Consider the following 57303-nt stretch of genomic DNA (forward strand, 5'->3'; position numbering starts at 1 on the left):
TTTGCCTGGTGTCCATAGAGCTGTGGAACCACCTGTTCCCATCCCGAACACAGAAGTGAAACGCAGCATCGCCGATGATAGTGTGGGGTCTCCCCATGTGAAAGTAGGTCAACGCCAGGCTCCCCATTCCGAGCCCCCCGTACATGAACTTGTACGGGGGGCTTTCTTTTTGTGGCTTTAATGATAGAGTCTGCGGCCAAATGAGAGGTCTGAATATGTCGATGAATCAAGCTCGCTGGCTGGTTGCCACGTTCGTCGTTCTTGCTGTTCTGAGTTTTATTTGGGGCCATAACCCTGCTGAAGTTCGCCTCAAGGATACGGCTTTGGGCCCGGTTATTCCGGTGGTGATCCCGACTGACTGCACGATGAAAGGCGCAGGTTGTGATTTGTCCTTAGGAAAAATCGGCCACGTGCTTGTGCGGGCACCGAATGTGATCAAGCCGCTGGAGAAGTTTTCACTGGTCGTGGAACCGCAAGGTGATGCCTCAAAATCGATGGGTGCGGTCTCTGTGGATTTTCAGATGGTGGGCATGGACATGGGCATCAACCAGTATCCACTGGCCCGTTCCAGTGATGGAAATTATGCTCAGAATATCATTCTGCCTGTCTGCACAACGACGCGAACGGATTGGGTGGCTGATCTTAGCTTTTCGACAACGGCAGGTACTTTTGTCGCCAAAATACCTTTCGTTGTTGATCACCGGTAGTCTGTTTAATGGTGGAAACTCTATTGCAGAGCATGCGCCAGCAAGGCGATTTCCTTCAGGGTTAATGTTTTTGCGATGACTGCCATCGGATTGCCCTCTGTCACCGGGCGTTCATCAAATCGCCACGCGTTCATTTGATGGATAAAGTAGATGGCAGGTTGCCCAGCAATGGGTGCGATTCCATCCTTATTACCTTGCCCGTTGTCTCCATGGCAACTGAAGCAACTGGGTATACCCCGATTCGGCGCACCCACTTGCAGCAATTTCGCCGCCTGAGGTAGAAGGGTTTGGAGATCAATGTGTGATGAATGCGCGGTCTGATTCGCGTAGTAATCAGATACGGCTCGGCGCTCCGCGATACTCAGCTTTTGTGCATATTCCTGCATGATTCGATTTTTTCGCTCATCTTGTGCATACAGCGTCATTTGTTGATCTAGATATTCTGCATTCATGCCAGCTAATCTCGGATAGCCAGCCTTTATATTCCCTTCGCCATGATCGCCGTGGCATATCGCACAGGCTGGAACGTCCCCTGTTCCCTTTCTGGTAATTTTTTCGCCAAGTGTATTTGTCGATGTCCCGGCAATAGCCAGGGGGCCGGCAGACAACATTAATAGGGCGGCGAAAATCCGCTTCCGGTTTTTCATGGATAATTTCCTTGTAACTGGCAACTGAGTAGTGCTTTATTTGCTTGCCAGTTGAAGACGCTCCAGATGTTTCAAAGTTTCATCCAGCGCCACGCTCAAATGCTCGGTGGCCATTTTGAGCGCCTCTTGCCAGTCCTGTGCGGCCTGACCGTCTGCACCATCGGTAATAAACTTCAGCGCGATGAACTCTGCGTTGTGGTGGCGGCAAGTTTTCGCCAGCGAATAGGCTTCCATATCGATGACATCAAAGGCCAGATCAGGGTGCCGTTCAGTGACAAAACTGTCCCCGGTGAAGCAGGTTGACTGTTTCATCCCCGGTATGGCCAGGCTGCCTGTAATGTGTGTGTCCTCTTCAAAGGGTGTTTGACCCGGATCAAAACCCAGCGCCGTTGCATTCATGTCATGTTGAAAGAACCGGGTGATGCACAGTGTTTCGCCGGCTGGATACTGGTGTGAACCTGCCGACCCCAAATTGATCACGATGTACTCTTCATTCGTTCTGGACAGGATTTCACCCAGCTTTATAGCTGCATTAATCTTGCCGACGCCGGTGTAAAGAATGGGCAGGCCGAACTGATCCAGACGGTTCCCCACATTCTCCTGTGGAAGTGCCATGACGAGGAGTATGTTTTTGTTCATCGTTTTGTTCACTGTTCAGTAGGTGAATAGGCTGCGTACCGGTGTGTTTGGCCAGGTGAATTGATTCAGACCCGGTAGGTTGATCAAGGTGCCGATGCCTTTGATCTCATGTCCGCATTGCGTACAGAGTTCGCATGTACCCAGCAGCGTGCCGCCCGTGGCAAGCACGTCATCGATGATCAATACGCGCTGTGGATTCAGATTTGTAGCCATTTGCAGTTCGTCTTCACCGTATTCAAGTGTGTAACGCACGCTATGTCTGGGTGGCGGCAGCTTCCCCGGCTTGCGGACGATCATGAGCCCCTTGTTTTGGGCATAGGACATCCCGGAAGCCAGAATGAACCCGCGGGATTCAATGCCCACGATGGCATCGATTTCTGCCCATTCTTCTGGTGTGAACTGGGCAGACAACATATCGATTGTCTCGCGGAAATGATGGTTCAGTAGCGGGGAGATGTCTCGAAAGATGACGCCGGGTTTAGGGAAATCCGGGATGGCACGTACGGCCTGAGCCAGGGAATGTGATGGTGTTGGCATTTGGTTTGAATTTCCGGGATTAGGACTTGCGTAACAATACGTAAATTGCGCCTGTGCCGCCATCATGCGGCGGTGCTGAGCAGAAGGCGATGACATCATCTCGCTGGGGCAGCCAGTGGTTCACCATGCGTTTGAGAACGGGAACCTGCCCAATCGATCGGTTGCCTTTGCCGTGAACAATCCGGACACAGCATCGCACGTCCCGGCGTTGCGCCAGGAAAAATCGAGCGATGCTGTTTCTCGCTTCGTCGATGCTCATGCCGTGCAAATCGAGACTGGCCGCAACGCTGAATTGGCCGCGTCTCAACTTTCTCAGTAGCGGAGGCGGGCTGTCCGGCCGAAGATAACTCAAGGTCTCGCCATGTTCGATGGGTTCTTCCAGCGCGAATCCATCGGATAGATGCTGGTCGATGAAATCGCTGAGCCGCTCTGGAATCACCTTCCTGTGACCGGGTTTTGGTGGTGCGTCATCCACCACGACACAAGCATTTGCGACCGGCTCAACCGAGCCTACAGCCTCGTGAAACAAGGCGATATCCTCAGGGGCGAGTGGTGCTGTTTTTTTGCTGCTTTTCGCCATTGCTCATGCCATGAAATAACTTTGTTCGATTTTAGTTCAAGTGCGAGGTGTAAAGCAGCCGCCGCACCGGTATCCTTATGCCCTCGTTATCGTTTGGATGCAAATTCATGAATATTCTGGTCAGTAATGACGATGGTTACCTCTCGCCAGGGATACGGATTTTGGCCGAGCGCCTTAAAGCGCTGGGGCATGTAACGATTGTGGCACCGGATCGAGACCGCAGCGGTGCATCCAACAGCCTGACGCTGAGCCGCCCGTTGCGACCCCGACTGGTCGAGCCGGATGTCTGGGCGGTGGATGGTACACCAACCGATTGTGTTCATCTGGCGATACAAGGTTTGCTGCCCGTGGTGCCTGATATTGTTGTTTCCGGCATCAACCATGGTTCGAATCTGGGGGATGATGTCTTGTACTCGGGTACGGTTGCCGCAGCCACAGAGGGCCGTTCGCTTGGGTTGCCGGCGATTGCCGTTTCCAACGCGGCACATCACCCGGAGCATTTGGGTGTCGCCGCCGATGCGGTCGTGGATTTGGTCTGCCGCCTGGTGAATCACCCCCTGCCCGCGTTTACACTGCTGAATGTCAACGTGCCGGATTTACCGGCCGATCAGATCAAACCCATGCTCGCCACCCGTTTGGGTCGTCGCCATCCTTCATCGGGGATCGTTCGTGATCGGGATCCCCGCGACCGGGAAATTTTCTGGATCGGCGCCGCCGGGGAGGGGGCGGATGCAGGAGAAGGCACGGACTTTGCCGCTGTCGCCGCCGGACACATCTCGGTTACCCCGGTGCAATTCGATATGACGCGGCACAGCGCCATTCCCGGTGTCGCCGATTGGTTGGCTGAACCCGTGTGTGCCTTGCCCAAATGACATCGTCTGATTTTCCACGTCTGAAGAAGATATTGTCTTCATCAGGCAAGCCAGAACTGCATGTGCCCGAGAAGGTGGCAAAGAAAACGGCTCGTCGAGTTGAAGACGAGCTTCCGCCTTCTTCCAAACGAGGGCCGGACTATACCTGGGCACGTGGCGCCATGGTCGAACGAGTGCGGCAGCAAGGCGTATCCAACCCCAAGGTGCTGGCCGCGATGAACACCTTGGCACGCGAGGCATTTGTCGATGAAGCCCTGCGGATGCGGGTATATGACGATTGCTCGTTGCCCATCGGGCAAGGACAGACATTATCCCAGCCTTATATTGTGGGGCGGATGTCCGAGCTGCTTCTGGGGGCGAGTATCCCGGTGAAGCGGGTGTTGGAGATCGGCACGGGGTCGGGGTATCAGGCCGCTGTGCTGGCTCAATGTGGTTGTGCGGTGTTCACGATCGAACGGATCGGGGCTTTTCTGGACGTGGCCAAGGCCCGTCACCGCAGGCTGGGATTGTTGAATATCCGTTATTTGCACCGAGATGGTTTCAAGGGATGGCCTTCGCAGGCGCCATTCGATGGAATCATCGTGACCGCGGCGCCACCAACCATTCCCGATGAGCTTAAAGTGCAGCTGGCCGTCGGCGGTCGACTCATTGTGCCGGTTGGCGCGCAGGGTGGTGCCCAGCGACTCACCGTGATTACCCGTACCGAAAAGGACTTCAGGAGTCAGTTTTTTGATGCGGTCAGTTTTGTCCCCATGCTTCCCGGAGAACAGTCTTGAGACTATTTGGCGCTCTTTACGATCGAGTTTTATCCTGGTCTGCGCATCGACGTGCGCCGGTTGCACTGGGCGGACTAAGCTTCGCAGAAGCCTCGTTTTTCCCGATTCCTCCCGATGTCATGCTGATTCCGATGGCCATGGCCCGCCCGCGCTGTTGGTGGCAGTTCGCGACCATTGCTACTGTCTTTTCTGCCTTAGGTGGCATGTTCGGATATCTGATCGGCTGGGTGGCGATTGATTGGCTGATGCCCTATATCCAGCAATGGGGCTATGGTTCGGTTTTTGAAAAAGCCAGACTCTGGTTTGATGAGTGGGGATTCTGGGCGATCATCGTGGCGGGTTTTTCACCCATTCCTTATAAGGCGTTTACGATCACGGCCGGTGCGCTGACCATGAATCCAGCCTTGTTTTTTGTCGCTTCTCTGGCCGGGCGCGGTGGGCGGCTTTATCTGGTTGCGGGGTTGATTGCCTGGGCCGGACCGAAGATTGCACCCAAGCTCCGCCACTATATTGAGTGGCTGGGTTGGTTGACGGTCGCTTTACTGGTCATCGCCGTGATTTTATGGCGATGGACGAAACTTTGACCGAATGGAGCGCATTATCCCATCGTGAACCAGTTATCGCGTCTTGCAGCCTTCATGAGGCCCATGTGCCGGATGGCATGGGTCGGATTGCTGCTTGGCGTGATGACCTTGTCGGGCTGCGCCACAGGGTCTCATTTTGATCGGTGGGCAGGGCACGATGCTTCGGCCATACGCGTTCGACCGGGCGACACGCTCTACTCCATTGCCGTGGCGAATGATCTGGATTGGCGTGATGTCGCGCGTTGGAACGGCATCCGCAATCCGCGTGATTTGCGTGCGGGGCAAATACTGCGACTGACGCCGCCAGGGCAAACCGCACGAGCCGCCGCAAACACGCCGCCGCGAGCCGTTCCACATCAACCTTCGGCCACGAAACCGACCTCACGGTCAGCCTCACCCCGCTCCAATGCCTCCGTTTCGTCTCAGGGCGTGGCTTGGCAGTGGCCGGTTAACGGACGTGTTCTGAGTCGGTTTATTGACCAAAGCAAACAGCAAAAGGGATTGATTCTGGCAGGTCAAATCGGAGAACCTGTCCGTGCCAGTGCAGCCGGAGAAGTGGTTTATGCCGGCAATGGTCTGCCTGGTTACGGTAATCTCTTGATCATCAAGCACAACTCGACATGGCTATCGGCATACGGTTACAACCGCAGCCTTTTGGTGAAGGAGGGGCAGTCCGTTCGGGCAGGTCAGGTCGTGGCGACCATGGGGCGGCGAGATGGGCGTGCAAAGGATAAAACCGGCAGTTTGCTGTTCCAGATACGTCGGGATGGTAAACCTGTCGATCCCATGGCCTATTTGCCCAGTCGCTAGCACCCGCCCGAATTAACGCTCATTTTCTGCAGGCTAATTGTTGCGCCACAAAAACGGTTGAACCTGTTCCGGGTTTTTCAGAATGATCTGTTGGATTTTCGGGTCGGGGTGTTGCCGTTCGGGCTCAATTTGCATCAACCGCAAGAAGTAGGGCAGTAAGGCCTGACGAACGGGCTCGCAACGTGTTCCATCGACCATTCCGTAGTCTTCGGCCAGAATCATTCGCTGGCTTTCCGGAAGGTCCGGGTGCGGCTCGATGATCACATCAATGGTTTGATGCCATGCCTCATCGTGATCGCCCGTGATCGCAGTTTCATTCAGCAATTGGGGCGCCTCTCCCCTGAATCGTGCCAATACGAAATCACGGTATGCCTGATGCGTATCACTGAATGCGCGCACATGCCAGCGGAAACCACTGAACACCAAATGATGCGGCGAGAGGGTCAACTCGGTTGGTTCATTGCGATTCATGGACTGGTACGCCGCCTTGAGTTTGCGTTTTTGGCAGATGGCCTGACTCACAGCCTTCAGCACCGACCAATCTAGTTGACGATCCAGGGGCTGTACCACCTGGATGGCTGGCAAAGTGGCAGCCAGGGTGACCACGGGTGTTTGCTGTGGATTAACCACCTGCAGGGCATTGAGTACATCCGTGGCTGAACCGGTGAGCAGTAGTGGGGTGAACGTGTCACCTGCTTCGTAATATTTCAGTGATTTGTTGTACTTGAGATTATCGGGGCGAAGGTTCATGTACACCGCAAAATCCTTGGATGCCTGAGCCCGACTGATGCTGAACGTCTCGACGAGCGCCTGCGTGCGCACCCAACCCGTGAGTAACAGTGTGCTTTCCAAGAGCGTGAGGCGTTGTCGAACATCCCATTTCAGGGCCGCGATTTCAGCGTGATTAAGCATGGTCTTTTGTGTGTGCCGGTAGATGATTTTTCAGCCCTAACGAATCCGGTACACGCCCGTATTCGTGGGCGGGACATCCATGTCCCGCATAACAGGCTGCTGAAATACTCATTTCAGCAGCCTGTTAATGCGTCATTGTGCCGTAAATACAACATGTGTCAATAAACTTGACTAAACAATGTTGACGCATCTTGATCAAGTGTCTACTATCTGTTCGTGTAGATTAAATAGACACATTTGGAGATTAATCATGGGTCACGTACTTGATACCGCCACACATACTGCATCGTTTGAATGGGCTGAAGTTTATGCAGCCTGCCGACTGCATCTTGTGGGAATTTCTTATGCGCGTTTCATCGAAGCGCCCGAAGAGGTTCTGAATCGTTTGGGGATGCACGACGCTTTGGAGATCATGGCGGCAGGGTTTCTGCCATTGTTGCCCGCTCAGGCGAAGGTGCGGCAGGAAATCGATGCCCCAAAGCCTGTTCCGAAGGTGACGACAGCACGTTTTGATCATAAAAAAGCGACTCTTCGGGCCACTGGTGTTCGGGCGTTATCCAAGTGGATGTCTCGTGCCTCTTGAGTTGAGCGAGCGGCGCGAACGGTCAGAACAATCGGGCGCGTTTGAACAGGTAGATGAGAACGGCGCCCAGTACCCCCAGTAGCAGGGCGAAGATACCAAAGGCCCACGGATGCCCCTGATTGCCCGGAATACCGTCGATATTGACCCCGAACAGGCCGGTAATGAACGTCAACGGCAGGAAAATGGCTGATAGCGCGGTGAGGAAGGTCAGTTGTTTGTTCAGTTCATTGTTGGAGCGGGTCTGCAACTGTTCCTGAATAATGCGCATTTGGTCGCGGGAGGCATCCAGTACCTCAAGATAGCGAGTCAGTCTGTTTTCCGCTTCGCGCAGGCGCTGGATCGGCCCTTTCTTCATCCAGATCAGATGGCTGCCGATGACCGTGAGCAATGCATCCCGTTGTGGCCCCAGGTAACGTCGCAGGGTGAGAATCATCGTGCGCAGATCGGCCAGGTCACGGTCGGATACCGGTTCGACATCTTCACTGATCAGCATGATTTTTTCGTAATTGTCGGTGAGTTCGTCGATTTCTTCGATCGTATCCAGCATGTTGTCGTTCAGAAGTTCGACGAGCCGCGTGACAAATTGACCGGCATCTTTGGGCGCATTGTTGGTTTCCATATCGCGCTGCAACGTATTGACCGCCTGCAAGGTGCGCAAATGAGTGCTGATGATGAGCTTTGGTGTGATCCAGAGCCGGATACCGATCATGTCATCCGGTTCTTGCCCCGGGTTGTGGTTGATGCCGCGCAGCGTCAGCAGCAGCCCCTGATCGAGAATCAAGGCCCGTGGCCGGGTCACTTCGGCCAATAGCGTGTCCTGAACCGTGCTGTCCAGATCGATTTGACTACGTATCCATTCCTCGGCTTCAGGCTGGGTGTAATTCAGGTGCACCCAGACTGGTCCCGCGCAGGGCGTTTCATCTGAAAGGGGAAGCAGGCGTGCTGTGCCATCGCCCTGCAAATGCCAGGTATAGAAATCGGTCGTCACTGGGAATGCTCTCGATCGGATGATGAATGTCGGCCAAATGTCCAAAGATGGGATCTGAACCCATTAAAAAACTATGATTTGATCGCTCTATGAATGGTGTAGTTCTGGCCCTGTTTGATTTTTTCGTAGTTGCCGAACTGTTCCTTGAATGTGCGCTTGAAGTAGTCGCGAAGGCCATTGATGCTCACAAACCAGATATCCCCGCCGGGGTTGAGCGCCTCGGCAGCATCCCAGAGCATGATCGACCACATCTCCTTGCCCACCTTGGCGGGTACGTTCGATACGATGCGATCAACATGTTGGCCGCGCAGGGCATCGAGACCGTTGCTGGGCTTGACGACGACGTTGCCCAAATGATTGCGTTGGGCATTGCTTGCCGCAAACGCGCAGGCGACGAAGTCCTTGTCGAGCAAAATCACTTCTGCCTCGGGTTGAGCCTTCGCGAGAGCCAGCCCGATCGGGCCATAGCCGCAGCCTAAGTCCACAATAGTCTGGCCGGGTTTCGGCGCATCCAGAAAACCCATCAGTAAACGCGTGCCTTCGTCGATTTCACGCGGGGAAAACAATCCCCAGGTGGAATGCAGCGTGAGTGATTGATTCATCAGCGTGGTGGTTTGAACCAGATCGGCACGAAGTTGGGCGATTTCTTGGGGCGTAGGCATGAGAAGACCAGATGTGGCGGAAATGACGGGGGTATTTTAGCTTGAAGTCAGCAGTGATGCGGACTTCTTTCATCCCAGCCTTTGGCAGGTCGCGCATAGACCGTGCAGCTCGATGGACTGGTGCGTCACTTTGAATTTCTCCGCAAGAGTGAGCGCGCTCAGGATGCCATTGAGGGGCTCGCTGGCTGCTTCGTTAATCGTGCCGCATTGGTCGCAGATCATCAAAATGGCCTGATGCTGCGTGTCCGGATGATGGCAGCCGATGAACGCGTTCAAACTCTCGATGCGATGAATCAATCCGTGTGCCAGCAAAAAATCCAGTGCGCGATAAACGGTGGGCGGCTTGATCAGGCTGCCTTCGCTTGAGAGACGTGCAATCAAATCATAGGCTTTCGTCGCCTCGTGATTCGCCCATATTTCCGTCAGCACGGCACGCCGGATGGGGGTTAATCGCGCGCCACGTGCAAGACATACTTCTTCCGCATGTGCAAGTGCGAAGGTGGCGCAGTCGTGTTGATTGAGGCAACTCATGGGGTCCGGTCGTGTCCTTGGAGCGAAGAAGTAATGATTCTGGCTCCCTGCTGGAGATTCGCGTGCAGGCTGTGGTGTCGAAATCGCGCCGAACCGACAAGCAAATCCAGGGGCTCATTTAAAGAATCAATAATCATGGTATTGAAATCTTTCATTGCACTGACCAAGATCATAGCAGGAGTCATGCTCGGTCATCCGGTCGAGTCGTTCTATCCTAGTTGGGAGTCAGATAAAAATGAGATCAAAGACAATGAAATCAATTACAGAACCTATGCCCCGTCGACGCTTTTTGCAATCCGTAGGCTTCGTGGCCGGAGCGACCATGTTGCCAGCGGCTTTTTCCGCGCGTGTTTTTGCAGAGGAGAATCTGGTTATTGCCGGGCCGAAGGTGCCTGACATCAAGCCTACCCAGTTGGCTGAGCACGTATTCTGCATTGTCTCACCTTGGGGTTTCCCCTCGGCGGAGAATCAGGGGATGATGAGTAACGTGACTTTCGTGAACACGAAAAAAGGCGTGGTCATTATCGATAGCGGTGCTTCCCGGCAAATCGGGGAGATGGCCCTGCGCCAGATTCGTCAAATCACGAACGCGCCGGTAGTAGCCGTGATCAACACGCATTATCACGGTGATCACTGGTTGGGGAATCATGCCTTCGTGAATGAGAACCCCGATGTCCCTCTTTATGCGCATGAGAAAACCATCTCGGCCATCAAGACCGGGCAAGGTGAGTTCTGGCGCAACCTGATGGAGCGTTCGACCGACAACGCCACCATAGGCACGGCCGTCACGCCGCCTACACTGGCATTGAGCCATGGCGACGTTCTGGATTTCGGCGATACGAAAATCAAGGTGCATTTCTACGGTACGGCGCATACGCCCTCCGATATCAGTCTGGAAATCGTGGGGCACAATATCGTTCATGTCGGTGATGTCGCGATGGATAATCGAATCGCATTCATGGACGATGGCAGTTTCCGCGGGACATTCAAAAATTATGATGCGCTGGAAGCGGCGGTGCCGGGGGCATTGTGGATTCCCGCACATGGGCATCCCGGCAAGCAGGTTCTTGCGCACAACCGGGAATTGTTCGAGGGGATTTACCAGTCTGCACAAAAGGCCGTCGAGCAGATGGGCGGGCAGGAATTGGCCAAATCTTTGGCACTTGAAGATCCGCGCGTGAAAAAATACGCACCGGTAACCAAAGGCTTCGATGAAAACATAGGCAAGTACACCTCACTTGCTTACCTCGAAGCTGAGTCGGCTTCATTCTGAAATGCTGTTGAATGATAAGATCTTTAGTGCATCAATAGATAGGGCGAATGGTTCAATCAAACATATCGATTGGGCGTTTACCCTGTCTTTAGGCTAAAAGGTCAGATGGCATCGATAGTAGAAAAAGGAGTGATATATGTCTGATGGTTCGTCGGTTCGTCCGCTGTGGCCGCCTCTGGTCGCTGGGTTGGTGCTCGGATTGGTTCTTATCCTTACCTTCGTTCTCGTCGGGAATGGTGTCGGGGCCTCGGGTACGTTCGCCAGTATTGCCGCCTGGTTGGGGATGCAGATCGCACCGGCGGCAACGCAGTCCAATGGTTATCTTGGCGGCATGGTTGCGCATGGCGCCAACCCGTTTGCGAGCTGGATCGTCGTCGAGGTTGTCGGGGTCGCCATCGGCGCGCTTCTGGCTGCTGCCAGCGCAGGGCGCTTCAAACTGAAAGTCGATACGGGCGCCGGCAAAATCGGCGTGGCACCGCGCCTGGCTCTGGCGCTGCTCGGTGGCGTGTTGGCAGGGTTCGGTTCTCGCCTTGCGGCTGGTTGCACGAGCGGTGTCGGTTTGTCCGGTACAGCAATGCTCGGCATCGGTGGATTTATCTTCCTCGTGGTCTTCTTTTTGGTTGGCCTTGGTATGAGCGCACTGTTGCGGAGGGTCTGGTAATGGATTATGGAGTAGCAGGTACTGCACTGGCTTCGGGGATTCTGTTCGGCTATGTGCTGGAGCAGGCGGGTTTCGGGTCTCCGTGCAAGCTGACGGCTCAGTTCCGCCTGACAGACTGGTCTGTCTTCAAGGTCATGTTTACGGCCATCATCGTGGCTTCTCTGGGTATTCTTCTCCTGCAAACCGGAAATTACTTCGGTTCCAAGGGATTCTTCGTGCCAACCACGTTCCTCTGGGCTACGGTTTCCGGGGCTGCCCTGATCGGAGCCGGTTTCGCAATCGGTGGCTACTGCCCTGGCACTTCGGTTGTTGGCTTCATGTCGGGACGGATCGATGGTCTGGTCTTTATGGTGGGCATGGTGCTGGGGATTTTCGGTTTTGCGTCTGTGTACGATAGCGCCCTGATCCAGTCCATTTTGCATTCGGCGCAATTCACTGCCAAAACCTTGCCACAGTATCTCGGAGTTTCACCTTGGCTGATCTGGGCCGTTATGGTGTTGGTCGCCATAGGTGGCTTCGCGCTGGGTCGGGTATTGGAGCGCCGGACTCATGGTGTGATTACCGCAGAAGATATCGTGGATGAAACTGATCCGACGATTTCCTTCGATGGAGAGGGTAGTGCGGTCCATGGTAATCTTGGCTCGCGCGCGGCTTAAATATTGGCCTGTTGCGTTCGAATTAAGTGCACACTCTCATTCAGAACATTGCGAATAACGACTTTTAGGGGATTTGATTCATGACTCAACAGGATAAAAAAATGATGCGTTCCAAGTCACGACGTTTTCTTTCCGCTTCTGTTCCGGCGTTGGCCGTAGCAATCACCGCAGCTGCCGTGGCACCTTCGCCAGTGAGCGTGCTGTCTGTTATTCCGACTGCCCAAGCCCGAGGTGAGAATCCTTGTGCACCGGCCAGTCGCGGTGGTAATCCCTGCGCGCCGGCAAGTCGCGGTGGTAATCCCTGCGCGCCGGCAAGTCGCGGTGGTAATCCCTGCGCGCCGGCAAGTCGCGGCGGCAATCCCTGTGCACCGGCCAGTCGTGGCGGCAATCCCTGTGCACCGGCAAGTCGCGGTGGCAATCCCTGTGCGCCGGCCAGTCGCGGTGGCAATCCCTGCGCACCGGCAAGTCGTGGTGGTAATCCCTGCGCGCCGGCAAGTCGCGGTGGCAATCCCTGCGCACCAGGTGGTCGATAATCCAGGTTGAATCCGAACGATCCACAATGAGTTCCAAGTCAGTACGTGGTCGAGAGCATTCAGTGTGACGATCTCTGCCTTATGCCCGCTGGATGATTATCGGGATTGGCTGATTCAGCTTCCTGAGCCGGATTTCGACGAGCTCGTATCTGCGGCTCAGGAATTTTTCGATATCAATCAGGCCCTGATCAATGATCAGCAAACAATTCTGGGTGAGTTGCTCAGAGATGAGCCTGATTCGCCCGTGCTCCGCTGGCAGCACTATCCCTCAGGAGATGTGTCGGACCCGGATACGGGGGCAATGTATTACTACCATGCGCATGCTGATGGTGAGCGTCCTTGTGATGAGCATGGCCATTTTCATCTGTTTATTCGTCCGGAACCGAGTGCCCGATTCAGTCATTTCGTAGGTGTTTCCGTCGATGCGCGAGGTGCCGTACGTTCCCTGTTCACAACCAATCGCTGGGTGACGGACGAGCACTTTCGTTCCGCGAATGATTTGGTTTCCCTGTTGCCCGACGCGTTTGTCGTTAATCGTGCACGCCCATCCTGGTTGATTTCCCGTTGGTTGATGATGTTGGTTCGTTTGTGCGAACCGCATATTCAGCGATTGCTCATCGCGCGGGATGAATTTCTGGGCTGGACCGGGGAAGGTGAACTGCCGGTCGAGATTGCCGAAGACCGATCAAAACAGGTGTTGAGCGAAGAGTTTATTGATATCTATGCGATTTTAACGACAGTGCAACACATGGGGGTGCAGCGTTATTCGGCATAAAAAAACACACATTGTCACGATCTGGTCGGTGTGTTTTGATAGGCGATGCAACTTTCTGGTTTGCATCTCATGGGGTGGTTGGATGCGCCGTAGGCTATCTGACAGTTAAATGTTCTAAAGAAGGAGTTTTGACGAATGAATTTCAAGAAGTTTGTATTTGTGCCCGCTGTGATCGCGGCATCGTTCGCGGCACAAAGCGCGTTTGCGGTTACTGTGCCTGGGCCGTTGGTTGATCCGGCTTGGCTGAACGCACATTTGAACGACGTCAAGGTGCTGCAGGTCAGTGGCACCATGAAAGATTTCACGACCGCCCCTGAGATCAAAGAGATTAAGGGCAAGAAAGTTGCCGTGACCGTGAGCGGGCATGTACCGGGCGCATCGTTTGTCGATTTCAAGGCGATCCGTGTCACGCGTGACATCGATGGCAAGAAGGTCAAAGGTGTTATCCCTGAAAAGGCGGCCTTCGAGAAACTGGTTCAATCATGGGGCGTGAACAAGGATCAGCCCATCGTGATCGTGCCCAAAGGTCTTTCGACCGGTGATGTTGACGAGGCCACTCGTTTGTACTGGCAGTTGAAATACTACGGTCAGGACAACATGGCCATTTTGAACGGCGGTATGGCCCAATGGTTGGCAGACGGCATGCCAGCGGCAACCGATTCACCTGCCGCTTCCGCGGGCAACTGGGTTGCTACTGCCGAGCGCAAGAATATTCTTGCGACTTATCAGGATGTCAAAAAAGCCCTTGAACAACCAGGCGCTGTCGAGCTTGCCGACGCCCGTCCAACCAACCAGTACATGGGGGTTTTTACCAAACCCAAAGAACTGTCTGGTCATCTGCCTGGTGCGAAGAACGTTCCGCCAGATTTACTGACCACTGCCGATGGGGCTTCTGCACGCTTCCTGCCCAAAGCCAGCTATGAATCCATGTTCAAAGCGGTCGGTTTGAATCCGGGTAAGGAGATCGTCGACTACTGCAACACCGGTCATCTGGCCTCTGGTCTGTGGTTTGTGACCCATGAAATCGTGGGTGACAAGAAAGCCCGTCTTTATGATGGTTCGCTCGTTGAGTACAGCCAGTATGAAGGCGCCAAGACGATTGATCCGGCCAAGCTGGGCAAGTGATCTTCCTTTAACTCGTCATCTGTTTTAACGAGTCGATTAAAAGGCGCCCTTTACGGGCGCATTTTTGTTTGGAAGCCAGACCGTGGCGGATGTGGCCAATAAAAAACCCGCTGAATACAGCGGGTTTTCTTGATTGACCGGAGAGCCGTTATCAGGCGTTGCGTTGTTCGATCATGTTGTGGATGACCGGTGTGAGGATCAAGTCCATTGCGTAGCTCATTTTGCCGCCTGGAACAACGATGGTGTTATACCGAGACATAAATGAGTTGGGAATCATCGATAACAGATAAGGGAAATCAGCTCCGATTTTCTTGGGGTTTGAAAAGCGGATAATGACCAAGCTCTCATCGGGGGTGGGGATGTCGCGCGTGATGAACGGATTGGAGGTGTCCACAGTCGGAACGCGCTGGAAGTTGATGTCGGTACGTGAGAACTGAGGTGTGATGTGCTTCACGTAGTCAGGCATCCGGCGAAGGATCGTATCGACCGTGGCTTCAGCGGAATAGCCGCGTTCTGCGTTGTCACGGAAAATCTTCTGGATCCATTCCAGGTTGATGATGGGGACAACGCCCACGCCCAGATCCACGTGCGCCGAAGCGTCAATGGTGTCGGTTTTGACCAGACCGTGCAGGCCTTCATAGAAAAGCAGGTCGGAGCCGGGGGGGATGTCCTCCCATGGCGTGAACTCACCCGGCTTGAGGTTGGTGTTGAGGCGGGCGTTGTGTTCTGCCGCTTCCTGATCGCTGTGGATGTAGTAGCGCTTTTTGCCTGTGCCTGTTTCGCCGTAGGTTTTGAACAGTTCGGCCAGTTTGTCAAAGTGGTTGGCTTCCGGACCGAAATGGGAGAAAGAGAAATTGCCCAGCGCTTCCGCCTTTTTGACCGCTTCTCTAAAATCCACCCGTGACAGGCTATGGAAGCTGTCACCTTCAATCACGACAGGCGTGAGTGACTCGCGGCGAAATACGTGTTCAAAAGCACGCTTTACAGTGGTGGTGCCAGCGCCGGACGAACCGGTGACAGCCACAACGGGATGCTTAACAGACATGGCTTCTCCTTAATAAAACAAATTGAAGATCTAATTGGATCAAGGGTTGCTCACCCGCTTTACAGCGCGTGTTCATTGATCGAATAAGACACCGGGTCCAACAAAAACCAAGCTTGGGATTCTAGGCTTTTATCCTTTATCTCACAAGTTGTTGATGCGTTCAGGCGTGATCTTTTAACTGACAGCCCCGGGTTTCTGGTTGGAAAATCATGAATCCGATTTTATTTTGCGCAGGTGGATATTTCGCAGCAAGCCCATTGTCGGGCGAATCAGGAACTGGATCGAAGCGATCAGGAAAACCCAAGCACCAGCACTTGCCAGACCAGGGACAATAAAAAACACGCTGCCCAAAATAAACCACAGCGCGATGAGGAAATCGTTGAACAGGATCGCGGTTTCATAGCGGTTCTGGATAATCAGCTCATCTCTGCCGAAACGGATATCGGTTTGCTCTTTGCTGGAATCAATCGATTTGGTCATGGGGACGGCTCAGTCGCTATTGGATCGTCGATAAAGCAGGTCAAACACAGCGTGTTCCAGACGAATGCCCCGTCGCTCGAACTTGGTTTCTGGTCGCCAGCCGGGGCGCGCGTTTTCTCCGGAGCCGCTATGCTCTGCAGAAAAATCCGGATGGACATCGAGCACCGCGCGCATGTGTTCGGCATAGGGCGCCCAGTCGGTGGCCAGATGCCACAGCCCGCCGGGTTTGAGCTTTTGGCTGACCAGGCTCGCAAATTCTGTTTGTACGATTCGCCGTTTGTGGTGCCGCGCTTTATGCCAAGGGTCTGGGAAATAAAGCAGTAAGCAATCCAGACTGGCGTTCGCGATACGGCTTTGGATGAACGGTACGGCGTCTTCGGCCACGATGCGAATATTCGTCAAGCCCAGGCGTTCGACACCCAGTGCCAAATGGCCGATGCCCGGCCTGTGGACTTCGATGCCGATAAAATCTTGGTCCGGGGCTGCTGCGGCCATGTGCAGCAGGCTTTCACCATTGCCAAAACCAATCTCAAGGGTGACCGGCGCGCTGCGTCCAAATACGGCTTCGAGGTCGAGCAAATCGCCCTCTGCCTTGAGTTCCAGCGAGGGCAAAAGCTCGTTGATTGCGCGAATCTGCGCGGTGGTGAGCCGCCCTTCACGCCGGATAAACGAGCGGATGGGACGGTGCGTATGGGGCGCGGGTGGCGTGTCGGTAGTCATCATCGTGTCGTTAGGAAATCAAGCCATCGATAGGTGAAGAAGCGCTTGCATAGCGTTTGCGAGGCATCCTTCCGGCAAGGAAGGCTTCGCGTCCGGCTTCGATGGCTTTTTTCATGGCCGAGGCCATCAGAACGGGGTTTTTGGCGGCGGCAATGGCTGTATTCATCAACACGCCGTCACAACCCAGTTCCATGGCGATGGCCGCGTCTGATGCCGTACCCACGCCGGCATCGACGATGATCGGCACCTTGGCATTTTCGATGATGGTCAGCAGATTGTATTTGTTCTGAATACCCAGCCCGGAGCCGATGGGCGCGGCCAGCGGCATCACGGCAACACAGCCGATTTCTTCCAGGCGCTTGCACAGAATCGGATCGTCCGAGGTGTAAACCATCACTTCAAAGCCATCGGCAACCAGGATTTCGGCGGCCTTGAGGGTAGCGACGACATCCGGGTACAGTGTTTTGGCATCGCCCAATACTTCGAGTTTGACGAGGTTATGCCCGTCCAGAAGCTCCCGCGCCAGTTTGCAGGTGCGCACGGCATCTTCTGCGGTGTAGCAGCCTGCGGTGTTGGGCAGAATGGTGTAGCGCTCCGGCGGCAGCACATCCAACAGATTGGGTTCGCCCGGGTTCTGGCCGATATTGCTGCGGCGTATGGCTACGGTAACGATTTGTGCGCCTGCGGCCTGCGTTGCGGCTTCGGTTTCGGCCAGGTCCTTGAATTTCCCGGTACCGGTCAGTAGACGGGAATGAAATTGGCGACTGCCAATGGTGAGCAGATCGGATGTATTTGGGTTCATATGTCGTGGTTGCCTTGTGTTTTGTTTGCCGAATGATTCGTATGGATTCGTTCTGGCTGTCTATCTCGATGGGATCAGGTGTCTTGTGCCCCGCGTGCGATTCAGGCCGGGACTGTGACGATTTTACACGTATCGTCAAACCCGGCGGATGGCTATCTGCTGTCAGTGTCGTTGTTCTGCCGTCTCAAGAAAAGGGCCGGGTTGCAATGTGCAAGGTTGCCCTTCGATGAGGAGTTCGTCGTGCAGATGATTCAAGCGTATGACCGCGAGAAAGACCTGCATGTCCTCGTTGCCAACCCGGCAGATCGCACTGCGTACGATTTCGCCCGCCTCGGTTTGAGGTTCGTTAGCTGGATGAATGACTGATTTCGGCAGAACCGGTTCGGCCATGCGCGTGTATCCGCTGACCATGCGGCGGTTGGATTTCCCGAGATAGTGCAGGCGGGCGACGACTTCCTGGCCGGGATAGCAGCCCTTCTTGAAACTCACGGCCTGGAGCAGGTCCAGGTTGATCCACTGCGGTACAAAGTGCAGCACCGTTTCACGATTGATGGTGGGAATGCCGTCGTGAATTTCGGTGCAGTCCCAGGCATTTTGTGTGGTTCGTTGCGGCAAATGAGGGGCAAGTGCCAGCAGCGCATGGGTCGGTCCCTGCAATGAAAGTCGAGGGTCGTCACCCGTCTGTTCCCATGTCGCGACTACGCCCGAGGGCAGGGTGCTCTGGGCCAGAGGATCCGCTGGTGATGAGGCCATGCCGCTGGCGGCCAGCAAAGCCGGATCGGGGTTCAGTACGCCGACACTTTGCCAGTCATCACTGATCTCGATAAGGACACGGCGGCGAAGCACGTACAGTTTCAATGTTTTGAACAGATCGGCGGCGAGTTCGGCGGGCACGGTCAGACGATAGGTCATGCCTTGTCCACCGTCTTGCGGACGCAGCGGATGGATGAGCACGGTAGTTAAAATCCGTCCTTTGGCATTGCACAGTGCGCCGCGTGCCGCATGGCTGCCATCGAGCGACAGGATTTCCTGAGTCAGCATGGCTTGCAGGAAATCGCCCGCTTCCTCGCCGCTGACAAGCAGGCTGGCTCGTGTGTCCAGCAAAACCCAGGCAGCCGCCGATGGGCTGGCAGGGTGAGCCGGTTCTGGGTGTGTCTGCAGAAACAGTGACCAGTCGTTATTCATGTCGTTATCTTTTCGTGAATTCAGTAAGGTGAAGAATAACACTGCACAAGCTACTCTGCCCGAGCCGAGCGCGGTGTCAATTCATTCGATGCCGGAACAACCAGCCTGCAAATGCCAGCGTCACAAGGCCGATGATCGCCAATGGCCAGAATTCGTCAATCAGGGAATCGAACGAGCTGCCTTCGAGAAATACGCCGCGCAAAATGATCATGAGATAGCGCATGGGATTGATCAGGGTCAGATCCTGCACGATCGGTGGCATGTTGGCGATGGGGGTGGCAAATCCCGAGAGGATGATGGCGTGTACCAGAAACAGGAATACACCAAGTACCGCCTGCTGCAGAGTGGTGGCCAGCGCGGAAATCATCAGTCCGACGCCGATTGCAGACATCAGGAAAAGCCCGAGTCCCACAAACAGGGTGCCGATGTGGCCTTCGAACGGGACGCCGAACAGATGAACGGCCAGAAAAATAGTCACGCCGCCCTCGATCATGCCGATCACGAACCCCGGCGTGGCCTTGCCGATCAGGATTTCGACGGGGCGCAATGGCGTGACCAGTAACTGATCGAATGTGCCTTGTTCGCGCTCGCGGGCGACCGACAGGGCAGTGACGACCATCACGACCACCAGCATCAGAATGCCCACCACACCGGGCACGATGAACCAGCGACTTATGAGGTTCGGGTTGAACCAAGCACGGGAGACGATCACCGAGGGCGGTGCGGCGAGGTGATGCGTTTGCTGCCATTGGGCGTTGAAGTCGGCCACGATGCTGCTGGCGTAGCCCAGAGCGATGGCGGCGGTATTCGAATTGCGCCCATCGATGATCAGTTGCACGGTGGTGGGTTTGCCGCTATCCAGATCCTGCTCGAAGCGCGGTCCGATATGCAGGACCATCAATGCCTCACGCTGATCGATCACGTTTTTTATCTCGTCCTCATGCGTCAGTCGGGCGGCGATCTCAAAATGCTGCGATCCGGTAAAACGCGCAACCAGCGATTGAGCCGCCTGACCACCATCCTGGTTATAGATGGCCAGCGGGATGTGATTGAGATCGAAGGTTGCCGCGAAACTGAACACCACAAGCTGAATGATGGGCGGGCCGATAACGACGAATCGTGCCTTGGGGTCGCGAAGCAACGCCTGAAACTCTTTGATGGCGAGCGCGAAAATCCGTTGCCACATCATGGATTCCTCAAAATCATTCCAGGGATTTGCGGATCTTTCGTCGGCTGGCGCCGAGGAAAAACGCCGCAATGGCCAGCATGGCCAGGGTATTGGGCCAAATCACGCCGTTGACATCGCCCGCCAGAAACAGTGTGTGCAGAATCACGATGAAGTAGCGCGCCGAGACAATGTACGTCAGGTTCTGCAACCAGCCGGGCATGCTGCCGATATCGAAGATAAAGCCAGAAAGCATGAAGGCGGGCAGGAAGGTGGTGATGATGGCGATCAGGCTGGCGACAAACTGGTTCTTGGCCACGATCGAGATGAACAGCCCCATGCCCAGTGCTGTCAGCAGGAAAATGGCGGAAGTCAGGATCAGGATCCATGGGCTGCCGAGGAAGGGAACATTGAACAACCAGATGGCCATGGAGACGGAAAGCGCCATCCCGCCCATGCCAAGCACAAAATAGGGGATGAGCTTGCCGAGCAGGAGTTCGTTGAGGTGCACGGGTGTGACCATCAGCGCTTCGAGCGTGCCGCGTTCCCATTCGCGCGCCATGACCAGAGCCGTGAGCAGTGCGCCGATCAGGGTCATGATGACGGCAATCAGGCCGGGGACGAGGTAATCGCGACTGCGCAATTCGGGGTTGAACCAGATGCGGCTGGCTACCTGGACCGGTTGATCAGCCGAGTGTCCTGCTGCCGTTGCGCGGGCACTCAGCCAGCCCTGCCAGGCTGCCTGAATATAGGCTTGAGTCAGACGCGCCTGATTGGCATCCACGCCGTTGACGATGATCTGCACGGGGGCCTGGTTTGCCGTATTACTCAGCTTGGCCGAAAAATCACTGGGCAGATGAACGATGGCATCGACGGTTCGGTTCAGCATCCAGCGTTCGGCGGTAGGGAGGTTCGGTGCGGTTTTCGGGCTGAAGTAGGTGGATTGGTCGAACGCGCCGAACAGGGCCGCTGTTTGCGAATCCGGCGCATCGGCGACCAGTGCGATGGGAATGTGCTTGGCGTTGAGCGAGACGCCATAGCCGAAAATCAGGAGCAGGACGACGGGCATCAAAAAGGCGATGGCGATGCTGGACGGGTCACGCAGGATTTGCAGGGTTTCCTTGCGGATGAGCCCGAACAGTCGTCGTCCGGCTCCACCGCGAGCGAGTGCTGTATCTGGCGTGTTCTGTGCCGTTGTGTTCCGGGCCTTCGTATTCATTGGCTTGGCCTCGGGGCCTTCGGGGCATTGGGTGTGCTGATCAGGGCGATAAAGGCGTCTTCCATGTTCGGGTTGGGCTGTTCCGGGCTTTTGGCCTGCGCGCGTACATCTTTGGGGCTGCCTGCGGCGAGAATGTCACCCTGACTCATGATGACGAGCCGGTCGCAGTATTCCGCCTCGTCCATGAAGTGGGTGGTGATCATGATCGTGACGCCCTGGTCGGCGAGTTGGTTGATACGTTGCCAGAACGCCCGTCGTTCGATGGGATCGACACCCGAGGTGGGTTCATCCAGAAACAGAATGTCCGGTTCGTGCATCAGGGCGCAGGCCATGGCGAGGCGTTGCTTGAAGCCCAGCGGCAACAGGCCGCAACTGGTATCGGAATAGTTCGTCAGGCCGAATTCTGCCAAAGCCCAGTCAATTCGAGCGGCACGCCGCTGCCTGTTCAAGCCATAGGCTTTGGCGAAGAAGATCAGGTTCTGGCGCACACTCAAGACTTCGTACAGGGCGAACTTCTGCGACATGTAGCCGATGCGCGCGCGTGCCTTGGCAGCTGCCGTGCGCAGATCCACGCCGGCAACCGAGAGTTTGCCCGCACTGGGCAGGAGCAGGCCGCAGAGCATACGGAAGGTCGTGGATTTACCCGCACCATTGGCACCGAGCAGCCCGAAAATCTCACCGCGTTGAACGGAGAAACTGATGGCGTCCACCGCAATGAATGTACCGAAACGACGTGTCAAATCCGAAACAATGATGATGTCCTCACGGTTTTTCACCGGGGCGTTTTTTGGCGTGGTTGGCAGCGCGGCGACCGCTGATTCCTTGGATTCCTGATGTTCCTGGTTTTTCCGATGTTGTTGGGATTCCCGTTCGCGCAATTGCAGCACGAACGCATCTTCGAACCGGGGCTGCAGTGGCTGCCAGGTCACGCCGGGCAGTTCAGGTGGTTGTGCGTTTTCATCCAGCAGGACGCGTACAAGATCGCCGTCGATGATGGCATCACGAACCACAGACTGTTTCTGGAGTTCGGCCTGAAGATGACGGCGTATCGTAGCAGGCCGACTGGCGCCATACACGCGTCCAGTCAGGTGGGCCGTGAACTCTGCGGGCGTACCTTTGCCCAGCACGCGGCCTTCGTGTAGCAGGATGACTTCCTTGCAGCGTTCGGCCTCGTCAAGATAGGCCGTGGACAACAGGACGCTCATGCCCTCGTCGGCGACCAGTTGATACACAATCGCCCACAACTCCCGCCGGGATACGGGATCGACGCCGACGGTCGGTTCGTCCAGCAATAGCAGTCGAGGCGGGCGAACCAGCGTGCAGGCCAGGCCGAGTTTCTGTTTCATGCCACCGGAAAGGCGCCCCGCCAGTCGTGCCGTGAATGGTGCCAGCCCGGTCATGTGCAGCAATTGGGCGAAGCGTGCTGCCCGTTGATCTGGAGGCAGGCCCTGCAGGTCGGCATAGAGATTCAGGTTTTCCTGAACGGTCAGGTCTTCGTACAGTCCGAAGTGCTGCGGCATGTAGCCGATGCTCGCCTGTACGGTCAAAGGATCGGCGACGGCATCGAGTCCAAGGACGGTCAGCGTGCCGGAATCCGGTGTGAGCAAGCCTGCGATGAGGCGCATCAGGGTGGTTTTGCCCGCGCCGTCCGGACCGATCAGACCGGTGACCTGTCCCGGGACAACGCGCAGGGAAACATCCACCACCGCCTCGGTGCGTCGGGGTGGCTTGCCGAACGACTTATGTATTCCGTCGGCAATGATGGCCAGCGTTTGGTCATCTGCGCTTTGTGGCGTCATCAGTGTGCTTGGGATGGCTTGGTGATGGTTGATTTATCGGTCGTCGTTTCACTGCCGCAGGGATTTTCGCCATGTAATCGGGGTTTGGCACCCAGTGCAATATGTGCGGTGACCGGCATCCCCAGTCGCAGTTGCCCGTTCGGGTTACAGGCATAAATCCGGGCTTGATAGACAAGATCGGTGCGCACGGTCGTGGTTTCGACCGTTTTGGGGGTGAACTCAGCCGTGGGTGAGATGTAGCCCACCCATCCGTTGAAGGTCTTGCCCGGGAAACTATCGCTGGTGAGTGTGGCCGGCATGCCTTCCTGCACCAGACCAAGGTCGGGCTCATCCACATAGACCCGCGCCCAGATCGGTGAGGTGAGTGCCAGCGAAATGACGGGCTGAGCCGGTGAGGCCATGTCGCCCGGTTCCAGAATCCGGTTGCGGACAATCCCTTGAGCCGGGGCGACGAGCACGGCATCGTCCCGGGCGATCTGGGCACTTCTGACCTGGGCTTCGGCCGCTGCAACGGCGGCGCGGGCCTGTTCGATGTCTTCCTTGCGGGGGCCGATAATCGCCAGTTTGAGCGAGGCGCTGTCGGCCTTGAGTTGCGCTTCGGCGGCATCGCGTGCGGCACGGGCGGAGTCACGATCCTGGGTCGAGGCCATTTTTTGCTTCGCCAGTGTTTGTATCCGGTCGAAGCTTAATCTTTTCTCCGTGAGGTTGGCCTGATCGGCGGCCACAACGGCGCGCAGGCGTTCGATATCTTCGGGGCGCGTGCCGTTCAGCAGTCTGTTCAGCGCGGCCTGATTGGCGGCAAGGTTGGCCTTGGCTGACGCCAGCGCGGCATCGAAGCGGCGCATGTCAAGCGTTGCAATTATGTCACCGGGACGAATTGCGTCGCCCGTCTGCACGGGGATAGTGTCGATGCGACCGGCGTCGTTGAAGGCGAGGTCGACTTGCCGAAGGTCGATGTTGCCGTACAGCGTCAATTCCGTGCGCGTGCCCTGTGAATGAAGACCGTGTGCGTAGAACCAGTAGCCGGTGCTGCCTGCAATGATGATCAAAAGCAGGATAATTATCCGAAAGCGCATTGTCATCGAGTCCTCTGCCGCAAAATTTGTTGCCACATTTTGGCGCCTGAATACATAGTTTGTATAGGGATTTTGTTTGAATCGTGGGGGTTATTCCCGCGCTGGGTGTCGCAGGGCTGCTAGAATGCCCGCCTTGTTTGTTCCGCTAGCGGATGTATTTTTATGACTGCTCTTGATTTTGCTGCCGAAACCATGCGTCGGCGCACCTTTGCGATTATTTCTCACCCCGATGCCGGTAAAACGACGATCACCGAGAAGTTGCTCCTGTTTGGCGGCGCCATTCAGATGGCCGGTACGGTCAAGGGGCGTAAATCCACCCGTCATGCGACTTCCGACTGGATGGCCATGGAGAAGGAACGGGGGATTTCGGTCAGCAGCTCCGTAATGCAGTTTCCGTACAAGGATTACATCGTCAACCTGCTCGATACACCCGGTCACGAAGACTTCTCGGAAGATACCTATCGTGTGCTCACGGCGGTGGATTCGGCACTGATGGTGATCGATGTGGCCAAGGGCGTCGAGGCGCGAACCATCAAGCTGATGGAAGTCTGCCGCCTGCGCGATACGCCGATCATTTCGTTCATCAATAAGATGGATCGCGAGGGCAAGGAACCCTTGGAACTGCTGGATGAAATCGAATCTATTCTGAAGATTCGTTGTGCGCCCATCACCTGGCCGATCGGCATGGGTAAGCGCTTTAAGGGGGTTTATCACCTGTATGAAGACCGGGTGATTCTCTACGGCCCATCTCTGCCGACCCGCGCGCAGTCCAAAACCGAAATCAAGGGGTTGAATAATCCCGAACTGGACGACCTGCTGGGCGATCAGGCCGATGAATTGCGCATGGAAATCGAACTGGTGCAGGGCGCGGCCGATACCTACGACCACGAAGCGTATCTGCGCGGTGAGTTGTCGCCGGTCTATTTCGGTTCAGCCATGAATAACTTCGGCGTGCAGGAGCTGCTCGATGGGTTTGTTGAGGCCGCGCCCGGCCCGCTACCGCGTCCCAGTACGGCCCGTGACGTGTTGCCGACCGAGGAAAAGTTTTCCGGTTTCGTGTTCAAGATTCAGGCGAATATGGATCCGCAGCACCGTGACCGAATCGCCTTTTTCCGTGTCTGCTCGGGCAAGTTCACCCGGGGCATGAAGGTCAAGCATGTCCGGCTGAACCGCGAGATCAAAATCCCCGATGCACTGACGTTCATGTCATCCGACCGTGAACGCCTGGAAGAAGCCTATCCGGGGGACATCATCGGTATTCACAACCACGGCACGATTCGTATTGGCGATACCTTCACCGAAGGCGAGCGTCTGGCCTTCACCGGCATTCCGAACTTTGCGCCGGAACTGTTCCGTCGGGCGCGACTGCGTGACCCGCTCAAATCCAAGCAATTGCTCAAGGGCTTGAGCCAGTTGTGCGAAGAAGGCGCTACCCAGCTCTACAAGCCGTTGATCAACAACGATTTGATTTTGGGTGCAGTGGGTGTATTGCAGTTCGAAGTGGTGTCGGAGCGGCTGAAAACCGAGTATTCCGTCGATTGCCAGTTCGAACAGGTGAACGTGACCACGGCACGCTGGATCGAGTGTGACGATCCCAAGCGGCTGGAAGAATTCAAGGCCAAGAACGAAGCGAATCTCGCACTCGACCACGCGGGGGACCTGGTCTATATCGCCCCCACGCGCGTCAACCTGCAAATGGCGCAGGAACGCTGGAAGGATGTGCGGTTCCTCGCCACGCGCGAGCACGGCGATTACACCACGGCAGAGGAGTGAACCTGCCGGTTATTTGCTGGCGGGCTGCTCCGGGGTGGCGTCTGGCGGAATGGTGGATGCCAGAATGTTGAAATCCTTGGGCGAAATGTACTGGAACAGATCCTTGCCATCGCTGTTGATGGTGATCAGCAGGCCTTTGCTCGGGTAGAGCCAGTACTGTGTCTTGTCCTTGGTGTGCCGGATTTCCTCTGGCTTGCCAAAATGGCGATCGATCAGGCCGGTCGTGTATTCTGCGGCCGGCTGGTAGGTAATCGACTCGATCGGGAAATACTGGGCCTTGCGAATGTGTTCGTCGGTCATCGGGTACTTCCAGGCACCGCTGGGTGTCGGGTCCGGCTTGGCGTGATTGGCGGCGACCCATTGATTCAGTTCCTTGGGATCGGTTTTGGCTACGATGGCGACCTTGGCCGTCAAGGCGCCCAGATTCATCGTGCCGAAATACGCTTCCAGCGAGGCTTTCTTATCCGGGTCCACAAAGATGGCCAGTTCCGCTTTCTGGTCGTATACCCGTTTGAATTCGAGCAGGGAATCCTTGCCCAGATGCACACCGAATACCGCGCTGGTACCGTCCGGGAAGACCTGGATATCCCAGGGCAGGAACGGGTGGTCTGGGGCTTTCGCACTGCAGGCGGCAAGGGCGCCCCCCAGTAACAGAGCGACCATGAGACGCAGAAAAACGGGGAGAATGCGGTCGATGGGGCTTCGGAACATTTGCGCGATCCTGAAAACTGAACAAGAATGAGGTCGCAATGTATCAGATGCACTGCCGAAATGGGGATATGTGCCTGAGCATGATGAGCGGTCATGAGTGACCATAGGCGAAGATTTCGTTACCCTCTTGGCTCTTATGCCTGTATTTTCGTATTATTTATCAAGGAGTTGATTATGTTTGTTGGTCGAACGGGTTTGGGGCTTGTCTGTGCCCTGCTGCTGGGTGGTGCGACGGCCGGGATGGCGGTGGCATCGGCTGATGAGATGAAATTCCCCCTGCGGGCGCAATATGAAACGGTGGGCGTGAAGCCCATTTCCACGGCAGATTTATTGGCGCACTTCAAAAATTACACGATCATCGATGCACGCTCGGAATACGAGTATCAGACACTCCACATCGAAGGCGCCGAATCGGTGCCTTTGTCTTCCCCGGGTTTCGATCAGAGCGTGAAGGCATTGGCGGAAAAGACGAAAAAGCCCCTAGTCTTCTACTGTAACGGCACGACATGCGAAAAATCCTACAAGGCTGCCGTGCGCGCCATGCAGTCGGGTGTGAAGCAGGTACTCGTTTATGATGCCGGGATTTTCCATTGGGCAGAAGCCAATCCGGGTAAGACCGATCTGCTCGGCAAGAAAATGCAGTCGGCCAGCCAGTTGATTTCGAAGGCTGATTTTGCCGCGCATCTTTTGAGTCCGCGCGATTTTTATGAACGCGTCATGGGTGATCCGAATGCGATTGTGCTGGATATTCGTGACGCCGGCCAGCGAGCGGGCGTTTCCTTGTTCCAAATGCGTGATGTGCATGTGCCTTTGGATAACGCTCGACTCACCGATTGGGTGGACCGGGCCAAGAGGGAGAACCGCGCGATGTTCTTTATCGACGCCACCGGCCACCAGGTTCAATGGTTGCAGTACTACCTCAAAGAACAAGGCTTGCACGATTATTGGTTCATGAAAGGTGGTGCCAAGGCGTTTTACGATACGCTTTGATTGAAGAGTGGGATGAAACACAACAGTAAGGGGATTCAAATGCGTTATGTGTTGGTTGGTTTGATCGCTATGAGTGGCGTCACTTTTTTAGGTGCGTCGGCAAGGGCGGATTCGATGGTGGCTACTGCTCAGTCTGAAGCTCAAGTGGTTGGGCAGTCCTTTCCCAGCCTGAAATTAACCAATCAGCAGGATGTCCCCGTCCAGTTGCCGGGCGAAGCGTCGGTGATTGTTTTTGCAAACGCGAAGAAAGTCGATGAATGGGCCGATCCCTTGATGGCGAAGTTTGGTCAAAAGCAAATGGATGCCCAACATCTGGTCTACCTTTCCGACATTCACCGCATGCCGTGGATGATCAGCAAGATGTTTGCGCTACCCAAATTAAAGGAGCGTGCTTATTCAGTCGCCTTGATCCGTGAGGCCAATCAAGTGCCCGCAACCCTCGAGCCGAATACGGGTTGCCTGAATTGGATTCAGTTAAAATCCGGGAACATCACAGCACTCACCCCTGTTTGCACGCCGACCGATCTTGCAAAACGACTTAATGAATTAGCGGCACATTAGCGCAGCAGTCGGTTAGTGGCCAGAGCAAATGCCCTCAAGGATGTGTGATGCGTAAAACCTACATTGCGCTGCTGGGGTTATTGATCATAGCTGCGAGTGCGCTCGGCTATCGTTATGTCTCGAATCTCGATCAGACCGAGATTCGAATATCTTCAAATCCTTGGGTGGGTTTTACCCCTTTTATCTACGCACAGGAAAAAGGCTGGTTAAAAAATACACCGTTTCGTTTTTTGTGGCTTGTCGAGTTGTCCGAAAATCGACGACTTTACGAGAATGGTTTTGTGCAGGGTTTCACCGCCACGCAATATGAGTTGCTTCACTTTCCCCATCCCGACGCGTTGGAAGCTGCTTTTTTAATCGATCGTTCCAATGGTGCCGATGCCATCCTTTCCAACCGGTCGCTCGCTGCACTGCAAGCCGAATCAAAGCCGATTAAGGTTTATCTGGAGCGAGGCTCACTGCAGCGGGATATGTTCCATGCGTTCATCAATGAAAACGGCCTGAAGGATCATGCTTTTGAATTGATCAACCGTTCTCAGGAAATGCTGTTGTTATTAAAGCCGGACGCGGAGCCCATGCTCCTGCTTTCTTATTCGCCCTATTTGACACAACTGCATCAGCATGGTTTTCAAACCATCGCATCTTCGCGTTCGCTTAAATCGTTTATCGTTGTGGATGGCTTGTTCGTCAATCGACAGGTATACGCTGAACACAGAGCGGATTTCGTAAAACTCAAAGAGATTTTCGATCGCGCTTTGGCGGTGTTCCATTCGGATCCCAAAATTTTCTACGAAACCGTTAAAGGCTACCTGGAAGGACAAACATTCGATCAGTTCATGACGTCAACCCACGACATCGTCTGGCTAAATCAACAGGTCGATCCCGAAATGCTCAGACATCTTAAGAGACAAGGAGTGCGTGTTGATGAAAGAATCCCGTGATGATAATCCATGAAAATTAATCGATTTACTTCATTGGCGGCTGTCGGTATCGGGATTGTGATTACTGCCCTGGCTGCCAGTTTTTTTATTGTTGAACGCAATTTGATGTTGCAATCATTGGCTGATGATCTGAATCAGAATTTATTTTATATCGAAAGTGAACTCCGCCATACACTTGGCGATAAACCCGTCTCGCAGATACAGAGTGTTCTCGACCGCGCTGTGGCAATCAATCAATCGTTGTTGGTTATTTCTGTTTCAGTTGATGGCGAGCATATCAGCGCTTCTTCATCGCGATCTTTGGTTGGCCGGTTGCTGGAGAAAAATTATTTACCCATGACCGATATGGCGCAGGGTATCGTCAAAGGGCATGTTGATTATCGTGAAATAATAAATTTTTACGAAAATAACGCGGATCGGAAACAGATTGTATTGCTGATTACGCTAGACAGTAAATATGTCTTTGATCGCATGAATCAGGTCGCATTCTTTTATGGATTTGGTCTATTTATAGTTTTGGGCCTGATTGCCATAGCTGTTTATATTGTTGCAGATAGAGTGATTACGGCGCCATTTTCGCGGATTATTAATCATGCGCGGGAAGGAAGATCACCAGCTGATTCCTATTTTATTGACGAGCTGAATGAGCTGAACCGAACATTAAACGAGACATTCAGCGCTCTAAACCAAAAGCAATATGAACTGAAGCGGTCGCTGGCGCAGACAACCTACCTCGATGGCGTATTACGGACAGTGGCTGATATTAATCAATTGCTGATTACGTCTAAAAATGTCCGAGAATTAATGGACCAAAGTGTGAGTCGCCTCGCACGTCATTCCGGCTATAGTGTGTGCATGATCTTGCGGGCGGAACAGGCACAATTGATTGTGCGTGCCTGCTCGATTAATGACGATAATCCATTATGTCTCGGGCGTTTGATGACCGATGGCGCCGAGATCGATGCGGGAAATCCGTTTATCCAAGCGTTTATGACAAAGCGCGCCGTCGTGGTTGAGCAGATATCGCTTGATGCTTCGGACCCGGGTTTGCAACTTGCACCTTGGCAGTTGCTGGCAGCACAAAAGTCATCGGGTTCACTGATTGCATTGCCTCTTGTATCAAATGTTCAGGATGATCCGCTGGGCGTGCTGGTTGTGTACGCCCTGCGTGCATCGGGTTTTGAACTTAAGGAAATAGCGATGTTGGAGGAGCTGGCGGGCGATATCGGCTTCGCTATCCGGGCATTTGAGCATCGCGAACAATTGCAACATCATCTGACGACCGACGCAGATACCGGTTTGCCGAATCGAGTGGCATTTATCGATCAACTGAATACCAGCTCGGGTGGTTTGATCGGTTTGATCAATATTGATCGTTTCAGTGACATTAACGCCGTGTACGGGGTCGCTATCGGTGATGCGCTCCTGAAAGAGTATGGATTGTGGTTGAAAGCGCGTGCCCAAGGCCGGGACGATATTCAACTGTACAGGATGGGGGGTGATGAATTTGCGCTGTATTTCAAAGCTTCCGAATTGCTATCCGAAGTCAGGCTCTTCTTTGTCGATTTGATCGCCGCAACGTCCAATTCAGCATTCAAGGTGGCGGGTGTGGAGATCGTGCTGACCATCACGGTGGGTGTGGCCCACGCGGCTGATGGTGGGCTGGCTCATGCGTCGGCTGCGATCAAGCAGGCCAAATTGGATCATCAGAGCATCGGCCTGTTTAATGGTTTGGATTCGACGAAGCAGCAGGAAAACAATATTGCCTGGTACAAGCGAATCAAAGATGCCATCGAAACGTCCCGGATCGTGCCGTACTTCCAACCCATCGTGGATAACAAGACGCAAGCGGTAACAAAGTACGAGGCGCTGATCCGGATGATCGATTCGGATGGTATGGTCATAACCCCCTACCAGTTTCTGGATGTTGCGAAGAAAACCAAACTCTATAGCCAATTGACCCGAGTGATGATCGACAAGGTGCTGGAGGTATTCAAGGAAAGCACGGTTCCGGTCAGCATCAATCTTTCGACCGAAGATTTGATGAATCAGGAATTGTCGGATTACCTCGCACAACGGTTAACGGAAACCGGCATGGGGCATCTGCTCGTGTTCGAGATTCTGGAAAGCGAAGGTGTGAACAACTACGAGGTCGTCAGTGCCTTTATTCAACGGTTTAAGGCAAAAGGATGCCTGTTTGCTATCGACGACTTCGGTTCCGGCTATTCGAACTTCGATCATCTGATCAAATTGAACATGGATATCCTGAAGATCGATGGCAGCCTGATCAGGACATTGCCGCATGATCGCAATTCGCAAATTATTGTGCAGCACATCTGCGATTTTGCGCATGAAATGGGTATTCGGACGGTGGCGGAGTTCGTGTCCAACGACGCTATTTATCGTCAGGTTTGCGAGATCGGTATCGACGACTCGCAAGGGTATTATTTCTACGAGCCGCTTGAGCGGCCCTTATGAGTGCAGAGTCGCGTTGAGCAAACTAACTGGTGGCCAATAAATAGCCGTTCAGACTGACCACCACCACCACGGTGAGCCATCCGAGCCATCGGACCCAGGTCGGGTTGACGTAACCACGCATCAATTTTCGATCGCTGGTAAACAGCACCAGCGGAATCAGTGCCAGCGCGATACCGAATGAGAGTACGACCTGGCTGTACACCAGCACTTCGGTGACATTCAGACCCAAGGCGATGATGATGAATGACGGCGTCATGGTAATGGCGCGCCGCAGCCAGAGCGGAATTCGAAAACGCACAAAACCATTCATGATCTCCTGCCCGGCAAGCGTTCCGACAATCGTGGAGGCCAGACCCGCAATCAACAGACTGGCGCCGAAAATCTGCGCGGCGATTTCACCCAGCAACGGGCTCAATGTCACATAGGCATTTTCGATACTGCCCGATTCAGCCGATGGATTGCCGTAAAACACGGCGGCGGCCATGGCGAGCATGGATAGATTCACGAATCCGGCAATCGTCATGGCGATGGCGACATCCCATTTGGTGCTGCGGAACATGGTCTTGCGGTGCAGCTTGCCGTATTTCACCAGATCCGCCTTGCTCAACGCCGAGTGCAGATAGATGACATGTGGCATGACGGTCGCGCCCAGGATACCGGCGGCCAGAAATACACTGTCTCTGCCGTCGAAACCGGGAATCAAGGCACCTTCCAGTACGGAAGCGGGATGGGGGTGGCTGAACAGCAATTCGACGACATAGATCAGCGCTACGGAAAGCAGCATCCCACCGATCACAATCTGCAGTGTTTTGAGATTACGCGTTTCAAGACTCAACACGGCCCAGCTGATGATGGCGGTGATGATCGCACCTTCCATAAGGGTGAAGCCAAACAAAAGCTTGAAACCAAGCGCCGCGCCGACAAATTCTGCAATATCAGTCGCCATGGCCAGAATTTCTGCCTGAATCCAGTACGGGTAAACCGCCCAGCGCGGCAAACGCTTGCCCAGTTGGGAGGCCAGCGATTCGCCGGTCGCCAGCCCCAGCTTTGCCGAAAGCATCTGGATGAGTGCCGCCATCAGGTTGGCCCAGACCACGACCCACAACAACAGATAGCCGTAATCGGCGCCAGCCTGGATATTGGTGGCGTAATTGCCTGGATCGATATAACCGATTGCCGCTACAAAGGCGGGCCCCAGAAACAGGATGCGCGTGCGTTTGGACGAGCGGGGAAGTGGAGCGGGAGTGGGCATGGTGCGCAGTATTTTAGTTTGGACTAACTTGTAGTTTAGACTTAACTAATTTTTTGGGCAACCGGATTCGTTCATAATGAAATGAAGGGGCTGCCGCGTTGGTTTGCCCCGGATCAAAGCTTCTTTAAATCCACCTCATTCCCCCTTTTACAAATGGGGCGGCGCGCTTGTACAAAAAGAGGAGGTTGATTCTTCCTTTTTTTTAGAGGAGGTGGCTCACGCGTTAAAAAAGCTTTGATTAGCCCCCTTTGAAAAAAGGGGGGGATTTGCCGAATCGCAGCCGGCGCCTCAAGAGAATTTGCAGTTGTGCAGGGGCCTCTCAGGGGAAAACGCGAATGTCCAGTTGCCCTTTTTGGTCCAATTCGATCAATACCCGCTTGCCCCAGGCCGGATGCTTCGCCAGTTGCTCGCCGTCCAGGTAAATACCGTTGATGGCAATGATTTCCGGTTCGAAGATTTCACAGAAAATCCGCGCCTGGGGCATGCCATTGACACCGGCCGCCGCCGTGCCCTTGAGTGCGCCATGAACATAGATCGAGCCATCGGCAACCACACGGGCGCCCGCACTGACCATGTTGATGATGATCAGGTCGGCCTGTTTTGCATAGATCTCGGCGCCCGAGCGCACGGGGTGACGAATCACGGTGGGCGTGTTCAGTGCATGGGCCGGATGTTCTGCTTCAGGCGCGGGCACCTCCTTGGCAGCGGGCTTTGGTGGCTCCGATTCAGGGGGGGCGGGTTCTTTGGGTGTTTCAACGGGGGGCGCTGCTTTGGGTTCCGGGGCAGGGCGACCTTCGATGTGCGGTAGTCGGGCCTGTGTCGCCTGTTCGCGTTGTTTTGCATTACCGCCCAACACGGCAATCGGTTCGAGCTGGTAGTTGCGGAGCAGGCTGATCAGCGCCGGGAAATCGACCCATTTGCCGCTGTTCTCGATACCGGAGAGATCAATCAGTATCGGTTCCGGTTTGCTGAAGATGCCTTGCCCGCCGAACGTGTCCTTGAATGCCCTCGTGAGCTTCAGCAAATGGGTTTCTCGCAGAACCAGGCAAGTAACGGGGGTCGGATTGCGGTGCAGGCTGAAGGTTTCGTGTTCGATCGGGATAAAGGGCGATGGGCTCATGGATGGTTTGTCTGGTTATATTTCTGATTATATTTCGGGATGAGATTCTTTCGTTGGATCTTGTTCGTTGAATCGGTACCGTGATGCTTTATAACTGACAGAGGGCCAATTCGAAAGCGACATCGTGATTGACCTGATAAGGGTGCCCGGTCCGGCGATCCAGCCGCATGAAGCGGACGATGACCCGATGCTTGCTGGCGCTGATTTCCGGATAGACATTGCTGTTGTCATCCAGTAGGACGCGTACAAGTTGATAGGGCGTGCCCAAATCCAGATTCAGCTGGAAAAAGCCGTCTTCTGCTGTTCTGGGCTCAGGGGCAACACTTTTCCTGATGAGATCTATCACCAGCTCATTCGCGCGTCGAATTGTTGCCAGGGGTTCCAACCACTCGACAAAATCTTCCCGTCGCTCCGAGTAGGGCTGAGCCAGCCAGTGGTGTAGTGCGGCCAGATCGAAGGCGCACAAGGCGCCGGGAATGGAAGCCCGTTGACGAATGGCATTGAGGAGTTCGTGTTTTTTGAGGTGGGTGCCCGGCTGGGTGCTCATGCGGAGCAGTTGGTCGAGCAATTGCGCCTGCTGGTCCAGCAACTGATTGAGAATTTCAGCGTTGACCTGCGGCGTGTGCGCCACGTGCAGCAGCTTGGCCTGTTGGCGTTCCAGTTCCTTGATGAGTTCGCGTTTGACATCGATGCGGCCGAGCACGTCGGTGGCTTCGATCAGGATCAGGATCGCACACAACGAACCCTCGGCAGATTCGTCCGCCAAGTGCAGTTCAAAGCGATCGAACAGGTATTCGAGCCGCAGGCAGGCACGAATCCGTTCATTCAATGGTTGTTCGAAGTTTTTCAGAGCATCCGTCCCGGTAAAATGCCTTTCAAATCGATGGTCGTCGATGGTACACCCAAAAAACACTCGATTGCTACGCTCTCGGGCTTCGCCTTTGACCCTTGCTGCCGCCTCATTCCGGTTCATAACCCAGAATGGGCGCCAGCCAGCGTTCGGCTTCCTTCTCGGACCAGCCCTTGCGCCCGGCGTAATCGTGGGTTTGATCCCGGCCGATTTTCCCCGTGCCGAAATAGCGGGCGTCGGGGTGGGCGAAGTACCAGCCCGAAACGGCGGCGCCTGGATACATCGCGAAGTTCTCAGTCAGCGAGATCCCCGCGCGGGTATCCGGTTCGAGCAAGGACCAAAGCGTGCCTTTTTCGGTGTGATCCGGGCAGGCGGGGTAGCCGGGGGCCGGGCGGATGCCCTGATACTGCTCGGCAATCAGGGCTTCGTTATTCATGGGCTCGTCGGGGGCATAGCCCCAGAATTCGGTGCGCACGCGGTAATGCAGGTGCTCGGCGAAGGCTTCGGCCAAACGGTCGGCCAGTGATTTGAGCAAAATGGCGTGGTAATCATCCATTGCTTTTTCGAAGCGTTCGATATGCGGTTCGATACCGTGCCCCGTGGTGACAGCAAAGCCGCCGATCCAGTCCTTTATTTTCTTGCCGGTGGGGGCGATGAAATCGGCCAGACACTGGTTCGGCTTGCCGCCGGTACGTGGCATCTGCTGGCGGATGTGGTGCAGTGTCGTCAGGACGGATTGGCGTTTTTCGTCGGTAAACACGCGAATATCGTCGTCGATGCTGGCAGCGGGCCAAAAGCCAATCACACCACTGGCCTTCACCCATTTCTCTTCGACCATGGTCTTGAGCATGGCTTGCGCGTCGTCAAACAGTTTGCGTGCTTCAACACCGACTTTTTCATCGTCGAGAATCGCCGGATATTTGCCGAACAGTTGCCAGCTCTGGAAAAACGGCGTCCAGTCGATGAAGGGCAGGATGTCTTCGAGCGGGTAATCTTCGAATACCGTGATGCCCGGTTTTTTCGGTGCCACGGGGGTGTAGTTCGAATAATCCATGACCTGTTTATTGGCCCGCGCTTCGGCCAGTGTAGCGCGTTTGGCTTCTTCCTGATTGGCCTTGCGGCGGGCGACGAGCGCCGCGTACTCGCTGGCGATTTCCGCTGCGTAAGCGGCCTTGTTGTCGCCAAGCAAGCTGGCGGCTACCCCCACCGCGCGCGAGGCATCCAGCACATGCACGACGGGTTGATTGTAGGCAGGGGCAATTTTCAGGGCGGTGTGCAATTTGGACGTGGTTGCACCGCCGATCATCAAGGGAATCGTAAAGCCCTGGCGCTGCATTTCGCTGGCCACGGTCACCATTTCGTCCAGTGACGGCGTGATCAGGCCCGACAAGCCGATGATGTCGCATTTTTCCGCAATGGCGGTATCGAGGATTTTTTGGGTGGGTACCATCACGCCTAAATCGACAATCTCGAACCCATTGCACTGCAACACAACGCCAACGATGTTCTTGCCGATGTCATGGACGTCGCCCTTGACGGTCGCCATCAGGATTCTCCCGGCTGATTGCGCCGCGCAGCCCCTGGCGGCGGCTTCCGCTTCCATGAAGGGTAAGAGGTGCGCGACGGCCTTTTTCATCACGCGGGCCGATTTGACGACCTGCGGCAGGAACATCTTGCCGGCGCCAAACAGGTCGCCAACGATGTTCATTCCATCCATCAGCGGGCCTTCGATGACATGCAGCGGGCGTTCGGCAGCCAGCCGGGCTTCTTCGGTATCCTCGATCACGAATTGGTCGATACCCTTGACGAGCGAGTGCGCCAGCCGCTCGTTGACGGGCAGTTCGCGCCAGGCGAGATCCGCGCCGGATTTGGTTTCGCCCGTGCCGCTGCCGCGATATTTTTCGGCAATTTCCAGCATTCGGTCGGTCGCATCCGGGCGACGGTTGAGCACAATGTCTTCAACCGCTTCGCGCAGTTCGGCGGGGATGTCATCCACGACGACCAGCTGGCCCGCGTTGACAATTCCCATGTCCATGCCAGCGGCGACGGCATGGTTGAGAAACACGCTGTGAATCGCCTCGCGCACCGGTTCGTTGCCGCGGAAGGAGAACGAGACATTCGATACGCCACCGGAAACCAGCGCTTGGGGCAGGTTTTGTTTGATCCAGCGGGTACCCTCGATAAAGTCGACCGCGTAGTTGTTGTGTTCCTCAATGCCAGTGGCAATCGCGAAAATATTCGGGTCGAAGATGATGTCTTCGGCAGGGAAGCCGACTTCTTCGGTGAGCAGCTTGTAGGCGCGCGAGCAGATCTCGATGCGGCGTTGTACGGTATCGGCCTGGCCTTGTTCGTCGAACGCCATCACCACCGCAGCGGCTCCGTAGCGCCGCACTAGGCGCGCGTGTTCGAGGAAAATTTCCTCGCCTTCCTTCATCGAGATCGAATTGACGATCGGCTTGCCCTGTACCCATTGCAAACCTTTTTCGATGACATGGAATTTCGAGCTGTCGATCATGATCGGCACGCGGGAAATGTCGGGTTCCGAGGCGATCAGCTTCAAAAAGCGCTCCATCGCCGCTTCGCCGTCAATCAAGCCTTCGTCCATGTTGATATCGATGACCTGCGCCCCGGCTTCAACCTGCTGGCGGGCCACATCGAGCGCGGTGGCGAAATCGCCCTCCTTGATCAGACGGCGGAAGCGGGCGGAACCGGTGACGTTGGTCCGTTCGCCCACATTCACGAACAGCGATTCGGGCGTGATATTGAACGGCTCTAAGCCCGACAGTCGGCAGGCAGGCTCGGGCGTGGGCGGTACGCGCGGCGGGTAGGGGGCGACCTGTTTGGCCATGTGGGCGATGTGTTCCGGCGTGGTGCCGCAACAGCCACCGACGATGTTGATGATCCCAGAGCGTGCCCATTCGCCGATTTGCTGCGACATCGGGTCGGCTTGAAGGTCGTATTCGCCCAGTTCGTTCGGCAGCCCAGCATTCGGGTGAACCGATACGGGGAATTCGCTCACGCGGGAGAGTTCTGCGACGTACTGGCGCAGCAAATCGGGGCCGAGGGCGCAGTTCAGGCCGATGGATAAGGGCTGTGCGTGGCGCAGGCTGTTGTAGAACGCTTCGGTCGTCTGGCCGGAGAGCGTGCGCCCAGAGGCATCGGTAATGGTGCCGGAAATCATCACCGGCCAGCGTTGACCGCGATCGGCAAACAATTGTTCCAGTGCGAACACGGCCGCCTTGGCATTGAGTGTGTCGAAAATGGTTTCGATCATCAGAATATCGACACCGCCCTCGATCAAGCCTTCGGCCGATTCGCGGTAGGCGGTGGCGAGTTCTTCGAAGGTGACATTGCGGTAGCCGGGGTCGTTGACGTCGGGTGAAATCGAACCGGTACGGCTTGTCGGGCCGAGAATACCCGCGACAAAGCGTGGTTTTTCGGGGGTTTCACGGCTTTTGGCATCCGCGCATTCGCGCGCGAGGCGGGCTGCCGCAACGTTGATCTCGTAAGCCAGCTCCTGCATCTGGTAATCGGTCATCGAGATGCGGGTGGCGTTGAACGTGTTGGTTTCGATGATATCTGCGCCGGCATCCAGATAGGCTGTGTGAATATCGGCGATGACATCCGGTTTGGTCAGCACAAGCAGGTCGTTGTTGCCCTTGAGATCGACCGGCCACTCTGCGAACCGTTCACCGCGGTAATCGGCCTCGGCGAGTTTGCGTTTCTGGATCATGGTGCCCATGGCACCGTCGAGAATCAGGATGCGCTCAGCCATCAGGGTGCGCAGTTGCGCGAAAACGGGATGTTCGATTATTTTTTGAGCCATGAGTTTGGTGAGCCAGGATTATTGTGAGCCGGGGGCGTGGGAGTCGAATTTGTTAGTCTTGATGGGCTAAAGCGGCGGCTGGCCGGGGCCACGTGCGCGCAGTTTCTGTTTGCGCCGTTTGTGGAGGATGACATTCAGCCGCCATAAAAACTGAATGGTGAAAAAACTGATGACCGCGCTCAGGGACGCGAGCACGAGCAGGCCGGTCAGCAGTGGCAGCCAGATGACATGCAGTTGCATCATGACCCATTCAAAAGTGATGCCCGTCGTCGGCACAGTCACCGTGCAGCCCGTGAGCCAGGATCCGATGATATAGGCACCCCAGAGAATCGGCACCATGGTAAACGGGTTGGATAGCAACGGCATGGCAACGGCCAACGCAACATTCACCCGGAAAAAGACGGCGACGATGGCGGCCAGCAGCATCTGGAACGGTGTGGGCAGAAAAGCGATGAACAGGCCTACGGCCACGCCGCCGGATACCGAACGCCGGTTCAGATGCCATAAATTCGGGTGCGCCAGCCACTTGGCAAAAGGGCGCATGAAAGCCGGAGCCAATACGGCCTCCTTGCTCGGGGCCCATTTGCGGAAAAACTTGCGCGGCATAGCATTCTCGAACTGATTCAGAATCAGGAGTATAACCAATTCAGGCGACAGATAGCGGCCCGTCTCGTTTGAGCGGGCGGTGAATTACTCGGCTGCGATAGATGGCGTCACATTCTTTTTCTGCCCGGATTTGAGCGCGAAGGCGACGGGGATCATGAACAGGAAGCTGGCAAAAATCAGCACAAACGCATCGTGATAGGACAGCATATTGGATTGTTGGCTCAATACGTTGGCCAGAATGGCCGCGCCTTGGGGGGATTGTGGGTTCAGGTGCAGTGGGGCGAGATACTGCCAGACGAGCGGGTTTTCGATCGTGATGCCGCCACCCAGCTGATTCCAGGCAACCTGAGCGTGGCGGCTGACCAAGGTGGCGACCAGCGAAATGCCGATGGAAGAGCCAACAGTTCGCACCAGGCTGTAAATCCCGGCTGCCTCGGCGGCAAAATGAGGTGCGAGCGTGGAAAATGCCGCCGTGGATAACGGCACGAAAATCATACCGATGCCCGCCCCCTGAAACAGCAGTGGCCAGACAATCTCCCACGTGTTGATGTCGAGGTTGTATTGCATCATGCCCCAGCTGCCCGCAAGGCTCAGGGCGATGCCGGTAATGATGATCAGGCGGATATCGACTTTACCGATAATGCGCCCCACGATCATCATTGCCACCATGCTGGCAATCCCGCGCGGCGCCAACGCCATGCCGGTCGTCATCACCGGATAGCCCATTTCCTGCTCCAGCATCAAAGGTTGCACGAAAATCGCCCCGAACATGCCAAGCCCCATCAGCAGCATCACGCCATTGGCCAGGGTAAAGTTTCGATCCCGGAATATCTCAAGCGAAAAAACGGGTTTGCGGTTGGGCACAAAGCTCAGCCAGATGAAGAAAACCAATGCGACGACCGAAATAATGGCGGCCGTGACAATGATCGAGGAGGAAAACCAGTTGTCCTCATTGCCCCGATCCAGCACGTATTGCAGACCGCCAATCGACAACCCTAGGAGGGCGAAGCCCCACCAGTCCATCGTCCGCCCGGTCTTGCGCGGGATTCGCGGCACAAATCGGCCGACGACGAACAACGCCAGCAGGCCGACGGGCAGGTTGATGTAGAACGTCCAGCGCCAGTTGATGGTCTCGGTGATCCAACCGCCGATGGTCGGGCCGAGGATAGGGCCGACCATCACCCCGATACCCCAGATCGCCATGGCCTTGCCCCGTTGATCCGGCGGGAACACCTGCACCATGATGGCTTGAGATAGCGGGACCAGTGCCGCACCGGCCACACCCTGCAGCAGGCGGAAACCGACAATCTGCGGCAGGTTGGCAGACAGGCCGCACAAAGCCGAAGACAGCACGAACAGCCCGATACTGAGCATCAGGTATTCCCGTTGGCCGAATTTGTCCGTGAAATAGCCGGTGAGCGGCATGATGATCGCGGATGCCACCAGGTAGCTGGTCAGTACCCAGGAAATCTGATCGGGCGAAGCCCCCAGATCACCGGCCATATAGGGCAGGGCAACCGAAGCGATGGTCGTATCGAGCACTTGCATGACGGTGGCCGCCATCACGGCGAGCGTGATCATCACGCGCTCGAAGGCGGTCAGTTTGCTTGCATCGAATAGAGGGGGGGATTTGCTCATGGCTGGGGCTGATCTGTTCGGCTCTAGTGCGGGTTCGCTTTGGATGGCGTCACGAGTCCACTGAGCCCGATAACGCCAAGCAGTGACTGCACGAAACTTTCAGGATTTTTTGTCAGTTCGATGCGGGTCGTCGTGCTGGTGCCGATGGGCAGATGGTGCTGCGTATCGGTGTCGTCCAGTACGATGCGAACCGGCACGCGCTGGGTGACCTTGACCCAATTGCCGGTTGCGTTTTGCGGTGGAAGCAGCGAGAAGGCATTGCCTGCCCCTGCCGCGATCGAAAGCACGTGTCCTTTGAATACATGTCCCGGATAGATATCGGACTCGATCTGTGCCGGTTGCCCCACACGGATTTCTCCCAGTTCCGTTTCCTTGACGTTGGCGTCTACCCACAGGCCGGTTGTGGCCACGATCGAGCAGACGGTTTGATGGGCGCTGACGGGTTGGCCCGGTTCGATCGAGTAATTGGCGAGTCGGCCGGACATGGGCGCGCGCACGACAGTTTGGCTCAGGTTGTACTCCGCCTGCGACAACTGGGCCTTGGCCGCCTTGATTCGATCATTCTCCGAGCCGCTGGCGCCTGCGCTGGCCTTGGTTTGATCCAGTTGCGCACGAGCCTGTTCAACGGCGGCTTTGGCTACTGCCAGAGCGGATTGGGCATCAGAAAGCGCCTGTTCGGACACGAATTGCTTGTTCTTGATGTTCGTCAACCGATACAAATGATCACGAGCCTGCTGGGCGGCTGCTTCCTGTCGCAGGAGCTCGGCCTGAGCCGTGATGATCGCTGCGTCGGCGGTTTGCTGCTCGCGCTTTGCCGCACTTAAGCCGGCCTTTGCCGCATCCACCGCGAGTTGATAGGGCGTGGGGTCGAGCGTGAACAGCACGTCGCCTTTTTTTACGTCTTTATTATTTTGCCATGGCGTAGTCTGAAGCAGACCGGATACTTCGGGCCCGATTTGCGTCTGGTTGCCGTTGATGAACGCATCTTCGGTCGAAATGAATTGTTGGTTGTAGCGCAGATAACCCAATCCCAGCCAGGTGGCCAGGAGCAGGAAAAACAGAATCAGGAACAGGCGGTGCCGAGAGGCTTTCGACTTGGGAGTGGGGGCGCTGTGTCGTTGAGTTTCAGATGCTTTGTTAAAGTCATCCGAAGGAGCAGCAGAAGGCTCGGGAGGCGTGTTTAAGGGGGCCTCAGATTTCGTCTCCTTCGCTGTTTGATTCATGACACATCTGCTCCAGGTTATGTTTCAGTTTGCTCATCAGACGGATGTAGTCTTCCCGTTCTCCTTGATCAAGCACATCTACAATGCTGTGCCGCACCATGCCGAGTTTCATGTCGGCTTCCTTGATTTGCGGCAGTGCCGAATCAATCAGCCAGATCGTTTTCGCGCGGCGATCGGTCGGCGCAACACGGCGCTCGATCCAGTTCAGACGCTCCAGGCTGTCGAGCAGTTTGACCAGTGTCGGCCCTTCAATTGCCAGCGCGCTGGCCAGTTCTTTCTGGGTTCGACCCTGACCTTCATCACGCAACACGCGAATGACGGACCATGCTGATGCCGTGAGATCGTATTCCGCCAGTACGGTATTGAGTTGGGAGCGCCACATGCGAGACGTATCGAAAAGCAGGCGAGCAATCTGTTCGTCCGACATCGTTGCGTGTTCTTTAAGCATAATAGTAGTCACCTAATGATTTTTCCAGTTAATTATATATGCCATAAACCGATGATTGTGAGTCAACTTCACTCATCGCCCTGTGCTGCCACAGGGTGCCGAGCTGTTGCCTTCTGCCTGAATTTCATGCGGATCAGGTCTTCCCGATGAACCAATGAGTCAGTCTAATCAAAACCATAGTATAAAAAATATGTAGACATAAATAAATTTAAGAATCTTCCCGTTGGAAATAGGTAGATGAATAGTCAGCCTCAAGTCCGACAGGCTCCCGGTTTTGCGGGTGGTGCAAATTGTTCTTGAGGGCCGAATGTCTTATGATGCCAGTCCATCAACTTTGCCGTCCTGGTTAATTTTGCCGCCGATTCCTTTTTGCGCGCATTGGGCTCGCCGCTTTGCATGAATTTCTGGTTGGCTTTTTCGTTTTAGGCATTCATTACTGATGGTTCTTCTATGACCAAATTTGTGTTCGTTACCGGTGGCGTCGTCTCTTCTCTGGGTAAGGGCATCGCGGCAGCCTCCCTGGGCGCCCTGCTTGAGTCTCGCGGGCTGCGCGTTACATTGCTCAAGCTCGATCCTTATATCAATGTCGATCCCGGTACGATGAGTCCTTTCCAGCATGGCGAGGTTTTTGTCACGGAGGATGGCGCGGAAACCGATCTGGATCTGGGGCATTACGAGCGCTTCGTGCGCAGTCCGGTCGGCAAGCGCAATAATTTCACCACCGGCCGTGTGTACGAGTCGGTGATCCGGCGAGAACGGCGCGGCGATTATCTCGGTGGCACCGTGCAGGTTATCCCGCACATCACAGATGAGATCAAGCGACGCGTATTGGAAGGCAGCAAGGGCTATGACGTGGCGCTGATTGAAATCGGTGGCACGGTGGGTGACATCGAATCGTTGCCTTTCCTTGAGGCGATCCGGCAGATGGGGGTGGAGTTGGGCCGCGAGCGGGCAATCTACATGCACCTGACGCTGGTGCCCTATATTCGCACCGCAGGCGAAGTGAAGACCAAGCCGACGCAACACTCCGTCAAGGAATTGCGTTCCATCGGTATCCAGCCCGACATTCTTTTGTGCCGTTCGGAAGTGAGCCTGCCGGACGATGAGCGTCGCAAGATTGCGCTGTTCACCAATGTCGATTTCGATGCCGTGATCTCTTCGGTGGATGCCGACACGATCTACCGCGTACCGCGCTTGCTGCACGCGCAAAAACTTGACGAAATCGTCCTGCGCAAATTGCACATCCAGACCGGTTCTGCCGATCTGACCGAATGGGATCGTGTCGTCGAGGCGCAAACCAAGCCCGACCGCATCGTGGATATTGCGATGGTCGGTAAATATGTCGATCTGCTGGATGCGTACAAGAGCCTGAACGAAGCCTTGCTGCATGCCGGTATTCAAACCCGCACGCGGGTGAATATCCACTACTTCGATTCAGAGCGTTTTGAGCGCGAGCCGACAACCGTGCTTGAGATGATGGATGCGATTCTCGTTCCGGGCGGTTTTGGCGAGCGCGGTGTCGAAGGCAAGATTGCGGCCGTCCGCTTCGCTCGGGAATCCCGCAAGCCGTATCTGGGTATCTGCCTCGGTATGCAGGTGGCCGTGATCGAGTATGCCCGTCATGTCGCGGGCCTGGTTGATGCGCACTCGACCGAGTTCCGCAAGGACACCCCCCATCCCGTGATCGCGTTGATCACCGAGTGGCGGGATGAGAACGGTGAGTTGATTCTGCGCGACGAAAAAACCGATCTTGGCGGCACAATGCGTCTCGGGGCACAGCGTTGCGAGTTGACCCCGGGCAGCCGCGCGGCCTTGGCCTACGGCAAGACGGAAATCAGCGAGCGTCACCGCCACCGTTTCGAATTCAATAACGGATACCAGAAAACGCTCGAAGAGGCCGGTATGGTCTTCTCCGGCTTCTCTGCCGAGAACCATCTGGTTGAAACCATCGAATTGCCTGAGCACCCGTTCTTTATTGCCAGCCAGTTCCACCCGGAATTCAATTCAACCCCGCGCGACGGTCATCCCCTGTTCACCGCATTCATCCAGGCCGCATTAGCGCAGCGTGCCGGTGGTGCCGATGAGGAAGTTGCCGAATGAATCTGTTGAATTTTAAGGTGGGATTGGATCAACCTTTGTTTCTGATCGCCGGCCCCTGTGTGATCGAGTCGGAAACCCTGGCGCAGGAAACGGCAGGAAGGCTCAAGGAAATTGCCCAGCAATTGAACATCCCGTTCATCTACAAAAGCTCGTTCGACAAGGCCAACCGCTCTTCCGGTGCGAGTTTCCGTGGTCCGGGTCTGGAGCATGGCTTGGCGATACTGGAGCGCGTCAAATCGGTCATCGGTGTGCCGGTGTTGACTGACGTGCACGAAGATACGCCGCTCGATGAAGTGGCCGCCGTTGTCGATATTCTGCAGACACCCGCATTCCTGTGCCGACAAACCAACTTCATCCAGAACGTCGCCCGTCAAGGTAAGCCGGTGAATATCAAGAAAGGGCAGTTCCTTGCGCCCTGGGATATGGGCAACGTGGTGGATAAGGCGCGTGCAGTGGGCAATGACCAGATCATGGTCTGTGAGCGCGGTGCCAGTTTCGGCTACAACAATCTGGTTTCCGATATGCGCAGTCTTGCCGTGATGCGCCAAACCGGTGCGCCGGTCGTGTTCGACGCGACCCATTCGGTGCAATTACCGGGCGGGCAAGGTGCCAGTTCGGGCGGCCAGCGGGAATTTGTGCCGGTATTGGCGCGGGCCGCCGTTGCCGCAGGCGTGGCGGGATTGTTTATGGAAACGCATCCTGATCCGGCCAAGGCCTTGTCCGATGGGCCGAATGCCTGGCCGCTCGATCAAATGGCCGATCTATTGCATACCCTGGTGGAGATCGACCGTCTGGTTAAGGGTGCCGGTTTCCCCGAACAGGCGTTGATGGCGCGGTAAACCCCATTTCCCGCTGCATGTCGCCAAGGTGTCATGCAGCCAAAACATACTTGAATACTGAACTAATCTGGAGAGACCACATGACAGTCATCGAAGGCCTGCGTGCCCGACAAGTAATCGATTCCCGCGGCAATCCCACGGTTGAGGCCGAAGTCCACGTGACAGGCGGCTTCGTGGGACGAGCCATTGTTCCCTCGGGCGCATCGACAGGTACACGTGAAGCCATCGAACTGCGCGACGGCGATAAATCCCGTTTCGGCGGTAAAGGCGTTACCCGCGCGGTGGCCAATGTCAATGGTGAAATTGCCACTGCGATCAAGGGCATGGATGTGAACGATCTGGCCGCGATTGATGCGGCGATGATCAAGCTCGACGGCACCGAGAACAAATCCCGTTTAGGCGCAAATGCTATTCTGGCGGTTTCTTTGGCCGCAGCGCATGCGGGTGCGGCGGCGGCGGCGGGCAAGCCACTGTTTGAATACCTGGGCAAAGGCAAAGGTGTCACCCTGCCGGTGCCGATGATGAATATCATCAACGGTGGCGCGCACGCCGACAACTCGGTGGATATGCAGGAATTCATGATTATCCCTGCGGGCGCACCCAGCTTCAGCGAAGCGCTGCGCTATGGCACCGAAGTGTTCCACACGCTGAAAAAAGTGCTCCACGACCGTGGTTTGAACACGGCGGTAGGCGATGAGGGCGGTTTTGCACCTGATCTGCCTTCGAACGAAGCGGCAATCCAGATCATCATCGAAGCCATCGAATTGGCCGGTTTTGTGCCGGGCAAAGATGTCTTCATCGGGCTCGATGCTGCCAGCTCCGAATTTTATAAAGATGGCAAGTACCATCTTACGGCAGAAGGCCGCGCCTACACTTCAGCCGAAATGGTTGACCTGCTGGCGGACTGGGTCGGCAAATATCCCATCCTCTCCGTCGAAGACGGTATGGCCGAACAAGACTGGGACGGCTGGGCGCTGCTGACCGAGCGTTTGAAGAGCAAGGTCCAGCTCGTGGGTGATGACATCTTCGTCACCAACGCCAAGATCCTGCGCGAAGGTATCGACAAGCACATCGGTAATTCGATTCTGATCAAGGTCAACCAGATCGGCACCTTGACTGAAACCCTCGATACCATGCGCCTGGCCGAGGAAAACGGGTATACCAACGTGGTATCGCATCGTTCGGGTGAAACGGAAGACACCACCATCGCCGATCTTGCCGTGGCGACCAATGCCGGTCAGATCAAGACCGGCTCCATGTCCCGTTCCGATCGTATGGCCAAGTACAACCAGCTTCTGCGGATCGAAGAAGCATTGGGATCACGCGCCACATTCCCGGGCGTTGCCGTATTCCGTCGCGCATAAGATCATTCGACCACGAATTGTCGATATGAATCGAGCCATCCGCCAATCTTTGCTGATAGGTTTGCTGATCATTCTTGGCAGCCTTCAGTGGCGGCTCTGGTTTGGTGAGTCTTCGCTACCCGAGCTTTGGCACAAGCAGGCCCGATTGGCGGACATGCTGCAAACACAAGAGGCATTGACCGAACGTAATCGACGGTTACTTGCTGAGGTGGATGATCTCAAGACGGGTTTGGGCACCGTTGAGGCACTTGCTCGTCTGGATTTGGGGATGATCGGGCCGAATGAGACCTTCTACCAGGTCATTGAAGATGCTCAAACCGAGCAGATCACCCCCAATACGCTGACTGCACCGCAAACCATGTCGGGGAACCCTGAACCCAATCCATCGGCGTCATCAGCCGGATCGGGACAGGGTGCGGCTGCAACAGCGGTCAATCCCGTGACCAGCGCACACTGATTTTTGGGCTCAAGTTTCTTTGATTTCGTCGTCTTTATCCCCGAATGATTCGAGCATCGATGATTGGTGGTTGGTGCTGCCTGCCGCCGGTGCTGGGCGGCGTATGGGCGCCGATCAACCCAAACAGCATTTGAGAATTGATCGGCGGACTCTGGTTGAAGTCACCCTGTCTCGTTTCATCGGCCTGCCCGGAATCAAAGGGGCTGTACTGGCACTGGCAGCAGGTGATGAACTGACGCCGAAGCTTCTGGCTTCTTTTTCGGCGTTCCCGCTCCACTTCACCCAAGGCGGTGCCACCCGTTCAGATAGCGTGCTGGCCGCATTGAACTATCTTTCCGGCAAACAGGCGGTTGACCGGCAAAGTTGGGTCTTGGTGCATGATGCCGCGCGTCCCTGTGTTCGACCCGCCGATGTTTACAAGCTGCTCGAAGCAGTACGTGGTTCTGATGCGGGTGGTTTACTGGCGGTACCCGTGCGGGATACCCTGAAACAGGCGGATGAGCGGAACTGTGTTTCGATGACCGTGCCGCGAGACGGCGTGTTTCATGCACTCACACCCCAGGCATTCAGGCTGGGGCCTTTGGCTGCGGCAATGGATCGCGCTCATCAGGATGGTGTGATCCTCACGGACGAATCCTCGGCGATGGAACATGTCGGCATGAAACCATTGTTGGTGAAAGGACATGCCGATAACCTCAAGATCACGCATCCCGATGATTTGCCGTTGGCTAGATTGATTTTGCAGGCCCAGTCCGCCTTCCAGTCGGCCTTGGTTGGCGATACGGCAACTCCAGAATAAACAGATCGGAGCAGTTATGAGCGAGCAACAACCGTCGTCATTCCAGTCCGTGCCTTGGCGGGTCGGGCACGGGTTTGATGTGCACGCGTTCAAGGCGGGCGACCACCTGATGATCGGCGGGGTGCGTATCCCGTTCGATCGGGCTTTCAAGGCCCATTCCGACGGTGATGTGTTGATTCACGCGCTTTGCGATGCGCTACTGGGTGCGGCGGGTTTGGGGGATATCGGCCAGCATTTCCCCGATACGGATCCCGCGTACCTCGGGATTGACAGCACACGTCTGCTGACCCGTGTACATGCGCTTTTGAGGTCACACCAATGGCGTATCGGCAATGCCGACTTGACGATCATTGCCGAGGCGCCTCGAATGAGTGCCCATATCCCGGCAATGCGGACGCGATTGGCCGATCTTCTGCAGATGGATGTCGGTGCGCTGAACATCAAGGCCACCACGACAGAGCGCTTGGGCTTTACCGGTCGGGGTGAGGGTATCGCGGCAGAAGCAGTGGTGTTGATTGTCCGCACGGACGTGACCTGATATCAAGTCAGCTCGGTGGTGTGTCTTTTTCCGCTTCCCGATGATGGGTTATGGATTAAGCGGTTTGGCTGAATTGCTCTCTTCGATCCAGCGCCGCCACCAGAGATCTTGCGTATGCTTATGTGTTTTGGCTCGATAGAGCGCCGCGTCCGCACGCCGCAATAACAAGTCGCTCTCTGCACCGTCATCGGGATACAGTGCCACGCCCATGCTCATACCTACCCAAGCCAGTTGTCCCTCTTCAATCTCGAACGGAGTCTCAATGGCTTCGTGCAGGCGTTCGAGTATCCGTTGTAGCTGCTGCGCGAGATTACCATCATCAAGATAGCCGATGATAATCACGAATTCGTCGCCGCCGATTCGTGCCAGGACATCATGATCGCGCAAACGTTCTGAAAGGCGTTGAGATACTAACTTGAGCAACCGGTCGCCTGCTTCATGGCCATAGGTGTCATTGACTGGCTTGAAATCGTCGAGGTCAAGCATGCCTACAGCCAGAGGCTGATTCGTCAATCGGGCTTGATGGACGCGCTCCTCCAGGGTTTTTTCCAGCGCTCTGCGGTTCAGCAGATGGGTGAGTGGATCATGCAGGGATTGATATTCGAGGCGTTCATTGAGTCGCCGCATCGCGGTGATGTCCCGCAGGACGCAGACAAAATTGGTTCGTTGGTTTGATTCGTTGATGACGGGGTTGATGGTCATCAAGCTCCAGAATTCTCGACCATCTTTCTGTTTGATCGGTGTTTGGCCTCGATAGCTTTTGCCTTCGTTCTGGATTTTCTGAACCACGGATCTGATGTCGTTCGGACTGTGGTGGCCGAGAAGATCGGCCAGAGAGGCGCCCTGGATGTCCGGCAGCGCCAGCCCAGTCTGAGCGGTGAAGGCCGCGTTGACGTAGATAATGTGCTGTTGGTTGTCGGTGATCACGACACCTTCCTGGATCGCGGCCAGGGCCGAGGCCAGAAGGCGTTGCTGGCTGAGGGCTTCGTGGTACTCCGTGATGTCGGTGATCATCCAGGTTTCATCGAAACCCGGTAGGTTGAATGCTTGTCCTGTCAGGCTAAACCAGCGAATTTCCCCATTGTCTACCCGTCGAAACTGGGCCTCGAAGTGAACCTGTTCACCTTTGGCAAAAGCTTCTGGAATCAGTTTGAGCAGGTGTGCCTGATCTTCTGGGCGATAGTAATAATCACGCGTCGGGCGGTTCACCAGATCCTGTGGACTGGCGGCACCGATCAAGTCGGCCAAGCGCTGGTTGGCGAATTTGATGATGCGGTTGTGCAGCAACATGATGCCAGCGGATGAATTATCCAGAATGGCCCGATTAAAGGCAGAACTCATGCGTTCACGTTTTATGAGCTCCAGCCGATCGAGCCCTCGCGAAATATCTTCGGCAAGTTCCTCGAAGAGCGGCTGGAACTCCGTTAAGTCTCTGGCTTCCGGGTAGTAGACAACCAACAAGGCTTGAATTTCACCATCTCGTCGAAGCGGCAAGCTGGCTACTGCCCACAGACCAAAAGCACGTGCGCGTTCTTGCCACTCGCAGGGAAACGGAGAGATGCTGGGGTCGGTGCTGAAAAATGGCCGGCCACTGTTCCAGGTCTGGATGCAGAAACCCTGACCCGTGTAGTGATCCGGGTCGATTGATAAACGCAGTCCATTCAGAAACTCCGTCCTGCCCGCCGCGGCCAGAAATTTGAAAACACCCTGTTCATCCGGTCGCCCGACCCACATGAGTGCAAGTTGCCCTTCATCGATGCCGATCTTGCAGATCTGGTCGAATAGCTGGTTTTCATCCTCGGCATCTGCGATCACCTGGTTTATTTCGGCGAGCATCCGATTGAACTGGGAGAACCGCTGCAAGTGTTGATTGGCGTGCGCTCGTTCATGCAATAGGCGTCGGGTGAGTAGTGAAACGGCACCCAGGAAGAGCATCAGACTGAACTCAAGAATCCAGCGTTGCCATGCCGTTGCCTGGTAACGTTGCCAGGCGAGATCGGCTGTACCATAGACATCGACACAGAGCGGTGTGCCAATGACTTTCGCCTGGTTCTGAGTCTCAAGGGGTGAGGGATCATCGTTGGTAGAAATTACGCCATCGCGCCATTCCCCCAGAATTTTATTGGAGCGCGTGTCTTTTATGCGAAAGACCCACGGTGCGTTTTTTAGATCGAATGCCATCAAATGAGTCAGTCGATAAGGTGAGCCGACAAAAAAGCGAACGCCGCCATCGGGATTTTTTACGCGGTAACGCATCGCAAGAAAATAGCCGCCGAAGCGAGTGGCAAACTTACTTTCACCCAGCAGAAAATCCGGGTGCCCCTCCAAAGGATTGAATTGATTCGCCTCAACGATGGGTTTTTGACTTTGCTTGATGGATGACCAGAGGATTTTGCTACCGTCGGCAGAAAGGATGTTCAGCGCGTAAAAATCCGGATGGATATCCATGAACCGCTTAAGGGAGCGAACAGTTCTTGGTGAGAGATCAGTCGGATCGGTCTCTTCATCGAGCAGATTGGTACCGATAAATTCGAGTTCGATAAATTGCGTCAGAAGCCGAGTATGAATCTGGCTGGCGTACACCGCGGCGGCACGGTCTGCATCTTGATTGGTGCTGAGCGTGGTTTGCTGGAACTGTTGGTACTCACTGATCACGATCCAGATCAAAAGTATCAGAGCCGGTAAGCCCAGCAGAAGATTAATAGCAAGCGGACGGGTGAAAAAACGAATCATGCGATCATTTTTTGTTTTGGTAGCCGCATTAATCAAAGAATTCGTTCTCTTATTCTGTTCTTTAGTTGCGCCATGATCCTACTTGGACGATGGAACCGATCGGCCTTAACCCGTTTTCGATTTTACGCTCAAAATACAAAAACCCCCAGCATAAAAGCTGAGGGTTTTTCTGTGTTTCTTATTCTGGGCGACTTTGCAAGAGTCAGCCCACTTCAGTTGGTGGCTGTCACCTCACGGCGCACTCGTTGCCTCGATATGTTTCATGAACGTCTGGGGTGGTTCATAGCCCACGACCTGCTGGGCTTTTTGTTCCTCACCTTTTGCGTTGAAAAACACAATGGTGGGTGGGCCAAGCACGCCGAAACGCTTGAACAGCGCCTTGTCATCCGCGTTGTTGGCGGTCACGTCCGCTTGCAGCAAGACAAAAGGTTTCAAGCCGGCAATGACAGTGGGATCGCTGAAGGTGTTGTGCTCCATCTCTTTACATGAAACGCACCAGTCGGCATAAAAATCCAGCATGACAGGCTTGCCTTCGGCCTTGGCCTCGGCAAGTTTCGTGTTGAGGTCGGCCAGATTCTTGACGCGGGTGAAGGACAGGGCCGCCGTTGGCTGGGCGCTGCCGCCTTGCGCTCCCATGCTCAGGCCTGCCAGTGGCGTAAAGACGCTGCCTTTGCCACCGGCTGCTACGCCGACCAAAATCAACGAGCCCCATATCAGCAGAATGACACCGATCGTTTTCCACAGTCGAGACCAACCCGATGCTGCCTCCTTGAGCGGGTCGGTTGCACTCAGGTAAACCGCTGCGCCAATCAGCAGAATGCCCCACAGCGCCTGAGCCGCGATATCCGGAATGATGCGCTCCAGCATCCAGATGGCAACCCCCAGCATCAGCACGCCGAATACATTTTTGACGGCATCCATCCAGGCACCGGCGCGCGGCAGGAACTTGCCACCCAGCGTACCCACGATGATCAGCGGCAGTCCCATTCCGATACTCATGGCAAACAGTGCTGTGCCGCCGAGTACCGCGTCACCCGTCTGCCCGATGTAGATCAGCGCACCGGCCAGCGGTGGTGCCATGCAGGGACCGACGATCAGTGCGGAGAGCAGGCCCATGATGGCCACACCCACGAGTGTTCCACCCTGCTGGTTGTTTTGGACCTGCATGATTTTCGATTGCAGGGATGAGGGGAGTTGCAGTTCAAAGAACCCGAACATCGAGAAGGCAAGCGCAACGAAAATGCCCGCGAATGCCGTAAGAATCCAGGGGTTCTGGAAGGCCGCCTGCAGATTCGAGCCGAACAGACCGGCAAGAATACCCGCGACCGTGTAGGTGACGGCCATCGCCAGTACGTACACGACCGAGAGAACGAAGGCCTTGCGTGTCGTGATTTTATCCCCTTGGCCTGCAATGATGCCCGCAAGAATCGGGATCATCGGGAATACACAGGGGGTGAATGCCAGCAGCAGACCAATCACCAGGAAGCCAAGAATGATGGTCCAAAGGCTGCCGGTTTGCAGTTCATGGGTAATGGCATCCGTCTGGCTGCGTTGCACCGGTTCCGATTGAGCCGGTTGCTGCGCTTTGGTAGCAGCCGAATTGCTGCTGCCCGGCAAGCTGACAACTTTCTCAAGTGTAGTCTTCGGTGCCGTGCTCAGAGGCTCGACCGCGCCCGTCTTGAAGTTTACCTTCCAGGCATGTTCAATCGGTGGGTAGCACAGGCCCATATCTGCACAGCCCTGAGAGCCGGCGACGACAATGGCTGAATCGCTACTGCCGGGTTTGATGCCGATTTTGGCGTCGAGTGAGTGATAGAAGACTTGAACTTTACCAAACCCCGGGTCATCAACGACCTTGCCGTTTGGTATGGAGCCCGAGGTGATTTTTGCATCGGTATCGGCAAGCCCTACCTTGATGCGATCGCGATACAAGTGGTAGTTGTCGGCGATATCCCAGTGAAGGTGGATCTCATTGTTTTTTACCTGAATGCTGGCCTTGAACGCCTGTTCAGGATCAAGTGGTTGCTGTCCGCCATCACCACCAAGCGACGCGAGGCTGCTGAGACTGGATGATGTGGCTGATGCGGGGGGTGTCGCGCTCGCCGGAAGATTGATTGTTACTTCCTGTGTCTGCGGTGGGTAGCAGACACCTTGGGTGTCGGAACACCCCTGATATTTGAGCTTTAATTTGGCTTCGCCCGGTTGGCTGGCTTCGATCGGCACCTGGACGGTAAAGTCCTTCTTGTACACAACAAGCTTGCCAAAGTAGGGGTCGTTGTCGATGACGCCTTCCGGTAAGACAGGTTTGCCGAGTTTGAGCGACTCGGTCTGCGCGGTGATCGTAATTCTGTCACGGTAAAGATGATAGCCATTGGCGACATGGAATTTCAGATCAATATTGGCACCATTTACCCCGGCCGAAGCATGAAAGGCTTCTTCGGGATTCAGAAGATCTGCGCTGTGTGCGCTGTAATTCAGTAGCACAGATGAAAACAGCACCAGGGTGGTGAGAACTGTTTTAAGTAATTTGTACATGGACATATGGTTCAAGCGCCTTTTGTTGGTAGCGGTTTTAGATGACTGAGACGCAAAGTATTCACGGAGATTCCGGAGCGTAGCGGGTTGGGCCAAAATTTGTGTGAGTGGCTTTTCCATCTGCTGCATTGAATTTTACCTTGCATGACACCACTATGATCTTAGACCGTGTAGGTCATTTAGTGAGTATGCAAATAAATCGATGCCTTTGCATCGTCTAATCTATGAAGGTTTTTGATGGTGAACCCGTTATCCTTTATTGCTCTGCTACCTGTCATTGAAATCGTACTGCTCATCGGGATGGGAGCACTGTTCGGGTTCTGGTTCACACTGGCATGGATTATCGGTACGGCTGCTGTTGGCGTCTACCTGCTACGAAGAATACGTGGATCGTTTCAGATCGGGCGGCCATTGGATGCAGTCGGGCAGTCGACGGTCGCGGACCCGCTGGGCGTATTTGCTACGTGGGTTGGGGCTATCCTCCTGATTCTGCCTGGTCCGCTTACGGATGCGCTGGGATTGGTTCTTGTCCTGCCCTGGTTGAGAAAGCTGACGTTTGGCGTCTGGATGGCAAGGAATCTGCACACGATTGTCACGAAGCGAAAGGGCCGCGGGCAGATTTATGAAGGCGAGATCGTCGAGGTGCAGCAGGAGCGTCGCGTCATCCGGCAGGTTGACGAGGATCAAGACAAGTAGTTACGGCCCTTCCGGGGTGCATCGAAAACCGACTGAACGCGGGCTTGCGCCTGCTGCGCATTAAGCTGGCGACAGCCCGCGGCAAGATTTCTGCGTTGGGCGTTACCAACGCAAAGCCAGCGAGTCCACGTTCGTGATCGTTTTGCGAGGCACTCGATATAGCGAAGGCCACAAAAAAACCCCGTCTCTAAAGACGGGGTTTTTGCTTAATAATCCAGTTACAGATTATTGCGTATCTTTGGCTTTGACTTTGCCTACGCTGACATTACCGATACTGGCTGCTTTTTCTACAACGAAAGGCGTACCTTTGTAGCAGTCCTTCATGCAGCGTTGGTTGGCGGTATCCGGACCGCTGTTGGTCACGTACAGCGGTTCGCCGGGCATCTTGATTTTCGGCAGGGATGTTTTGTCGCAGACAAAATCATCACCAACGCCTGGGATGCTGGCCAGGTTCATCACGTAGCAGGTAACCGAGTAGGCTTCATCTGTTGTCAGAGTGCCCGGCGCGTAGAAAGGCATATGACGGTGAATCATATCCATCAACGTCGGCGCATTACCCCAGGTGTTGTTCAAACCGCGGTTACTTACAGCGTCCACGCCAGCTTTCGCTGATGCTTCGAATTGGTCAACGGGGTCGCCAACCATCTTGGGATAGCCATGAGCGCCTTCACCAAAGTCACCGTGGCACATGGCGCACTGTTCTTGATAGATCTTTTCGCCTGCGCTGACCGTGCCCTTACCATCTGGCAGATTGGTGCCATCATAAAAGTAAGAGATATCCCAAGGTTTGATGGCTGCGTCGGTGATGTTCATCCCTACGCCTTGTACCTTGGGCGCACTTTTCAGTGCGGCGGCATCGAAGGCGAACGCATTGGCACTCAGGGTCAGAGCAACGGCGGCAGCGGCAAGCCCAAGGCTCCAATTAGACATTTTCGATTTGGACATTCTTCACCTCGCCAGTCTTCTCAATCTTCCAGACCTGAATTGAATTCTTGTGATAAATGCTGTTAAAGCCACGAACTTCACGCAACTGTTTCAGCGTAGGCTGAACGTAACCGGTTTCGTCGGTTGCGCGGCTCATAATCAGCGCTTCTTCGCCGTCCCATTCAAATGGGAGTGTGAACTTGGTGACGCACTTGTTGAGAACAGGTTCGACCAGGTTCGCTTGCTTCCAGTTCTTGCCGCCATCGACGGAAACGTCGACATGGGCGATCTTGCCGTAGCCAGACCAGGCAATCCCACGGATTTCATAGGTGCCTTTGCCATTCAACTTGAAGTCGGGGCAAGGGTAGTTGATGACCGAGTTCGCTTCATTAACCAGGTCGTACTGACGAATCATGCCATTTGGCAATACTTCGATGTAATGACGTGTTTCCTGGTAGGTGACCAGCGGCTTGTCGGTAAACATGATGCGACGCAGATATTTGGTTGAAATATTTGCTTCGAAGCCGGGGATGAACAGACGAATCGGGTAGCCGTTTTCTGGTCGAAGCGCTTCGCCGTTCTGGGCGTAGCAAACCATTGCATCGCGATAATGATTGGTATATTCCGGCGGAATCGGGCGACCGTGTTGATCAACAGCGCCTTCCATCGGTACGGAACGTTGCAGTGCCGAACCGTCGGTACCTTCGCCGTAGAACCAGGTTGCCTTGGGATCTACACCAACCATTTCCATCAGGGTGGTCAGCTTGACGCCGGTCCACTCCGAGCAGCTCATCATGCCATGCGTGAATTGCAGGGAGTCCATCTGGACTCCACGCCATTCCATCGCACCGTTTGCCGGGCATTCGAGGAAGTGGATTGCTGTATGTGAAGGCAGGCGCTTGAGGTCATCAACCGTGAAGATCATCGGTTGTTTCACCATGCCATGGACCACGAGGTGGTGCTTGCTTGGATCAACATCGACCGCACCAGCGTGGTAACGTTCGAAGTGCAGGCCGTTGGGGGTGATAATCCCGTGCAGGTCTTGCCATGGTGTAAAGCTGATCGATGCGATGGTATCCGCCGTCAGCCAGCCGACGTTGCGCCGAACCACGCCGCTTTCATATTTGGAGGGTAAGCCATAAGGAACGGAAACAACGCCCCGACCCAGCATGTGGCGAGTCGGTTCGTTTTTCAAAGGTGTGGTCCAGGTTTTCAGACCATCACCTGCGTTGGCTGCGCTGGTCGCAGCGATGGCGGCGCCACCGGCTGCCAGGGCAACACTCTTTCGCAGGAACTTGCGACGATCACTCGACGCTTCGCCTGCTTTTTTCGTGCCTTCTGGCACGGTGTTAATCATATTTTCTGACATTGCTCACTCCTGCACTGTAGGCAATTGCAAGGATCTTTTTAAGGGATCCACCTGGCAAAAAAACCATTCTCCGACAACGGTATTTTGCACGCTGTTTTCTAACGTAAGAAATTCACGCTTTCAACGAGACTCGGCATTCTTCATGGTTCTTCATCATTGGTCAATCAATCTGTATTGATTTACGATCACA

Annotated in this window: 54 protein-coding genes and 1 rRNA gene; 24 read left to right on the plus strand and 31 right to left on the minus strand. The window is 55.2% G+C overall.

Features of this window, described 5'->3' with window-relative positions; genetic code table 11:
* Positions 1–4 precede the first annotated feature (4 nt).
* Together rrf and PHD44_RS03590 are read left to right on the plus strand one after the other, a co-directional pair.
* A 5S ribosomal RNA gene (gene rrf / locus PHD44_RS03585) occupies positions 5–120 on the plus strand.
* A gap of 23 nt (positions 121–143) precedes the next feature.
* Positions 144–707 (plus strand): hypothetical protein, encoded by a 564-nt coding sequence (locus tag PHD44_RS03590; protein WP_300188129.1) that lies wholly within the window; start codon positions 144–146, stop codon positions 705–707.
* A gap of 20 nt (positions 708–727) precedes the next feature.
* Here the strand turns inward: PHD44_RS03590 and PHD44_RS03595 are convergent, their stop codons facing one another.
* Genes PHD44_RS03595 through PHD44_RS03610 form a run of 4 tightly spaced genes read right to left on the minus strand, consistent with a single transcriptional unit; the run spans position 728 to position 3110 of the window.
* Positions 728–1354, minus strand: a complete 627-nt coding sequence (locus PHD44_RS03595; RefSeq protein WP_300188131.1) for a hypothetical protein — start codon at positions 1352–1354, stop codon at positions 728–730.
* A gap of 36 nt (positions 1355–1390) precedes the next feature.
* Positions 1391–2005, minus strand: coding sequence for a hypothetical protein (locus PHD44_RS03600; protein WP_300188133.1), 615 nt, complete (start codon positions 2003–2005; stop codon positions 1391–1393).
* 3 nt (positions 2006–2008) lie between these two features.
* The gene (locus PHD44_RS03605) at positions 2009–2530 is read right to left on the minus strand and encodes an adenine phosphoribosyltransferase (RefSeq protein ID WP_300188135.1); all 522 of its coding nucleotides are present in this window, start codon (positions 2528–2530) and stop codon (positions 2009–2011) included.
* A 19-nt stretch (positions 2531–2549) separates the two neighbouring features.
* Positions 2550–3110 (minus strand): Smr/MutS family protein, encoded by a 561-nt coding sequence (locus tag PHD44_RS03610; RefSeq protein ID WP_298220650.1) that lies wholly within the window; start codon positions 3108–3110, stop codon positions 2550–2552.
* Between the two features lie 107 nt (positions 3111–3217).
* Here PHD44_RS03610 and surE point away from each other — a divergent pair, with 107 nt between their 5' ends.
* From surE to PHD44_RS03630, 4 genes are all read left to right on the plus strand, one after another.
* Positions 3218–3982: a 5'/3'-nucleotidase SurE gene (gene surE, locus PHD44_RS03615; RefSeq protein ID WP_300188137.1), complete on the plus strand. Its 765-nt coding sequence runs from the start codon at positions 3218–3220 to the stop codon at positions 3980–3982.
* A 161-nt stretch (positions 3983–4143) separates the two neighbouring features.
* A complete protein-coding gene (locus PHD44_RS03620) occupies positions 4144–4758 on the plus strand; it encodes a protein-L-isoaspartate(D-aspartate) O-methyltransferase (protein ID WP_300188237.1) in 615 nt (204 codons plus the stop codon).
* On the plus strand, positions 4755–5342 hold the full coding sequence (locus PHD44_RS03625; protein WP_300188139.1) for a YqaA family protein: 588 nt from the start codon (positions 4755–4757) through the stop codon (positions 5340–5342). Before PHD44_RS03620 ends, PHD44_RS03625 begins: the two co-directional genes overlap by 4 nt.
* Positions 5343–5405: 63 nt before the next feature.
* A complete protein-coding gene (locus PHD44_RS03630; RefSeq protein ID WP_300188141.1) occupies positions 5406–6152 on the plus strand; it encodes a peptidoglycan DD-metalloendopeptidase family protein in 747 nt (248 codons plus the stop codon).
* Between the two features lie 33 nt (positions 6153–6185).
* Here PHD44_RS03630 and PHD44_RS03635 read toward each other — a convergent pair whose 3' ends face one another.
* The gene (locus PHD44_RS03635) at positions 6186–7064 is read right to left on the minus strand and encodes a WYL domain-containing protein (RefSeq protein WP_300188143.1); all 879 of its coding nucleotides are present in this window, start codon (positions 7062–7064) and stop codon (positions 6186–6188) included.
* A 250-nt stretch (positions 7065–7314) separates the two neighbouring features.
* On the opposite strand from PHD44_RS03635, the gene PHD44_RS03640 reads away from it, so the two are divergent.
* A complete protein-coding gene (locus PHD44_RS03640; protein WP_300188145.1) occupies positions 7315–7647 on the plus strand; it encodes a hypothetical protein in 333 nt (110 codons plus the stop codon).
* Between the two features lie 22 nt (positions 7648–7669).
* On the opposite strand, the gene PHD44_RS03645 is transcribed toward PHD44_RS03640, so the two are convergent.
* The 3 genes from PHD44_RS03645 to PHD44_RS03655 all read right to left on the minus strand — a co-directional run bounded on the left by PHD44_RS03645 (position 7670) and on the right by PHD44_RS03655 (position 9828).
* Positions 7670–8635, minus strand: a complete 966-nt coding sequence (locus PHD44_RS03645; RefSeq protein ID WP_300188147.1) for a zinc transporter ZntB — start codon at positions 8633–8635, stop codon at positions 7670–7672.
* Positions 8636–8706: 71 nt separating this feature from the next.
* A complete protein-coding gene (locus tag PHD44_RS03650; protein ID WP_300188149.1) occupies positions 8707–9297 on the minus strand; it encodes a methyltransferase in 591 nt (196 codons plus the stop codon).
* A gap of 69 nt (positions 9298–9366) precedes the next feature.
* Positions 9367–9828, minus strand: coding sequence for a transcriptional repressor (locus PHD44_RS03655; protein WP_300188151.1), 462 nt, complete (start codon positions 9826–9828; stop codon positions 9367–9369).
* A 250-nt stretch (positions 9829–10078) separates the two neighbouring features.
* On the opposite strand from PHD44_RS03655, the gene PHD44_RS03660 reads away from it, so the two are divergent.
* From PHD44_RS03660 to PHD44_RS03670, 3 genes are all read left to right on the plus strand, one after another.
* On the plus strand, positions 10079–11101 hold the full coding sequence (locus PHD44_RS03660) for an MBL fold metallo-hydrolase (protein WP_300188153.1): 1023 nt from the start codon (positions 10079–10081) through the stop codon (positions 11099–11101).
* A gap of 136 nt (positions 11102–11237) precedes the next feature.
* The gene (locus PHD44_RS03665; RefSeq protein ID WP_300188155.1) at positions 11238–11762 is read left to right on the plus strand and encodes a YeeE/YedE thiosulfate transporter family protein; all 525 of its coding nucleotides are present in this window, start codon (positions 11238–11240) and stop codon (positions 11760–11762) included.
* Positions 11762–12418, plus strand: coding sequence for a DUF6691 family protein (locus PHD44_RS03670; RefSeq protein WP_300188157.1), 657 nt, complete (start codon positions 11762–11764; stop codon positions 12416–12418). Before PHD44_RS03665 ends, PHD44_RS03670 begins: the two co-directional genes overlap by 1 nt.
* Before the next feature lie 85 nt (positions 12419–12503).
* Here the strand turns inward: PHD44_RS03670 and PHD44_RS03675 are convergent, their stop codons facing one another.
* The gene (locus PHD44_RS03675) at positions 12504–12926 is read right to left on the minus strand and encodes a hypothetical protein (protein ID WP_300188159.1); all 423 of its coding nucleotides are present in this window, start codon (positions 12924–12926) and stop codon (positions 12504–12506) included.
* Between the two features lie 89 nt (positions 12927–13015).
* Here PHD44_RS03675 and PHD44_RS03680 point away from each other — a divergent pair, with 89 nt between their 5' ends.
* Together PHD44_RS03680 and PHD44_RS03685 are read left to right on the plus strand one after the other, a co-directional pair.
* Positions 13016–13726: a hypothetical protein gene (locus tag PHD44_RS03680; protein WP_300188161.1), complete on the plus strand. Its 711-nt coding sequence runs from the start codon at positions 13016–13018 to the stop codon at positions 13724–13726.
* A gap of 135 nt (positions 13727–13861) precedes the next feature.
* Positions 13862–14851 (plus strand): sulfurtransferase, encoded by a 990-nt coding sequence (locus PHD44_RS03685; protein WP_300188163.1) that lies wholly within the window; start codon positions 13862–13864, stop codon positions 14849–14851.
* Positions 14852–15002: 151 nt separating this feature from the next.
* Here the strand turns inward: PHD44_RS03685 and PHD44_RS03690 are convergent, their stop codons facing one another.
* The 9 genes from PHD44_RS03690 to PHD44_RS03730 form a co-directional block, all read right to left on the minus strand.
* The gene (locus tag PHD44_RS03690) at positions 15003–15896 is read right to left on the minus strand and encodes a phosphoribulokinase (protein ID WP_300188165.1); all 894 of its coding nucleotides are present in this window, start codon (positions 15894–15896) and stop codon (positions 15003–15005) included.
* A gap of 207 nt (positions 15897–16103) precedes the next feature.
* Positions 16104–16376 (minus strand): YrhK family protein, encoded by a 273-nt coding sequence (locus PHD44_RS03695; RefSeq protein WP_300188168.1) that lies wholly within the window; start codon positions 16374–16376, stop codon positions 16104–16106.
* A gap of 9 nt (positions 16377–16385) precedes the next feature.
* Positions 16386–17096, minus strand: coding sequence for a tRNA (guanosine(46)-N7)-methyltransferase TrmB (gene trmB, locus PHD44_RS03700; protein WP_300188170.1), 711 nt, complete (start codon positions 17094–17096; stop codon positions 16386–16388).
* A gap of 10 nt (positions 17097–17106) precedes the next feature.
* Positions 17107–17898, minus strand: a complete 792-nt coding sequence (locus PHD44_RS03705) for a thiazole synthase (protein WP_300188172.1) — start codon at positions 17896–17898, stop codon at positions 17107–17109.
* A gap of 162 nt (positions 17899–18060) precedes the next feature.
* Positions 18061–19083, minus strand: a complete 1023-nt coding sequence (locus PHD44_RS03710) for a hypothetical protein (protein WP_300188174.1) — start codon at positions 19081–19083, stop codon at positions 18061–18063.
* A gap of 76 nt (positions 19084–19159) precedes the next feature.
* Entirely contained in the window at positions 19160–20269 is a 1110-nt protein-coding gene (locus tag PHD44_RS03715; RefSeq protein ID WP_300188176.1) for an ABC transporter permease, read from the minus strand.
* A 16-nt stretch (positions 20270–20285) separates the two neighbouring features.
* Entirely contained in the window at positions 20286–21467 is a 1182-nt protein-coding gene (locus tag PHD44_RS03720) for an ABC transporter permease (RefSeq protein WP_300188178.1), read from the minus strand.
* Positions 21464–23266 (minus strand): ATP-binding cassette domain-containing protein, encoded by a 1803-nt coding sequence (locus tag PHD44_RS03725; protein WP_300188180.1) that lies wholly within the window; start codon positions 23264–23266, stop codon positions 21464–21466. Before PHD44_RS03725 ends, PHD44_RS03720 begins: the two co-directional genes overlap by 4 nt.
* Positions 23266–24342, minus strand: a complete 1077-nt coding sequence (locus PHD44_RS03730) for an efflux RND transporter periplasmic adaptor subunit (RefSeq protein ID WP_300188182.1) — start codon at positions 24340–24342, stop codon at positions 23266–23268. The genes PHD44_RS03725 and PHD44_RS03730 overlap by 1 nt, the downstream gene beginning before the upstream one ends.
* Before the next feature lie 162 nt (positions 24343–24504).
* On the opposite strand from PHD44_RS03730, the gene PHD44_RS03735 reads away from it, so the two are divergent.
* Complete coding sequence (locus tag PHD44_RS03735) at positions 24505–26115, plus strand: peptide chain release factor 3 (protein WP_300188184.1); 1611 nt, start codon at positions 24505–24507, stop codon at positions 26113–26115.
* A gap of 9 nt (positions 26116–26124) precedes the next feature.
* Here PHD44_RS03735 and PHD44_RS03740 read toward each other — a convergent pair whose 3' ends face one another.
* A complete protein-coding gene (locus PHD44_RS03740) occupies positions 26125–26826 on the minus strand; it encodes a hypothetical protein (RefSeq protein ID WP_300188186.1) in 702 nt (233 codons plus the stop codon).
* A 174-nt stretch (positions 26827–27000) separates the two neighbouring features.
* Here PHD44_RS03740 and PHD44_RS03745 point away from each other — a divergent pair, with 174 nt between their 5' ends.
* Genes PHD44_RS03745 through PHD44_RS03760 form a run of 4 tightly spaced genes read left to right on the plus strand, consistent with a single transcriptional unit; the run spans position 27001 to position 31796 of the window.
* Entirely contained in the window at positions 27001–27816 is an 816-nt protein-coding gene (locus PHD44_RS03745; protein WP_300188188.1) for a rhodanese-like domain-containing protein, read from the plus strand.
* A 39-nt stretch (positions 27817–27855) separates the two neighbouring features.
* Positions 27856–28377, plus strand: coding sequence for a hypothetical protein (locus PHD44_RS03750; RefSeq protein ID WP_300188190.1), 522 nt, complete (start codon positions 27856–27858; stop codon positions 28375–28377).
* 47 nt (positions 28378–28424) lie between these two features.
* The gene (locus PHD44_RS03755; protein WP_300188192.1) at positions 28425–29318 is read left to right on the plus strand and encodes a hypothetical protein; all 894 of its coding nucleotides are present in this window, start codon (positions 28425–28427) and stop codon (positions 29316–29318) included.
* A 9-nt stretch (positions 29319–29327) separates the two neighbouring features.
* Entirely contained in the window at positions 29328–31796 is a 2469-nt protein-coding gene (locus PHD44_RS03760) for an EAL domain-containing protein (RefSeq protein ID WP_300188194.1), read from the plus strand.
* A 22-nt stretch (positions 31797–31818) separates the two neighbouring features.
* Here PHD44_RS03760 and PHD44_RS03765 read toward each other — a convergent pair whose 3' ends face one another.
* The 8 genes from PHD44_RS03765 to PHD44_RS03800 all read right to left on the minus strand — a co-directional run bounded on the left by PHD44_RS03765 (position 31819) and on the right by PHD44_RS03800 (position 42759).
* Complete coding sequence (locus PHD44_RS03765; protein ID WP_300188196.1) at positions 31819–33048, minus strand: Nramp family divalent metal transporter; 1230 nt, start codon at positions 33046–33048, stop codon at positions 31819–31821.
* Positions 33049–33367: 319 nt separating this feature from the next.
* Positions 33368–34168 (minus strand): septum site-determining protein MinC, encoded by an 801-nt coding sequence (gene minC, locus PHD44_RS03770; RefSeq protein ID WP_300188198.1) that lies wholly within the window; start codon positions 34166–34168, stop codon positions 33368–33370.
* 88 nt (positions 34169–34256) lie between these two features.
* The gene (gene zapD / locus PHD44_RS03775; protein ID WP_300188200.1) at positions 34257–34997 is read right to left on the minus strand and encodes a cell division protein ZapD; all 741 of its coding nucleotides are present in this window, start codon (positions 34995–34997) and stop codon (positions 34257–34259) included.
* 130 nt (positions 34998–35127) lie between these two features.
* The gene (gene metH, locus PHD44_RS03780) at positions 35128–38844 is read right to left on the minus strand and encodes a methionine synthase (RefSeq protein WP_300188202.1); all 3717 of its coding nucleotides are present in this window, start codon (positions 38842–38844) and stop codon (positions 35128–35130) included.
* Positions 38845–38910: 66 nt separating this feature from the next.
* Positions 38911–39402, minus strand: a complete 492-nt coding sequence (locus tag PHD44_RS03785; RefSeq protein ID WP_300188204.1) for a DUF2062 domain-containing protein — start codon at positions 39400–39402, stop codon at positions 38911–38913.
* Between the two features lie 132 nt (positions 39403–39534).
* The gene (locus PHD44_RS03790; protein WP_300188206.1) at positions 39535–41088 is read right to left on the minus strand and encodes a DHA2 family efflux MFS transporter permease subunit; all 1554 of its coding nucleotides are present in this window, start codon (positions 41086–41088) and stop codon (positions 39535–39537) included.
* A gap of 23 nt (positions 41089–41111) precedes the next feature.
* Positions 41112–42311 carry an HlyD family secretion protein gene (locus PHD44_RS03795; protein ID WP_300188208.1) on the minus strand — a complete coding sequence of 400 codons (1200 nt, stop codon included), beginning with the start codon at positions 42309–42311 and terminating at the stop codon, positions 41112–41114.
* Entirely contained in the window at positions 42280–42759 is a 480-nt protein-coding gene (locus tag PHD44_RS03800) for a MarR family transcriptional regulator (RefSeq protein ID WP_300188209.1), read from the minus strand. The genes PHD44_RS03795 and PHD44_RS03800 overlap by 32 nt, the downstream gene beginning before the upstream one ends.
* A 450-nt stretch (positions 42760–43209) precedes the next feature.
* On the opposite strand from PHD44_RS03800, the gene PHD44_RS03805 reads away from it, so the two are divergent.
* From PHD44_RS03805 to ispF, 6 genes are all read left to right on the plus strand, one after another.
* Entirely contained in the window at positions 43210–44859 is a 1650-nt protein-coding gene (locus tag PHD44_RS03805; protein WP_300188211.1) for a CTP synthase, read from the plus strand.
* Positions 44856–45698 carry a 3-deoxy-8-phosphooctulonate synthase gene (gene kdsA / locus PHD44_RS03810; protein ID WP_300188213.1) on the plus strand — a complete coding sequence of 281 codons (843 nt, stop codon included), beginning with the start codon at positions 44856–44858 and terminating at the stop codon, positions 45696–45698. Before PHD44_RS03805 ends, kdsA begins: the two co-directional genes overlap by 4 nt.
* Before the next feature lie 80 nt (positions 45699–45778).
* Positions 45779–47062 carry a phosphopyruvate hydratase gene (gene eno / locus PHD44_RS03815; protein WP_300188215.1) on the plus strand — a complete coding sequence of 428 codons (1284 nt, stop codon included), beginning with the start codon at positions 45779–45781 and terminating at the stop codon, positions 47060–47062.
* Between the two features lie 25 nt (positions 47063–47087).
* Complete coding sequence (locus PHD44_RS03820; RefSeq protein WP_300188217.1) at positions 47088–47519, plus strand: septum formation initiator family protein; 432 nt, start codon at positions 47088–47090, stop codon at positions 47517–47519.
* A gap of 73 nt (positions 47520–47592) precedes the next feature.
* A complete protein-coding gene (gene ispD, locus PHD44_RS03825) occupies positions 47593–48318 on the plus strand; it encodes a 2-C-methyl-D-erythritol 4-phosphate cytidylyltransferase (protein ID WP_300188219.1) in 726 nt (241 codons plus the stop codon).
* A 16-nt stretch (positions 48319–48334) separates the two neighbouring features.
* Positions 48335–48856: a 2-C-methyl-D-erythritol 2,4-cyclodiphosphate synthase gene (ispF, locus tag PHD44_RS03830; protein WP_300188221.1), complete on the plus strand. Its 522-nt coding sequence runs from the start codon at positions 48335–48337 to the stop codon at positions 48854–48856.
* A gap of 48 nt (positions 48857–48904) precedes the next feature.
* On the opposite strand, the gene PHD44_RS03835 is transcribed toward ispF, so the two are convergent.
* Positions 48905–51589: a diguanylate cyclase gene (locus tag PHD44_RS03835; protein WP_300188223.1), complete on the minus strand. Its 2685-nt coding sequence runs from the start codon at positions 51587–51589 to the stop codon at positions 48905–48907.
* 231 nt (positions 51590–51820) lie between these two features.
* Positions 51821–54130 (minus strand): protein-disulfide reductase DsbD, encoded by a 2310-nt coding sequence (locus PHD44_RS03840; protein WP_300188225.1) that lies wholly within the window; start codon positions 54128–54130, stop codon positions 51821–51823.
* 231 nt (positions 54131–54361) lie between these two features.
* On the opposite strand from PHD44_RS03840, the gene PHD44_RS03845 reads away from it, so the two are divergent.
* On the plus strand, positions 54362–54820 hold the full coding sequence (locus PHD44_RS03845; RefSeq protein WP_300188227.1) for an FxsA family protein: 459 nt from the start codon (positions 54362–54364) through the stop codon (positions 54818–54820).
* 225 nt (positions 54821–55045) lie between these two features.
* Here the strand turns inward: PHD44_RS03845 and PHD44_RS03850 are convergent, their stop codons facing one another.
* The gene (locus PHD44_RS03850; RefSeq protein WP_300188229.1) at positions 55046–55765 is read right to left on the minus strand and encodes a c-type cytochrome; all 720 of its coding nucleotides are present in this window, start codon (positions 55763–55765) and stop codon (positions 55046–55048) included.
* The gene (gene soxC / locus PHD44_RS03855) at positions 55743–57113 is read right to left on the minus strand and encodes a sulfite dehydrogenase (protein ID WP_300188231.1); all 1371 of its coding nucleotides are present in this window, start codon (positions 57111–57113) and stop codon (positions 55743–55745) included. Before soxC ends, PHD44_RS03850 begins: the two co-directional genes overlap by 23 nt.
* Positions 57114–57303 lie beyond the last annotated feature (190 nt).

It is taken from the genome of Halothiobacillus sp. (genome assembly GCF_028710545.1).
Lineage (GTDB): Bacteria > Pseudomonadota > Gammaproteobacteria > Halothiobacillales > Halothiobacillaceae > Halothiobacillus.

Bases quoted from the DNA above. Each gene is read 5' to 3' on its own strand.
- eno (WP_300188215.1), top strand. From the start codon at position 45,779: ATGACAGTCATCGAAGGCCTGCGTGCCCGACAAGTAATCGATTCCCGC.
- PHD44_RS03790 (WP_300188206.1), bottom strand. From the start codon at position 41,088: ATGAGCAAATCCCCCCCTCTATTCGATGCAAGCAAACTGACCGCCTTC.
- PHD44_RS03800 (WP_300188209.1), bottom strand. From the start codon at position 42,759: ATGCTTAAAGAACACGCAACGATGTCGGACGAACAGATTGCTCGCCTG.
- kdsA (WP_300188213.1), top strand. From the start codon at position 44,856: ATGAATCTGTTGAATTTTAAGGTGGGATTGGATCAACCTTTGTTTCTG.
- PHD44_RS03725 (WP_300188180.1), bottom strand. From the start codon at position 23,266: ATGACGCCACAAAGCGCAGATGACCAAACGCTGGCCATCATTGCCGAC.
- PHD44_RS03595 (WP_300188131.1), bottom strand. From the start codon at position 1,354: ATGAAAAACCGGAAGCGGATTTTCGCCGCCCTATTAATGTTGTCTGCC.
- PHD44_RS03620 (WP_300188237.1), top strand. From the start codon at position 4,144: ATGGTCGAACGAGTGCGGCAGCAAGGCGTATCCAACCCCAAGGTGCTG.
- soxC (WP_300188231.1), bottom strand. From the start codon at position 57,113: ATGTCAGAAAATATGATTAACACCGTGCCAGAAGGCACGAAAAAAGCA.
- PHD44_RS03730 (WP_300188182.1), bottom strand. From the start codon at position 24,342: ATGCGCTTTCGGATAATTATCCTGCTTTTGATCATCATTGCAGGCAGC.
- PHD44_RS03635 (WP_300188143.1), bottom strand. From the start codon at position 7,064: ATGCTTAATCACGCTGAAATCGCGGCCCTGAAATGGGATGTTCGACAA.
- surE (WP_300188137.1), top strand. From the start codon at position 3,218: ATGAATATTCTGGTCAGTAATGACGATGGTTACCTCTCGCCAGGGATA.
- PHD44_RS03670 (WP_300188157.1), top strand. From the start codon at position 11,762: ATGGATTATGGAGTAGCAGGTACTGCACTGGCTTCGGGGATTCTGTTC.
- PHD44_RS03795 (WP_300188208.1), bottom strand. From the start codon at position 42,311: ATGAATCAAACAGCGAAGGAGACGAAATCTGAGGCCCCCTTAAACACG.
- PHD44_RS03665 (WP_300188155.1), top strand. From the start codon at position 11,238: ATGTCTGATGGTTCGTCGGTTCGTCCGCTGTGGCCGCCTCTGGTCGCT.
- PHD44_RS03640 (WP_300188145.1), top strand. From the start codon at position 7,315: ATGGGTCACGTACTTGATACCGCCACACATACTGCATCGTTTGAATGG.
- PHD44_RS03690 (WP_300188165.1), bottom strand. From the start codon at position 15,896: ATGTCTGTTAAGCATCCCGTTGTGGCTGTCACCGGTTCGTCCGGCGCT.
- PHD44_RS03660 (WP_300188153.1), top strand. From the start codon at position 10,079: ATGAAATCAATTACAGAACCTATGCCCCGTCGACGCTTTTTGCAATCC.
- PHD44_RS03850 (WP_300188229.1), bottom strand. From the start codon at position 55,765: ATGTCCAAATCGAAAATGTCTAATTGGAGCCTTGGGCTTGCCGCTGCC.
- PHD44_RS03740 (WP_300188186.1), bottom strand. From the start codon at position 26,826: ATGTTCCGAAGCCCCATCGACCGCATTCTCCCCGTTTTTCTGCGTCTC.
- PHD44_RS03760 (WP_300188194.1), top strand. From the start codon at position 29,328: ATGAAAATTAATCGATTTACTTCATTGGCGGCTGTCGGTATCGGGATT.
- PHD44_RS03715 (WP_300188176.1), bottom strand. From the start codon at position 20,269: ATGTGGCAACGGATTTTCGCGCTCGCCATCAAAGAGTTTCAGGCGTTG.
- PHD44_RS03835 (WP_300188223.1), bottom strand. From the start codon at position 51,589: ATGATTCGTTTTTTCACCCGTCCGCTTGCTATTAATCTTCTGCTGGGC.
- PHD44_RS03745 (WP_300188188.1), top strand. From the start codon at position 27,001: ATGTTTGTTGGTCGAACGGGTTTGGGGCTTGTCTGTGCCCTGCTGCTG.
- PHD44_RS03610 (WP_298220650.1), bottom strand. From the start codon at position 3,110: ATGGCGAAAAGCAGCAAAAAAACAGCACCACTCGCCCCTGAGGATATC.
- PHD44_RS03845 (WP_300188227.1), top strand. From the start codon at position 54,362: ATGGTGAACCCGTTATCCTTTATTGCTCTGCTACCTGTCATTGAAATC.
- PHD44_RS03605 (WP_300188135.1), bottom strand. From the start codon at position 2,530: ATGCCAACACCATCACATTCCCTGGCTCAGGCCGTACGTGCCATCCCG.
- PHD44_RS03695 (WP_300188168.1), bottom strand. From the start codon at position 16,376: ATGACCAAATCGATTGATTCCAGCAAAGAGCAAACCGATATCCGTTTC.
- PHD44_RS03590 (WP_300188129.1), top strand. From the start codon at position 144: ATGAACTTGTACGGGGGGCTTTCTTTTTGTGGCTTTAATGATAGAGTC.
- PHD44_RS03685 (WP_300188163.1), top strand. From the start codon at position 13,862: ATGAATTTCAAGAAGTTTGTATTTGTGCCCGCTGTGATCGCGGCATCG.
- PHD44_RS03650 (WP_300188149.1), bottom strand. From the start codon at position 9,297: ATGCCTACGCCCCAAGAAATCGCCCAACTTCGTGCCGATCTGGTTCAA.
- PHD44_RS03705 (WP_300188172.1), bottom strand. From the start codon at position 17,898: ATGAACCCAAATACATCCGATCTGCTCACCATTGGCAGTCGCCAATTT.
- ispF (WP_300188221.1), top strand. From the start codon at position 48,335: ATGAGCGAGCAACAACCGTCGTCATTCCAGTCCGTGCCTTGGCGGGTC.
- PHD44_RS03630 (WP_300188141.1), top strand. From the start codon at position 5,406: ATGTGCCGGATGGCATGGGTCGGATTGCTGCTTGGCGTGATGACCTTG.
- PHD44_RS03655 (WP_300188151.1), bottom strand. From the start codon at position 9,828: ATGAGTTGCCTCAATCAACACGACTGCGCCACCTTCGCACTTGCACAT.
- PHD44_RS03710 (WP_300188174.1), bottom strand. From the start codon at position 19,083: ATGAATAACGACTGGTCACTGTTTCTGCAGACACACCCAGAACCGGCT.
- PHD44_RS03820 (WP_300188217.1), top strand. From the start codon at position 47,088: ATGAATCGAGCCATCCGCCAATCTTTGCTGATAGGTTTGCTGATCATT.
- minC (WP_300188198.1), bottom strand. From the start codon at position 34,168: ATGAGCCCATCGCCCTTTATCCCGATCGAACACGAAACCTTCAGCCTG.
- trmB (WP_300188170.1), bottom strand. From the start codon at position 17,096: ATGACTACCGACACGCCACCCGCGCCCCATACGCACCGTCCCATCCGC.
- PHD44_RS03750 (WP_300188190.1), top strand. From the start codon at position 27,856: ATGCGTTATGTGTTGGTTGGTTTGATCGCTATGAGTGGCGTCACTTTT.
- PHD44_RS03805 (WP_300188211.1), top strand. From the start codon at position 43,210: ATGACCAAATTTGTGTTCGTTACCGGTGGCGTCGTCTCTTCTCTGGGT.
- PHD44_RS03755 (WP_300188192.1), top strand. From the start codon at position 28,425: ATGCGTAAAACCTACATTGCGCTGCTGGGGTTATTGATCATAGCTGCG.
- metH (WP_300188202.1), bottom strand. From the start codon at position 38,844: ATGGCTCAAAAAATAATCGAACATCCCGTTTTCGCGCAACTGCGCACC.
- PHD44_RS03840 (WP_300188225.1), bottom strand. From the start codon at position 54,130: ATGTCCATGTACAAATTACTTAAAACAGTTCTCACCACCCTGGTGCTG.
- PHD44_RS03765 (WP_300188196.1), bottom strand. From the start codon at position 33,048: ATGCCCACTCCCGCTCCACTTCCCCGCTCGTCCAAACGCACGCGCATC.
- PHD44_RS03735 (WP_300188184.1), top strand. From the start codon at position 24,505: ATGACTGCTCTTGATTTTGCTGCCGAAACCATGCGTCGGCGCACCTTT.
- PHD44_RS03720 (WP_300188178.1), bottom strand. From the start codon at position 21,467: ATGAATACGAAGGCCCGGAACACAACGGCACAGAACACGCCAGATACA.